At 64.5% G+C, this 56,470-nt stretch carries 53 protein-coding genes (2 of these 53 running past the window's edge); 32 read left to right on the forward strand and 21 right to left on the reverse strand.

The features are described from left to right. The 10 genes from malG to pyrE all read right to left on the reverse strand — a co-directional run. Nucleotides 1–631, reverse strand: partial view of a maltose ABC transporter permease MalG gene (gene malG / locus IE097_RS11930; protein WP_189461029.1) — the 5' portion only. 260 nt of this gene lie to the left of the window's left edge; only the first 631 of its 891 coding nucleotides appear in the window; the start codon lies at nt 629–631; the stop codon falls past the left edge of the window. Between the two features lie 10 nt (nt 632–641). Further along, complete coding sequence (gene malF / locus IE097_RS11935; RefSeq protein ID WP_189461031.1) at nt 642–2,162, reverse strand: maltose ABC transporter permease MalF; 1,521 nt, start codon at nt 2,160–2,162, stop codon at nt 642–644. Nucleotides 2,163–2,271: 109 nt separating this feature from the next. Further along, nucleotides 2,272–3,468: a maltose/maltodextrin ABC transporter substrate-binding protein MalE gene (gene malE, locus IE097_RS11940; RefSeq protein WP_189461032.1), complete on the reverse strand. Its 1,197-nt coding sequence runs from the start codon at nt 3,466–3,468 to the stop codon at nt 2,272–2,274. A gap of 63 nt (nt 3,469–3,531) precedes the next feature. Continuing rightward, nucleotides 3,532–4,632, reverse strand: coding sequence for an ABC transporter ATP-binding protein (locus tag IE097_RS11945; protein ID WP_189461034.1), 1,101 nt, complete (start codon nt 4,630–4,632; stop codon nt 3,532–3,534). 1 nt (nt 4,633) lies between these two features. Continuing rightward, complete coding sequence (locus IE097_RS11950; protein WP_189461036.1) at nt 4,634–6,253, reverse strand: alpha-glucosidase; 1,620 nt, start codon at nt 6,251–6,253, stop codon at nt 4,634–4,636. Nucleotides 6,254–6,429: 176 nt separating this feature from the next. Continuing rightward, nucleotides 6,430–7,749, reverse strand: coding sequence for a maltoporin (locus tag IE097_RS11955; RefSeq protein ID WP_229797562.1), 1,320 nt, complete (start codon nt 7,747–7,749; stop codon nt 6,430–6,432). A 355-nt stretch (nt 7,750–8,104) separates the two neighbouring features. Then, complete coding sequence (locus IE097_RS11960) at nt 8,105–9,112, reverse strand: substrate-binding domain-containing protein (protein WP_189461038.1); 1,008 nt, start codon at nt 9,110–9,112, stop codon at nt 8,105–8,107. 65 nt (nt 9,113–9,177) lie between these two features. After that, nucleotides 9,178–9,963: a polyphosphate--glucose phosphotransferase gene (gene ppgK / locus IE097_RS11965; protein WP_229797563.1), complete on the reverse strand. Its 786-nt coding sequence runs from the start codon at nt 9,961–9,963 to the stop codon at nt 9,178–9,180. A gap of 85 nt (nt 9,964–10,048) precedes the next feature. Continuing rightward, nucleotides 10,049–10,630 (reverse strand): DUF4124 domain-containing protein, encoded by a 582-nt coding sequence (locus IE097_RS11970; protein WP_189461040.1) that lies wholly within the window; start codon nt 10,628–10,630, stop codon nt 10,049–10,051. Nucleotides 10,631–10,685: 55 nt separating this feature from the next. Further along, nucleotides 10,686–11,327: an orotate phosphoribosyltransferase gene (gene pyrE / locus IE097_RS11975; protein WP_189461041.1), complete on the reverse strand. Its 642-nt coding sequence runs from the start codon at nt 11,325–11,327 to the stop codon at nt 10,686–10,688. 139 nt (nt 11,328–11,466) lie between these two features. Here pyrE and IE097_RS11980 point away from each other — a divergent pair, with 139 nt between their 5' ends. The 3 genes from IE097_RS11980 (at nt 11,467) to IE097_RS11990 (ending at nt 14,185) form a co-directional block, all read left to right on the forward strand. Next, nucleotides 11,467–12,243, forward strand: a complete 777-nt coding sequence (locus IE097_RS11980; protein WP_189461042.1) for an exodeoxyribonuclease III — start codon at nt 11,467–11,469, stop codon at nt 12,241–12,243. Between the two features lie 193 nt (nt 12,244–12,436). Then, nucleotides 12,437–13,675: an AmpG family muropeptide MFS transporter gene (locus IE097_RS11985; RefSeq protein WP_189461043.1), complete on the forward strand. Its 1,239-nt coding sequence runs from the start codon at nt 12,437–12,439 to the stop codon at nt 13,673–13,675. A gap of 15 nt (nt 13,676–13,690) precedes the next feature. Beyond that, entirely contained in the window at nt 13,691–14,185 is a 495-nt protein-coding gene (locus IE097_RS11990; protein ID WP_189461044.1) for a GNAT family N-acetyltransferase, read from the forward strand. A gap of 118 nt (nt 14,186–14,303) precedes the next feature. On the opposite strand, the gene IE097_RS11995 is transcribed toward IE097_RS11990, so the two are convergent. Beyond that, nucleotides 14,304–15,182, reverse strand: coding sequence for a DMT family transporter (locus tag IE097_RS11995; RefSeq protein ID WP_189461045.1), 879 nt, complete (start codon nt 15,180–15,182; stop codon nt 14,304–14,306). 237 nt (nt 15,183–15,419) lie between these two features. Between IE097_RS11995 and IE097_RS12000 the strand changes: the two genes are divergently transcribed. Beyond that, a complete protein-coding gene (locus IE097_RS12000; protein WP_189461047.1) occupies nt 15,420–16,682 on the forward strand; it encodes a DEAD/DEAH box helicase in 1,263 nt (420 codons plus the stop codon). A 6-nt stretch (nt 16,683–16,688) separates the two neighbouring features. On the opposite strand, the gene IE097_RS12005 is transcribed toward IE097_RS12000, so the two are convergent. Then, on the reverse strand, nt 16,689–17,312 hold the full coding sequence (locus IE097_RS12005; protein WP_189461049.1) for a hypothetical protein: 624 nt from the start codon (nt 17,310–17,312) through the stop codon (nt 16,689–16,691). Nucleotides 17,313–17,629: 317 nt separating this feature from the next. On the opposite strand from IE097_RS12005, the gene IE097_RS12010 reads away from it, so the two are divergent. From IE097_RS12010 to IE097_RS12045, 8 genes are all read left to right on the forward strand, one after another. Further along, nucleotides 17,630–17,974: a cupin domain-containing protein gene (locus IE097_RS12010; protein WP_189461051.1), complete on the forward strand. Its 345-nt coding sequence runs from the start codon at nt 17,630–17,632 to the stop codon at nt 17,972–17,974. Nucleotides 17,975–18,206: 232 nt separating this feature from the next. Continuing rightward, the gene (locus tag IE097_RS12015; RefSeq protein WP_189461052.1) at nt 18,207–20,120 is read left to right on the forward strand and encodes a YncE family protein; all 1,914 of its coding nucleotides are present in this window, start codon (nt 18,207–18,209) and stop codon (nt 20,118–20,120) included. Between the two features lie 262 nt (nt 20,121–20,382). After that, on the forward strand, nt 20,383–22,581 hold the full coding sequence (locus IE097_RS12020) for an OsmC domain/YcaO domain-containing protein (RefSeq protein ID WP_189461054.1): 2,199 nt from the start codon (nt 20,383–20,385) through the stop codon (nt 22,579–22,581). Nucleotides 22,582–22,703: 122 nt separating this feature from the next. Beyond that, on the forward strand, nt 22,704–23,180 hold the full coding sequence (locus IE097_RS12025) for an FKBP-type peptidyl-prolyl cis-trans isomerase (protein ID WP_189461056.1): 477 nt from the start codon (nt 22,704–22,706) through the stop codon (nt 23,178–23,180). Nucleotides 23,181–23,419: 239 nt separating this feature from the next. Next, the gene (locus IE097_RS12030) at nt 23,420–23,764 is read left to right on the forward strand and encodes an ArsR/SmtB family transcription factor (protein WP_189461058.1); all 345 of its coding nucleotides are present in this window, start codon (nt 23,420–23,422) and stop codon (nt 23,762–23,764) included. After that, the gene (locus IE097_RS12035; protein ID WP_189461060.1) at nt 23,754–24,254 is read left to right on the forward strand and encodes an SRPBCC family protein; all 501 of its coding nucleotides are present in this window, start codon (nt 23,754–23,756) and stop codon (nt 24,252–24,254) included. The genes IE097_RS12030 and IE097_RS12035 overlap by 11 nt, the downstream gene beginning before the upstream one ends. Before the next feature lie 19 nt (nt 24,255–24,273). After that, entirely contained in the window at nt 24,274–24,894 is a 621-nt protein-coding gene (locus tag IE097_RS12040; protein WP_189461062.1) for a YdeI/OmpD-associated family protein, read from the forward strand. Nucleotides 24,895–25,255: 361 nt separating this feature from the next. Beyond that, nucleotides 25,256–25,612: a SpoIIAA family protein gene (locus IE097_RS12045; protein ID WP_189461064.1), complete on the forward strand. Its 357-nt coding sequence runs from the start codon at nt 25,256–25,258 to the stop codon at nt 25,610–25,612. A 335-nt stretch (nt 25,613–25,947) separates the two neighbouring features. On the opposite strand, the gene gyrB is transcribed toward IE097_RS12045, so the two are convergent. The 3 genes from gyrB to dnaA all read right to left on the reverse strand — a co-directional run bounded on the left by gyrB (nt 25,948) and on the right by dnaA (nt 31,026). Continuing rightward, nucleotides 25,948–28,359 carry a DNA topoisomerase (ATP-hydrolyzing) subunit B gene (gene gyrB / locus IE097_RS12050; RefSeq protein ID WP_189461066.1) on the reverse strand — a complete coding sequence of 804 codons (2,412 nt, stop codon included), beginning with the start codon at nt 28,357–28,359 and terminating at the stop codon, nt 25,948–25,950. Nucleotides 28,360–28,425: 66 nt separating this feature from the next. Further along, a complete protein-coding gene (gene dnaN / locus IE097_RS12055; protein ID WP_189461068.1) occupies nt 28,426–29,532 on the reverse strand; it encodes a DNA polymerase III subunit beta in 1,107 nt (368 codons plus the stop codon). Nucleotides 29,533–29,625: 93 nt separating this feature from the next. Further along, entirely contained in the window at nt 29,626–31,026 is a 1,401-nt protein-coding gene (dnaA, locus tag IE097_RS12060) for a chromosomal replication initiator protein DnaA (protein WP_189461070.1), read from the reverse strand. 235 nt (nt 31,027–31,261) lie between these two features. Between dnaA and rpmH the strand changes: the two genes are divergently transcribed. From rpmH to yidC, 4 genes are read left to right on the forward strand one after another with little or no spacing between them, the layout of a single operon-like run. After that, on the forward strand, nt 31,262–31,396 hold the full coding sequence (gene rpmH / locus IE097_RS12065; RefSeq protein ID WP_189461072.1) for a 50S ribosomal protein L34: 135 nt from the start codon (nt 31,262–31,264) through the stop codon (nt 31,394–31,396). 19 nt (nt 31,397–31,415) lie between these two features. Further along, the gene (gene rnpA, locus IE097_RS12070; RefSeq protein WP_189461075.1) at nt 31,416–31,781 is read left to right on the forward strand and encodes a ribonuclease P protein component; all 366 of its coding nucleotides are present in this window, start codon (nt 31,416–31,418) and stop codon (nt 31,779–31,781) included. Next, nucleotides 31,778–32,002, forward strand: coding sequence for a membrane protein insertion efficiency factor YidD (yidD, locus tag IE097_RS12075; protein ID WP_189461077.1), 225 nt, complete (start codon nt 31,778–31,780; stop codon nt 32,000–32,002). Before rnpA ends, yidD begins: the two co-directional genes overlap by 4 nt. A 15-nt stretch (nt 32,003–32,017) precedes the next feature. Beyond that, nucleotides 32,018–33,664 carry a membrane protein insertase YidC gene (gene yidC / locus IE097_RS12080; protein ID WP_189461079.1) on the forward strand — a complete coding sequence of 549 codons (1,647 nt, stop codon included), beginning with the start codon at nt 32,018–32,020 and terminating at the stop codon, nt 33,662–33,664. Nucleotides 33,665–33,724: 60 nt separating this feature from the next. Here yidC and IE097_RS12085 read toward each other — a convergent pair whose 3' ends face one another. Beyond that, nucleotides 33,725–34,372: an HAD-IA family hydrolase gene (locus tag IE097_RS12085; RefSeq protein ID WP_189461081.1), complete on the reverse strand. Its 648-nt coding sequence runs from the start codon at nt 34,370–34,372 to the stop codon at nt 33,725–33,727. 123 nt (nt 34,373–34,495) lie between these two features. Between IE097_RS12085 and IE097_RS12090 the strand changes: the two genes are divergently transcribed. From IE097_RS12090 to IE097_RS12115, 6 genes are all read left to right on the forward strand, one after another. Beyond that, on the forward strand, nt 34,496–35,380 hold the full coding sequence (locus tag IE097_RS12090; RefSeq protein WP_189461083.1) for a helix-turn-helix domain-containing protein: 885 nt from the start codon (nt 34,496–34,498) through the stop codon (nt 35,378–35,380). A gap of 10 nt (nt 35,381–35,390) precedes the next feature. Next, nucleotides 35,391–36,716: a tRNA uridine-5-carboxymethylaminomethyl(34) synthesis GTPase MnmE gene (gene mnmE, locus IE097_RS12095; protein WP_189461085.1), complete on the forward strand. Its 1,326-nt coding sequence runs from the start codon at nt 35,391–35,393 to the stop codon at nt 36,714–36,716. A 246-nt stretch (nt 36,717–36,962) separates the two neighbouring features. Next, a complete protein-coding gene (gene parE / locus IE097_RS12100; RefSeq protein WP_189461087.1) occupies nt 36,963–38,936 on the forward strand; it encodes a DNA topoisomerase IV subunit B in 1,974 nt (657 codons plus the stop codon). 17 nt (nt 38,937–38,953) lie between these two features. Next, complete coding sequence (locus IE097_RS12105) at nt 38,954–39,577, forward strand: hypothetical protein (RefSeq protein WP_189461089.1); 624 nt, start codon at nt 38,954–38,956, stop codon at nt 39,575–39,577. A gap of 89 nt (nt 39,578–39,666) precedes the next feature. After that, nucleotides 39,667–40,566: a protein kinase family protein gene (locus tag IE097_RS12110; protein WP_189461091.1), complete on the forward strand. Its 900-nt coding sequence runs from the start codon at nt 39,667–39,669 to the stop codon at nt 40,564–40,566. After that, nucleotides 40,563–41,036 carry a GNAT family N-acetyltransferase gene (locus IE097_RS12115; RefSeq protein ID WP_189461093.1) on the forward strand — a complete coding sequence of 158 codons (474 nt, stop codon included), beginning with the start codon at nt 40,563–40,565 and terminating at the stop codon, nt 41,034–41,036. Before IE097_RS12110 ends, IE097_RS12115 begins: the two co-directional genes overlap by 4 nt. Nucleotides 41,037–41,051: 15 nt before the next feature. Here IE097_RS12115 and IE097_RS19630 read toward each other — a convergent pair whose 3' ends face one another. Next, nucleotides 41,052–41,963 carry a methyl-accepting chemotaxis protein gene (locus tag IE097_RS19630; protein ID WP_373295744.1) on the reverse strand — a complete coding sequence of 304 codons (912 nt, stop codon included), beginning with the start codon at nt 41,961–41,963 and terminating at the stop codon, nt 41,052–41,054. A gap of 291 nt (nt 41,964–42,254) precedes the next feature. On the opposite strand from IE097_RS19630, the gene IE097_RS12125 reads away from it, so the two are divergent. From IE097_RS12125 to IE097_RS12135, 3 genes are all read left to right on the forward strand, one after another. Continuing rightward, entirely contained in the window at nt 42,255–43,082 is an 828-nt protein-coding gene (locus IE097_RS12125) for a transporter substrate-binding domain-containing protein (protein WP_189461095.1), read from the forward strand. A 169-nt stretch (nt 43,083–43,251) separates the two neighbouring features. Further along, nucleotides 43,252–45,528 carry a DNA topoisomerase IV subunit A gene (gene parC / locus IE097_RS12130; protein WP_373295747.1) on the forward strand — a complete coding sequence of 759 codons (2,277 nt, stop codon included), beginning with the start codon at nt 43,252–43,254 and terminating at the stop codon, nt 45,526–45,528. Further along, the gene (locus IE097_RS12135) at nt 45,528–46,043 is read left to right on the forward strand and encodes a M15 family metallopeptidase (protein ID WP_189461099.1); all 516 of its coding nucleotides are present in this window, start codon (nt 45,528–45,530) and stop codon (nt 46,041–46,043) included. The genes parC and IE097_RS12135 overlap by 1 nt, the downstream gene beginning before the upstream one ends. A gap of 37 nt (nt 46,044–46,080) precedes the next feature. Here IE097_RS12135 and IE097_RS12140 read toward each other — a convergent pair whose 3' ends face one another. The 4 genes from IE097_RS12140 to thiD all read right to left on the reverse strand — a co-directional run bounded on the left by IE097_RS12140 (nt 46,081) and on the right by thiD (nt 49,112). Continuing rightward, nucleotides 46,081–46,584: a DUF1993 domain-containing protein gene (locus IE097_RS12140; RefSeq protein WP_189461101.1), complete on the reverse strand. Its 504-nt coding sequence runs from the start codon at nt 46,582–46,584 to the stop codon at nt 46,081–46,083. A gap of 76 nt (nt 46,585–46,660) precedes the next feature. After that, the gene (locus IE097_RS12145) at nt 46,661–47,233 is read right to left on the reverse strand and encodes a chloramphenicol phosphotransferase CPT family protein (RefSeq protein ID WP_229797564.1); all 573 of its coding nucleotides are present in this window, start codon (nt 47,231–47,233) and stop codon (nt 46,661–46,663) included. Next, complete coding sequence (locus IE097_RS12150) at nt 47,233–48,168, reverse strand: AraC family transcriptional regulator (RefSeq protein ID WP_189461103.1); 936 nt, start codon at nt 48,166–48,168, stop codon at nt 47,233–47,235. The genes IE097_RS12145 and IE097_RS12150 overlap by 1 nt, the downstream gene beginning before the upstream one ends. Before the next feature lie 113 nt (nt 48,169–48,281). Next, entirely contained in the window at nt 48,282–49,112 is an 831-nt protein-coding gene (thiD, locus tag IE097_RS12155; RefSeq protein WP_189461105.1) for a bifunctional hydroxymethylpyrimidine kinase/phosphomethylpyrimidine kinase, read from the reverse strand. 75 nt (nt 49,113–49,187) lie between these two features. Here thiD and IE097_RS12160 point away from each other — a divergent pair, with 75 nt between their 5' ends. The 7 genes from IE097_RS12160 to IE097_RS12190 all read left to right on the forward strand — a co-directional run. Next, nucleotides 49,188–49,340, forward strand: a complete 153-nt coding sequence (locus IE097_RS12160) for a rubredoxin (protein WP_373295745.1) — start codon at nt 49,188–49,190, stop codon at nt 49,338–49,340. Between the two features lie 38 nt (nt 49,341–49,378). Further along, nucleotides 49,379–50,212, forward strand: coding sequence for a M48 family metallopeptidase (locus tag IE097_RS12165; protein ID WP_189461109.1), 834 nt, complete (start codon nt 49,379–49,381; stop codon nt 50,210–50,212). After that, nucleotides 50,212–50,634: a CopD family protein gene (locus tag IE097_RS12170; protein WP_189461111.1), complete on the forward strand. Its 423-nt coding sequence runs from the start codon at nt 50,212–50,214 to the stop codon at nt 50,632–50,634. The genes IE097_RS12165 and IE097_RS12170 overlap by 1 nt, the downstream gene beginning before the upstream one ends. Nucleotides 50,635–50,642: 8 nt before the next feature. Next, nucleotides 50,643–51,104 (forward strand): CYTH domain-containing protein, encoded by a 462-nt coding sequence (locus IE097_RS12175; RefSeq protein WP_189461113.1) that lies wholly within the window; start codon nt 50,643–50,645, stop codon nt 51,102–51,104. Nucleotides 51,105–51,145: 41 nt separating this feature from the next. Then, nucleotides 51,146–52,420: a glutamate-1-semialdehyde 2,1-aminomutase gene (gene hemL / locus IE097_RS12180; protein ID WP_189461115.1), complete on the forward strand. Its 1,275-nt coding sequence runs from the start codon at nt 51,146–51,148 to the stop codon at nt 52,418–52,420. 442 nt (nt 52,421–52,862) lie between these two features. After that, on the forward strand, nt 52,863–55,985 hold the full coding sequence (locus IE097_RS12185) for a PilC/PilY family type IV pilus protein (protein WP_189461117.1): 3,123 nt from the start codon (nt 52,863–52,865) through the stop codon (nt 55,983–55,985). Beyond that, nucleotides 55,982–56,470: the 5' portion of a GspH/FimT family pseudopilin gene (locus IE097_RS12190; RefSeq protein ID WP_189461119.1), read on the forward strand. It continues 24 nt past the right edge of the window; only the first 489 of its 513 coding nucleotides appear in the window; the start codon lies at nt 55,982–55,984; its stop codon lies beyond the right edge, outside the window. The genes IE097_RS12185 and IE097_RS12190 overlap by 4 nt, the downstream gene beginning before the upstream one ends.

Genomic DNA, 56,470 nt, shown 5'->3' on the forward strand with positions numbered 1-56,470 from the left:
CCATCGGCAACAGCACGTAACGGAAGGCCTGGAAGTGCGTGGCACCGTCGACGCGCGCCGCCTCCTCGATTTCGACCGGGATCGTGTCGAAATAGCCCTTGATCGTCCAGATGTGCAACGCCAGCCCGCCGGCGTAGGCGAGGATCAGGCTGCCGTGGCTGTCGATGCCGAGCCACGGCACGTAGCTGCCGATTGCATCGAACACCGCGTAGATCGCGATCAGCGACAGCACCGCTGGGAACATCTGCATCAGGAACAGGATGTTGAGCCCGAGCCGGCGACCGGCGAAGCGCAGCCGTGCGAACGCGTACGCGCACGTCGTCGACAGCAGCAGGATCACCGCGGCGCTGATCGTCGCGATCTTGATCGAGTTCCACAGCCAGCGCAGCACCGGGAACGGCGGCGCGACCCACTGGCCGCTGGCGTCGGTGTAGCCGATGCCGAGCGCGAGCTTCCAGTGCTCGAAGCTGATCTGCTCCGGAATCAGGCTGCCGGCGGCGAAATTGCCCGGCCGCAGCGAGATCGACACGATCATCAGGAACGGAAACAGCGTCAGCGCCAGAAAAAAGATCAGCCCGGCGTGCGCGGCGATCACTTTGAAGCGGTGGGTTTTGTCGAGCACCATGGCCATGGTCTTCTCCTTAGCGGGCCGACGCGTTGACGCGGGTGAGTTTGAGATTGACGACCGACAGCACCGCGACGAGGGCGAAGATCACCGTCGAGATCGCCGCCGCCAGGCCGAAGTTCTGCCCCGAATCCTGGAAGGCGATCCGGTAGGTGTACGAGACGAGGATGTCGGTCGCCCCGGCCGGCACCATGCTGTCGGTGAAGTCGGGCAGGCCGCCGGTCAGCAGCGAGATCAGCACGAAATTGTTGAAGTTGAACGCGAACGACGCGATCAGCAGCGGCATCATCGGCTTCATGATCAGCGGCAGCGTGATCCTGGTCAGGTTGGTCCACATGCCGCCGCCGTTGATCGCCGACACCTCGTACAGGTCGGCCGGAATCGCCTTGATCATGCCCATGCACAGCAGCATCGTGTACGGGTAGCCGAGCCAGGTATTGACCAGCAGCAGCATGGTCTTGGCGAGCAGCGGGTCGGAGAACCAGCTCGGCTTGATGCCGAACAGGCCGTTCAGCACCAGATTGATCTCGCCGAAGTTCTCGTTGAACAGGCCGCGGAAAATCAGGATCGAGATGAAGCCCGGCACCGCGTACGGCAGGAACAGCAGGATGCGGTAGACACCGCGGAAACGCAGCCCTTCCCAGTTGAGCAGCGAGGCAAGCACGAAGCCGACGACGAAGGTGAACACCACGGTCAGGAAGGCGAAGAGCACGGTCCAGACGAAGATCTTGATCAGCGGGCCCTGGAACTCGTGGCTGGTGAACAGGCGCTCGAAATTGCCGAGGCCGATACCGACCTTGAAGCCCGGCGCGATCCGCTCGCCGCCGGCGCTGGTATAGAAACCGGTGTTGAAGTCGGGCTTGAGCACGCTGCCGTCCTGACGGTTGGTCAGCGAGCCGTCGGCGTTCCGTGCGAACAGCGGCGCCATCGCGGCGACCTTGCTCAGCCCCGACAGCCGGTATTCGTCCTTGCTGCCGGGCAGGATCAGCGCCAGCGTCTTCAGCGCGGCCTGATGCGCGATCACGTCCTTCATCGGCGCCTTGTCGCCGGCCGGCGGCCGTGCGGCCGGCTGCAGCGCGACGGTCCGGGCGCCGGCATCGTCCAGCGCCAGCGGCGCGGTCTGCCAGCCCTGACCGGCCTCGTTTTCGACATGCACGATGAAGCGCTTGTCGGCCGGATACAGCGACAGGTTCAGCGGCTCGCCGCTGCCGGCGTACTTCTGGTCGAGAAAGTAGGCGGTTGCGCGCTCGTAGCTCAGCAGATTGGTCGAGCTGTAATTGGTGAAGCCGATGCCGACCGTGTACAGCGCCGGAAACAGCACGAACACCAGCACCGCGGCAACGCCCGGATACAGGTAGCGCCACGCGTAGGCGCGCTCGGACGTGAACACCCAGGTGGTGACGCCCAGCACGCCCAGTGCCCCGAGCGCCAGCAGCGAGTGGCCGGCACGCTGGATCAGGAACACCAGGTACAGGCCGATGAGGAAGGCCAGAGCACCGAAGGCCAGCCAGCCCAGGCGCGAATTCGATCGTTGCATGTCTACGTCTTTTCCTTGCGAATGCACCCCGGTGCGTGTGCTCAGGACGCACCGGGGGATCCGCCTCTCGTGGAAGCCTGAACCCGGGCCGTGCCGGGTGTGGTGCGTCTTACTTCGCGGTGATCCGCGCCGCAGCCGCGTCGAGCCCGGCCTTGACGGTCTGGCGGCCCTGGGTGACGTTCTTCAGCGTGCTTTCCATCGTCGACCAGAACTTGCCCATTTCCGGGTTGTTCGGCATCGGCCCGCCGTTCTTGGCGCTGGCCATCGTCGCCTGGATGTTCGGATCGGCCTTCAGTTCGTTGTAGAACGCCTTGTTGGCCGGCACGCCCAGCGGCACGTCGGCGTTGACGGTCTTCAGCCCCTTGAGCGTCAGCATGTGGTTCTCGATGAACTCGACCGCCAGCTCCTTGTTCGGGCTCGCCTGGCTGATCATCGCGCCCATCACGCCGACGAAGGGCGCGCCGGGCTTGCCGTTCACCGCCGGAATCGGCGCAACGCCGAAGTTGATCTTGCTCTTCTTGAGGTTTTCCCACGCCCACGGGCCGGTGATCATCATCGCCACCTTGCCCTGGTTCACGCCGGCGTCCATGTCGGCGTACGACGCGCTCTTGGGCATCACGCCGCTGTTGATCAGCTTCATCAGCGTATCGACCCCGGCGACGGCGCCGGCGTTGTTGACGCCGGTATTGGCCGGGTCATACGTGCCGTCGGCGCGCTGCTTGAACGGGTAGGCTCCGCCGGCGCCGAGCAGCGGCCAGGTGAAGTAGGTGTTGGTGAAGTCCCAGAGGATGGCCTTCTTGCCCTGCGCCGACAGCTTCTTGTCGATGGCGATCACGTCGTCGAACGACTTCGGCGGCGTCGGCACGAGGTCCTTGTTGTAGATCAGCGCGACCGACTCGATCGAGATCGGGTAGCCCCAGGTCTTGCCGCCCGAAGTGAACGCCTTCCAGCCCAGCTCGTCGATCTCGCCGCGCACCTTCTTGCTCGGCGTCACCGGCGACAGCAGCCCGGCGGTCTTCCACTCGCCGAGACGGTCGTGCGCCCAGATCCAGATGTCCGGCCCCTTGCCGGCGGCCGCGGCCTGCTGGAACTTGTTGGCGGCGTCCTCGGGACGCTCGACCACGACCTGCACACCGGTGGCCTTGGTGAATTCCTCGCCGACCTTGGCGAGGCCCTTGTAGCCCTTGTCGCCGTTGATCCAGATCAGCAGCTTGCCCGGCTCGGCGGCGACGGCGGCCGGCGCACAGAGCGCCCCGGCGACCGCAACGGTGAGCGACGACAGCACGAATCGACCCAAAACGTTCATCTGCTAACTCCTCTTTACTCGACTATGTACGGCCTGTTGCAACAGGCGACGGATCCGGCCCGTTCAGGCCAGCGGGTTCAAACGGCGGAAGGCAGTGCCGTCCGCGCGGAACAGATAACCGTGCTCGGGCCGGAAACCGAGCCGGCACACTTCGCCCTCGGCGATGCGGGTCAGCGCCGGCAGCCGCGCCGACAGCGTCTCGCCGGTGCCCGGTGCCTGCAGGTAGAGCACCGACGCGTCACCGAGGTGTTCGAGCGCGATCGCCGCGGCGGCAATCGCGTTGCCACCGGCAACCAGCGACAGGTGTTCGGGACGCACGCCCAGCGTCACCTTGTCGCCAGGCTGCGCGCCGGCGGCGTCGACGGCAACGCGGACGCGCTGCGCATCGGGCAGCGCGACGTCGACACCGTGGGCGTCGATCGCGACGATGCTGCCGGTGACGAAATTCATCTGCGGCGAGCCGAGGAAGCCGGCGACGAACAGGTTCGCCGGCGCGTGGTACAGCTCGATCGGCGTGCCGACCTGCTCGATGCGGCCGGCGCGCAGCACGACGATGCGGTCGGCCAGCGTCATCGCCTCGACCTGGTCGTGGGTGACGTAGATCATCGTCGCTCGCAGTTCGCGGTGCAGCCGGGCGATCTCGATGCGCATTTGCACGCGCAGCGCGGCGTCAAGGTTGGACAGCGGTTCGTCGAACAGGAAGACCTTGGGCTTCTGGACGATGGCGCGGCCGATCGCGACCCGCTGGCGCTGGCCGCCCGACAGCGCGGCCGGCTTGCGCTCGAGCAGGTGCTCGATCTGCAGCACCCTGGCGGCGCGCGTCACCGGCGGCGTGTACTCGGTCTTGCTCATGCCGGCGAGTTTGAGGCCGAACGCCATGTTCTCGAATACGGACATGTGCGGATACAGCGCGTAGCTCTGGAACACCATGGCGATGCCGCGCTTCACCGGCGGCAGATCGTTGACGCGCACGCCGTCGATCGCCAGCTCGCCGGCGCTGATGTCCTCGAGCCCGGCAATCGTGCGCAGCAGGGTCGACTTGCCGCAGCCCGACGGACCGACGAAGACGATGAACTCGCCGTCGGCGATATCGAGATCGATGCCGTGCAGCGTCGTCACCTCGCCGAACTGTTTCCTGATCTGCTTGAGCGTCAGCGTGGCCATTTCAGCCCTCCTTCGCCACGACGCCGAACCAGCCGCCGAAACCGGCCAGCGTCAGCGTCCGGCCCGACAGGCTGGCACCGTCGAGACCATGGCCGGCGAGCGGCGTCGCGTCGAACGGCAGGGTGAAGGTCGCCGGCGCGTCGGCCAGGTTGAACACGCAGACGACGCTGCCGGCGGCATCGCTGCGGGTGAACGCCAGCACCGGCTCGGCCGCGTCGAGGAAGGCGATGTCGCCACCGACCAGCCCGGCGCAGTCGCGCCGCCACGGCATGAAGTTGCGGAAAAATGCCAGCGTCGAGGTCGCATCGCCGTCCTGGACGTCGACGGCGCGAACCGCGTGCGCGTCGGGTACCGGCAACCACGGTGCCTCGGTGGTGAAGCCGGCGTGCGGCGCGTCGTGCAGCCACGGCATCGGCGTGCGGCAACCGTCGCGCCCCTTGAATTCGGGCCACATCGCGATGCCGTACGGGTCCTGCAACTCGTCGAAGCTCAGCTCGGCCTCGGGCAGGCCGAGCTCCTCGCCCTGGTACAGGCAGGCGGCGCCGCGCAGGCTCAGGAGCATCGCCAGCATGGTCTTGGCGAAGCGCGGGTTGCCGGTGTTGCGGCCCCAGCGTGTCAGCACGCGGATCGAATCGTGGTTGCCGACGGTCCAGCAGCCCCAGCCGCCGCCGTCGACGATCGCGGCTTCGAGCTCTTCGACCTGGCGGCGGATGTAGCCGGCCGAGAACTCGGCGGTCAGCAGGTTGAAGCTGTACGCCATGTTCAGCTTGTCGTCGTCGGCGGTATATGCGGCCATCAGCTGCAGGCTGTGGTCGTCGCCGACTTCGCCGACGCTCATCGCGCCGTATTCGTCGAGCAGCGCACGCACCCGCCGCAGGAAGGCGAGGTTCTCGGGCTGCGACTTGTCGAAACGGTGCGACTGGTAGCCATAGGGGTTGTCGGCGCTGACGGTCTTGGTGTCGCGGTTCTGCGCCGGCGGATTGTTGCGCAGCTGGCGGTCGTGGAAATGGAAGTTGCACGCGTCGAAGCGGAAGCCGTCGACGCCGCGTTCGAGCCAGAAGCGGATGTCGGCCAGCACCGCGTCCTGCACCTCCGGGCAATGGAAGTTCAGGTCGGGCTGGCTGGCGAGGAAGTTGTGCAGGTAGTACTGGCAGCGGCGGGTATCCCACTGCCATGCCGGGCCGCCGAACACCGACAGCCAGTTGTTCGGCGCGGTGCCGTCCGGCTGCGGATCGGCCCAGACATACCAGTCGGCCCTGGCGCTGGCGCGGCTCTGGCGGCTTTCGGCAAACCACGCGTGTTCGTCCGAGGTGTGCGACAGCACCTGGTCGATGATGACCTTGAGGCCGAGCGCATGGGCACGGGCGACCAGCGCGTCGAAATCGGCCAGCGTTCCGAACAGCGGATCGACCTGGCGGAAATCGGCGACGTCGTAGCCGAAGTCCTTCATCGGCGATTTGAAGAACGGCGAGATCCAGATCGCGTCGACGCCGAGGCTGGCGACGTAGGGCAGCCGGGCGATGATGCCGGGCAGGTCGCCGACGCCGTCGCCGTTGCTGTCTGCAAAACTGCGCGGATAGATCTGGTAGATCACCCCGCCACGCCACCAAGCTTGTTTCATTGCGATACCTGTCTTTGAGTGTTGCGTACTACGGGCCAGCCACCGACCGGCCCGGTAGCCATTCAGGGTCAAAGCGGCGGCTGAAGCCCTGCTGGCAAGGCGTGCGAAGCGCAGACAGTACAAACGAGTACGGCAAGCGAGCGCAACGCAGTCAGCGGGGCTTCATCCGGCACGGCTTACCACCAGGCTTCGGCCTGGGCGCCAATGGTCAGACCGTTCAGGCGGTCGCCGAACGGGCCGTTGAACGACAGCGGGTTGTTGACGCTGTTGCCGGCGGCAGCCTGCGCGGCGTCGTTCCACTTGGCGTAGGTCGCGAACAGGCGCAGCTGCGGCCGGCTCCAGTAGCCCGGCTCCGGCTGGATCAGGAAGGCCGCGGTCGCCTTCGCGAGGTAGCGGGTATCGCCGTCCTCGGGTTTGACCTGGTCGTAGCCGACTTCGAGTGCGCCGGCCAGATGCTCGGTGAACGCGTACACCGGGCGGGCGCCGACCGACATCCAGGTCTGGCCCGCGCCTTCCTGCACCTTGTCCTTCTTCTCCCACAGCGCCACCAGCTGGCCCGACCAGTTGGAGTTCTTCGGCTGCCACACCATCTGCTCGACCAGACGATAGGTTTTGTCGTTCTTGTCGGCCGTGACGTTCGGATAACCGTAGGAGTCGGCGATGTCGCCCTTCTGGAACTGGAATGCCAGCTGGTTGAAGCCGCCGAACACGTCCGACTGGGTGTGCATGATGTTGTAGGCCTGACCGTCGGTCGCCTTGCCGTTGTCCTGGTCGGCCTTGTTGGCGAAGCGGAAGTCGACGCCCAGGGTCAGCTCGCCGCCCTCGTTGACCTTGAGGCCGGACAGGCGGAAATCGTGGCCCGACACGCCGATCTTGCGGTCGAGGTTCTGCACGCTGGTATCCGAGGTCTCGACGGTGTTCTGCCGCCAGGCGTAGGCCAGCTTGCCGATGCCGACGTCGATGTTCTCGATCCCGGCGCCGGGGCCCGAGTTGTCCCAGAAGTAGTAGTCGATCATGTGGACGTCGTGGCGGTCGTAATAGCGCTTGCCGGCCCAGACCTTGGTATCGCCGAGGCCGACGCCTTCGGCGGTCACGTACATCTGGCGGAACGCGAACTCGGCGTCGTCGTTGCCGTCGCTTTCCCAGTCCTGGAACTGCTTGGCCGACACGGCAAGCATCGATTCGACGCGGAACTTGGTGCCGGTTTCCTTCTTCTCGTACGCGGTGCCGCCAAACGCCAGTTCGGCATAGGTTTCGCATTCGTTGCCCAGCCGGTACTTCGAACCGGCGCCGGACAGCGCGAAACAGGTCATCGAACCGCCACCGTTGACGGCGCTGCCGATGCCGCTGCGGGCATAGCCGTGAAAATCGATCGGCAGGCCGTCGGCCTGCGCTGCAGCCGCGAAGCCTGCGGCGCTCGCCGCGATCAGGTACGAGAGAATCCGTCGCTGAACCATCATCCACTCCTGGGCCCGGTCACCGGGCCGCGCGTTCATGTTGTAGTCATTGGCGACGATGGTTCGTAGCTCACTACGAATTTCCGTGTATCGCCGCGTCGAACCGCAGCTCAAACCGGATTGGATTTTGAATCAAACCGGTTTGATTTGCTGGCGAGGCGATAATAATTTCGTAACGTGAACAATCACACTACATCGAAACCCCTATGTTGCATCGAAACCAAAGCGGTTTGGACACCGTTTGCAGGCGATGCAAAGCGACGGGAAACGCGGGGCCCCCCCCGTCCGGCAGCGGCCCGGCAGGCGGCGCGGCAATGCGTGGCACGCTGGCGTGCGGGACTGCGGGCGGAAAAACGGACCGGGAAGGGGGGCCGGGGCTGCCGACGAACGGCAATCAGCGCGGCAGCGGTGCGTCGGTGTCGCCGGCGACGAAGACCGGTTTCCACAACCGGGTCAGTTCGGCCGCGGGCCGGCCGTTCAGCCGCGCCAGCATCAGCTCGGCCAGCGTGCGGCCGGCCTTGCGCGGCTCGGGCTGCAATACCGCGCTGACGACATCCGGGTGATGCGCCGGCAGACCGCCGAAAACGATCACCGAAATATCGCGTCCCGGCACGAGACCGGCGTCGCGCAGCGCGTTCATGACACCGGGTGCCGAAACGTTGTTGTCGACAACGATGGCCGTCGGCGGTTCCGCCTGCGCCAGCAGGCCGCGGGTGGCGTCGGCCGCCGCAGACGGATCGAGACCGCCGCAGACGAGGTAGTCCGGCCGCACGTCGACACCGGCAGCATTGAGGCCGAGCAGGAAGCCGAGGCGGCGCTGCACGGCGAAGTTCATCTCCAGCGGTGCATGCAGCAGCGCGATGCGGCGATGGCCCTCGCCGGTGAGCCGGTCGACGGCCAGGCGCATGCCGGCCTCGTTGTCGTAGTCGAACCACGGATACGGTCCGGCCAGCGCGCTGCGGCCATGTGCGACGAAGGGGAACTGCTTTTCGGCCAGATACTGCAGCCGGGCATCGTCGACACGGGTGCGCGCAACGATCAGGCCGTCCACGCGGCCACCGGAGACGACACGGTGATAGGTTTCGAGTTCGTTCTCGACCGCGGCCGAGATGATCACCAGATCGAGCCCCGCCTCGCCCAGCCGCTCGGTCACGCCGGCGATGATGTCGAGGAAGACCGGATCGCCGAGGTCGGTCGGCTCGAACGGGTAGATGATGCCGATGCTGTCGGTCTTGCCGGTCGCCAGTCGCCGCGCCACGGTGTTCGGACGGTAGCCGAGCCGGGCCGCAGCCTCGACCACGCGCTCGCGCGTGTCCTGGTTGACCTCGGGAAAGCCGTTCAGTGCGCGGCTGACCGTGGTCGGCGACAGCTGGAGATGGGCGGCCAGTTGGCGCAGGTTCATGGCGGCGACAGGCAGAATGGAATGGCCGCCATCTTACCGCTTGCACTGCGCCGACAGGCAAGCGCTCAAGCGGCCGGCGCAGCCAGGGCAGCGCAGCGTGCCGCTTCGACCGCCGCACCGACAATGCCGGCATTGTTCTGCAGCGTGGCCGGCACCACTTCGTAGCGCAGGCCGGTCAGGTCGGGAATGAACTTGTCGGCCTTGCGGCTGATGCCGCCGCCGATGATCACCAGATCGGGCGACAGCAGCAGGTCGAGGTGGCGCAGGTAGTCGTTGAGCCGCGGCGTGTAGTCCTTCCACTTGAGGCCGAGATCCTCCTTGGCCTTCGCCGAGCAGTACTTCTCGGCGATCGTGTCCTTCGGGAAGATCAGGTGGCCGAACTCGGTATTGCGGATCAGCCGGCCGTCGACGATCAGCGCCGAACCGATGCCGGTCCCGAGGGTGATGACGACGACCTTGCCGCCGCGACCGTGCGCGGCGCCGAACTGCGCTTCGGCCAGACCCGCGGCATCGGCGTCGTTGACCAGCGTCAGCGGCAGGCCGGTCGCGTCGGCGAGGATGCGCTCGGCCGGGGCATTGAGCCAGGTCCGGTCGACGTTGGCTGCCGACAGCGTCACGCCGTTGTGGACGATGGCCGGAAAGGTACAGCCGATCGGCCCGGTCCAGCCGAAATGTCCGACCAGCTCGCGGACCACCCGGCCGACAGCCTCGGGCGTCGACGGTTGCGGCGTATCGATCTTGTGGCGCTCGGCCAGCAACTCGCCAGTGAGCACGTTGACCGGTGCGCCCTTGATGCCGGTGCCGCCGATGTCGATGCCCAATACCGTCACCGCTGCTGCTGTGCGCGCCATGCCTTCGTCCTCGTCTGTCGATCGCGCGAAGATCGCTGCCACGGGCGCCAATGTCAAGCCGGGAATGCCGCCACCCTGCCCGGGATCAATTCGGCCCGCGCAGTTCGGCCAGCCGCTTCTTGTCGGCGTCGGCGCGGCGCTTCACCGCGTCGATGTCGGCCAGCTTGTTCTTCGAGTCGGCGTCGAGGTCGGCCAGCTCCTTCTGGCTGACCGCGATTTCGGCATCGAGGTCGGCCGGGACGGCTTTCTTGGCCTTGAGCAGCCGCTGCTGCTGCTGCTGCTGGCGCGCCAGCCGCTGCTCGATGCTCTGGCGGCGCAGCTGGTTGGTCTGCAACCCGCCCTGCAGCGCCTCGACCTGCCGGTCGCGCAACAGGTCGATCTCCTCGGGCTTGGAAAACGACTGCAGCAGCGCCTTGTCGCGCCGCTGCGCGTCCTTGCGTTGCTGCGCTTCCGTCTGCTGGCGCGCACGCTCTTCGTCGGACAGCTGCTTTTCCGGCCCGCGCTTGACCATACCGCGCTTGTCGAGCTCGGACACGCCGCTCTTGGGCGCATTGGCTGGCGGTTTGTCGCTGAACTGCACGTTGCCGCTCTCGTCGACCCAGCGGTACATCGGTGCCGCCTGCGCCGACAGCGCTACCAGCATCAAACCCAGAACCACCCCACGCATCACATCATCCTCTTGTCGTTATGCGCGCCCCGGCCGCCGGCCCCCTTGCAGGCCCTTATGCGATGCCGTACTGGGCGCGGTATTCGCGAACCCTGGCCAGTTTGTCGGCCATGCCCTCACCGTGTTCCAGATACCCCACCAGATCGTTCAGCGTCGCGATCGGGATCACCGGAATGCCGAACTGCTGTTCCACTTCCTGCACCGCCGACAGTGCGCCGGTGCCGCGCTCCATCCGGTCCAGCGCGATCAGCACACCGGCCGGCTCCGCACCATTGGCACGGATCAGGTTCACCGATTCGCGCACGCTGGTCCCGGCCGAGATCACGTCATCGATGATCAGTACCTTGCCTTTCAGCGGCGCGCCGACCAGCACGCCACCTTCGCCGTGGTCCTTGGCTTCCTTGCGGTTGAACGCAAACGGCACGTTGTGGCCGGCTTCGGCCAGCTTCACCGCCGTCGCCGCCGCCAGCACGATGCCCTTGTAGGCCGGCCCGAACAGCACGTCGAATTCGACCTTCGACGCCAGCGCGGCCTGCGCGTAGCAGCGCGCCAGTTCACCGACCGACGCACCGTCGCTGAACAGCCCCGCATTGAAGAAGTACGGCGAGGTGCGCCCGGCTTTGGTGATAAACTCGCCAAACAAAAGCACGTTCTGTGCCACGGCGAATTCGATGAATTCCCGGCGGAAATCGGACATGGCTTCACTCCTGATCAATGGTAATACGACCGTCAAATGTTCAGCCACTTGTAAGTAAAAAGCTGACCATTTTCGGTACCGTGTGACGAAAAACAGCATATCACGCGGGTCAAGCCGGCCCGCCGTCCAAGGAGCAGCAATGCGTATCGTCAGCGCCAACCTCAACGGCATCCGTTCGGCCACCACCAAGGGCTTCCTCGACTGGCTGAGCCGCGAATCGGACGCCGACGTCGTCGCCCTGCAGGAGCTCAAGGCCCAGGCACCCGACCTGTCCGACGCGATGCGCACGCCCGATGGCTATACCGGCTACTTCCACTACGCCGAGAAGAAAGGCTACAGCGGCGTCGGCCTGTACTGCCGCCGCCCGCCGGACGAGCTGATCGAAGGCCTCGGCATCGCCGAGTTCGACGCCGAGGGCCGTTACCTTGAAGCGCGCTGGGGCAATCTGTCGGTGATCTCGCTCTACCTGCCGTCCGGCTCCAGCTCGGAAGAACGCCAGCAGGTGAAGTTCGATTTCATGGCCAAGTTCTGGCCGCATCTGGCGCAGCTGGCCGCCTCCGGCCGCGACGTCGTCGTGCTCGGCGACTGGAACATCGCCCACAACGAGATCGACCTGAAGAACTGGAAGGGCAACCTGAAGAACTCGGGTTTCCTGCCCGAGGAGCGCAAGTGGATCGGCGAGGTCTTCAGCGAACTGAAGCTCGTCGACGTCTGGCGCACGCTCTACCCCGATGTCGCCGGCTACACCTGGTGGAGTAACCGCGGCCAGGCCTACGCCAAGGACGTCGGCTGGCGCATCGACTACCACGTCGCCACGCCGGCACTGGCGGCGACCGCGAAATCGGGCTTCGTCTATAAGGACGTCAAGTTCTCCGACCATGCGCCACTGGTCATCGACTACAACTACCCGTTCTGATCCTGCCTGATTCGGTGGCTGCGCCGGTGCAGCTCGCCGCCGTCCGGTGCACGAAATCCTCATGGGCTTGCACGTCCATGCCGGTTTCCGCGCTTCGGACGAAAACGATCCGCTTCGGCACGCTCGCCGACCGAGGCGGGCGACGCCATCAATCAGGCGTACGATAACCGCACTCGATCTGCCCCGGTTCCCCATGGCCTTCCGCGACTACTTTGCCGTCTTCACCAACCGCCGCATCGCCGCGGCGATGTTCATCGGTTTCGCGTCGGGGCTGCCGCTGGCGCTGACCGGCTCGACGCTGCAGGCGGTACTCTCGGACGCCGGACTCGACGTCAAGACCATCGGCTGGTTCACCCTCGTCGGCCAGCCGTACACGTGGAAATTCCTCTGGTCGCCGCTGCTCGACCGCTTCCCGATTCCGCCGGGACGGCGTCGCGGCTGGATGATGGTCATGCAACTGCTGCTCGCCGCGGTGATCGCGACGATGGGCGGGCTGAATCCGGCCGAGCATCTCGCCACCTACGCGGTGCTGGCGCTGCTGGTCGCGTTCTTCTCGGCGACGCAGGACATCGCGATCGACGCCTATCGCACCGAACTGGTCCATCACGAGGAGCGCGGGGCAGCAGCAGCGGTCGGCGTGTTCGGCTACCGGATGGCGATGCTGACCAGCGGCGCCGGCGCACTGATCCTCGCCGACACCGTGTTCAACTGGCAGCAGACCTACTGGCTGATGGCGGCGATTGTCGCGCTGCTGGCGGTGTTCACCTTCTTTTCGCCCGAGCCGCAGACCGACGCGCGCCCGCCGAAGTCGCTGCAGGAAGCCGTGGTCGAGCCGTGGAAGGAGTTCTTTTCGCGCCGTGGTGCCTGGCTGCTGCTGGCGCTGGTGATCGCCTACAAACTGTCTGACGCGTTCGCCGGCTCGCTGTCGACCAAATTCCTGCTCGACATGGGTTACAGCAAGGCGATCATCGGCGAGGCCAACAAGGTGTTCGGGCTGATCGCGACCATCGTCGGCGGTTTTCTCGGTGCCGCGTGGATGGTCAGGCTCGGCCTGTACCGCTCGCTGCTGGTCTTCGGCGTGCTGCAGGCGCTGACGAACGCCGGCCACTGGTTCATCGCCCAGGCCGGCGCCCCCGACCACACGCTGCTGTTCGCCGCGATCGCTTTCGAGAACCTCGCCGGCGGCATGGGCACGACGGCGGCGGTCGCGCTGCTGATGAGCCTGTGCAATCCGCGCTTCACCGCGACCCAGTACGCACTGCTGTCGGCGCTGGCGGCATTCGGTCGCGTCTACGTTGGCCCGGCGGCCGGCTATCTGGTCGCGCAGCTGGGCTGGGCCGATTTCTTTGTGTTCTCGGTCGCCGCCGGCGTACCCGGCGTGCTGCTGGTGTGGGCGATGCGCGCACGCATCCGCGAACTCGACGTCAACTGATCCACGGCCGCACCCATGACTTACCAGCACCGCCTTGCCACCCGCGCCGACCTAGAGCAGATCGTCGCCATCTACAACAGCACCGTACCGTCGCGCATCGTCACTGCCGATACCGAGCCGGTCAGCGTCGCCAGCCGCGAGGCATGGTTCGCCGAACACACGGCGGATTTCCGGCCGCTGTGGGTTGTCGAGATCGACGGCCGCATCGCCGGCTGGCTCAGCTACTCGTCGTTCTATGGCCGCCCGGCATACAACCGCACCTGCGAGCTGAGCATCTATATCGCTGATGCGTATCGCGGCCGTGGCCTCGGCACCTATCTGCTCGAAGCGGCGATTGCGCACGCACCGGCGATCGGCGTCGACACGCTGCTCGGCTTCATCTTCGGTCACAACGCGCCCAGCCTCGCATTGTTCGAGCGCTTCGGCTTTTCCACCTGGGGCCACCTGCCCGGCGTGGCAGTGCTCGACGGCATCGAGCGCGATCTGATCATCGTCGGCCGTCGCCTCTAGGAGGCAGCCAACAAAACGCTGCTCGCGGCGTTGTGCTCGCTTGTCGTACCTGCTTGTACTGTCTGCGCTTCGCACGCCTTGCCAGCACCACTACGCTGAGTTTTGCTGGCTGCTCCAATCAGCCGCGAGGCGCCCAACTGCGCTTCAACCGTGCCGGCACGAAGCCGGTGACCAGCGCGGTGCCGGCCAGCACCAACAATGCGCCGCCGAACGCGCCCGGCCCCAGCCGCTCGCCGAGGAACAGTGCGCCCCACAGCACGCCGAAGACCGGAATCAAAAAGGTCACCGTCAGCGCCTGCGCAGCGCCAATCGTCGCGATCAGCCGGAAATACATCAGGTAGGCAGCGCCGGTGCAAAGCACGCCCAGCGCCAGCACCGCCAACCACACCGACGGCAACGGGGTGGCCGGCACCGGTACCGCCAGCAGCGGCAGCGCCATCCACAACACCGCGCCCCACATGCTGCCGTGCGCGGCTTCGAACGCGGTCAGGCCCTGCGCATAACGTTTGCTGTAGTGGCTGGCGATCGCGTAACCGAGCGTCGCCATCAGGCAGGCGGCCACCGCCGGCAACGCCGCGACATCGAAACGTCCGCCGCCGACCAGTACGGCCACGCCGACGATCCCGAGCATCAGCCCGGCAACGACGCTGGCACCGGGACGCTGGCCCAGCCAGAGCCAGCCGATCAGCACGCCCCAGATCGGCGCCGTCGCGTTCAGGATCGCCATCATCGACGCCGGCAGGCTCAGCGCGGCAAAGCCGTAGCACAGGAAGGGCAGCCCGGTGTTGAACAGCCCGAGCACCAGATAGTGCCGTGCGTTCGGTCGCTGCAAGGCCCGCCGCGTACCGGCCGCCACCGCCAGCAGGAACAGCGACGCCACCAGCACGCGCAGCCCGATCAGCCACACCGGGCCGAGCACCGGCGCCGCCACGCGCATGAACAGGAAGGACGCGCCCCACAGCGCGGCCAGCAGCAACATCAGCAGGACAGGGGGCATGGATGCTCCGGAAGTCGACGGCCACCGCAACAGGCGCGTGGCTGCCGACAGCATCCACCATCGCCCGTCGCCCTGCCATCCGTTTCTTGCGGCCGGCAACGATCGCGACCACGCTGCAGGCAACGGCCTGCGACTTTTCACGCCACCGTTGCGCCGGAAAACGCCACGGCGAGGCGTACGGTGCAGGCCACAACGCGCTAGACTCCGGCCTCGCGCCGCACCCACCGGAAATCCGCCATGCCCTTTGCCCGCCTCGGCCTCTCGCCCGCCCTCGTCCACGCCGTCCGCGAGCACGGCTTCACCGCGCCGACGCCGGTCCAGGCCGCCGCGATTCCGCCGATCCTGCAGGGGCGCGACGTACGGGCGCAGGCGCAGACCGGTTCGGGCAAGACCGCCGCCTTCGTGCTGCCGCTGCTGCAACGGGTGCTGCAGGCGATGCGGCCGGGCGAGAAGCCGCGCCGGCTGCGCGCGCTGATGCTGGTGCCGACGCGCGAACTGGCGGCGCAGGTCGGCGACGTGCTGCGCGATGTCTGCGAACACGTCGCCGAACCGCCCAAGGTCGTCGTCGCGGTCGGTGGCGTGTCGATCAACCCGCAGATGCTGCGGCTGCGCGGCGGTGCCGACATCGTCGTCGCCACGCCGGGCCGGCTGCTCGATCTGGTCGACCACAATGCGCTGAAGCTCAACGACGTCGCCACGCTGGTACTCGACGAGGCCGACCGGCTGCTCGACCTCGGCTTTGCCGACGAGCTGGACCGCATCCTCGCGCTGCTGCCGCCGCAGCGGCAGAACCTGTGCTTTTCGGCGACCTTCCCGCCGGCGGTGCAAAAACTGACCGACGCACTGCTGCGCGATCCGGCGCGAATCGAAATCGAAGCGGAAGCCACCCGCGCCGCGCAGATCCACCAGCGCGCGATCGAGGTCGACGCCACCCGGCGCACGGCGCTGCTCAAGGCGCTGATTGCCGAGCACCGGTGGTCGCAGGTACTCGTGTTCGTCGCCAGCAAGAACGCAGCCGACAATCTGGCCGACAAGCTCTACCGCGCCGGCATCGACGCCGCACCGTTCCACGGCGAACTCGGCCAGGGCCGGCGCGAACAGGTGCTCGCCGACTTCAAGGCCGCGCGCTGGCAGGTGGTCGTCGCCACCGACGTCGCAGCGCGCGGCATCGACATCGACCGGCTGCCGGCCGTGGTGAACTACGACCTGCCGCGCTCGCCGACCGACTACGTGCACCGGATCGGCCGCACCGGCCGCGCCGGCGAATCCGGCGTTGCGATCAGCTTCGTCAGCGCCGCGACCGAAGCGCACTTCCGGCTGATCGAAAACCGCCAGCAGCAGCGCGTGCCGCGCGAACGGATTGCCGGCTTCGAGCCGGCCGAAACCGCACCGGCGGCCGGCGTGACCGACCCGCAGGGGACCGGCGGCATCAAGGGCAAACGCAAAAGCAAGAAGGACAAGCTCCGCGAAGCTGCCGGCAGGGGCCCGCAGGACAGCTAGCCCGGCTCAGTCCGGTTCGTTCGGACACAGGCCGAACGGTACCCGTAACTGGGTGCCTTCCTTCTCGGTATATGTCGAGTAACCGCAGGTGCCGACCTGCCGGGTCGCGACCATCGGCGTCCACTTGGTCGCGTAGTGCTGCACCGTGGTACTCGCGTGGCCGAGCGAATCCTTGGAGCCGTTCCACCAGCTCTTGTCGGTAAAACCGTAGGCTTCGGTCTGGAACCAGGTGCCGCCGTTGCGGGTACCGAACAACAGGTTGCCCCAGCGGTTCGGGAACAGGATTTCGAACTGCTCGTCATCACTCTGGTGTGACGAGGCGCCCTGGCGCGAACCGCCCTTGACGTCGCCGTTCAGCACCAGTGCCCGCCAGAAGGTGTAGAACATCTTCCGGTCGGCGACTTCGACGTGACCGCCCTTGAACACCAGCGAGCCGCCCTGCGTCTCGTTCAGCGTGGCCAGTGCGCCAATCCGGTACAGCTTGCGGATGTCGTTGATGATGCAGCAGTACTTGCCGGTGAAGTGGTTCTGGTCCGTCAGCAGCAGCTGGTAGATCGTCCCTGCCGTGTGGGCGTTGATCCAGACACTGCCGCCTTTTGCTTCTTCGGAATCCGCCGGTGCCAATGGCATTGCCTGCCTCGCAAGTCAGTTTGCATACAATGTAATTCAATTTCCCGAACGGACCGATGCCGGACCGGGGCACTGCGGCATTCTGCCCACAAAGACGCGGTTACTCGTCCGCCCCGTCAGCAGCATCGCGTGCGTCGCCCGATTCCGCCTGAACGCCAGCCGCCGTTCGGCAGCCGATAGCGGCCAGGCCTGATGGCATGCTTGCCCGCACTCCGACAGCAACTAACGTTGAAGCAGGGGCATGTGCGCCGGACCGCCCCGCGAACGCGACCATGCGTGCGAAACACGATGCCCCGGCACAACGCGAGGAGCGAGCGATGAATGACGAACCGGGTTGTCCCGAAACGAAGGGCGTGTCGGTGCAGTTGCTGGCCACGGTCGACCTGGGGCCGGAAATCGACGGCATGACCGGGCGTCAGCTGCGGATGCGCCTCGTCACCATCGATCCCGGCGGTGTCTTTGGCCCGGTACACAGCCACGTCGACCGGCCCGGCACCGTCTACATCCTGCAGGGCACGATCACCGACCACCGCAACGGCGTCGCCACCGACTACGGGCCCGGCGCGGGCTGGCCCGAGGACAGGCACACCACGCACTGGCTGGAAAACCGCGGCACGATTCCGGCCGTGGAGATCTCGGTCGACATCGTCAGGCAGCAATGATCGCCGGCGTTTCGGAACACAACCTCGGACGCCAACGTGGACAGAGACATTTGTCCTTCACACTCAAGATTCGGTGTCATCCCGACAACGGAGCAGCACCGACCCGGCACAGTATCTTTCAACGTTTGAAAAATTATGTTGCCATCACACATCCGGTGCCAGCTGCAGGTTCTTCAGTTTTTTCCTTTTGAATTAGAATACAAAACACAAAAAACACAGATCGGAGATGAGGGTGAAATCGCGCAAACTGGTAAGTTTAAAAATCACCACCTCATTGACCCTTGCATTTTCTTTCACACAGGCTCACGCGACGGACTGGAACGCGATCACGAAAAGCCTCCAGCAACTTCAACCATTGGCGCAGAAAATCGACAGCGACAATGCGCAGCGCCGTGAGCAAGAGGCGAACGAGAGCGCTCAACGCGATGCGGCGGAAGCGCGAAAGAAACAGCAGGAAGCCGTTAAAAGGCAGCAGGCTGCAGCAACGCAAAAACAGGCACAAGACGACGAAATCCGGTTGCTGACGCCGCCAAAGGAAATGGCAAACCGACTCGTTTTCAACCGCCGCCAACTGGAGCGTACGACGACCTCGCAAGGGGGCGAAGCATTTAGCATTTCTGGCAAAAGCTTCGTCACGGTCTCCAATGATGGGCGCCAGCTGGCTTACATCAATTCATCCAGACAGCTGGTGCTGCGGCCAGCGGCCGGCGGCGCCGAGCGCGTCGTGCGCGACGGACTGTCGACCGACGGCAGTTGGTTCATACAGTTCGCCGGTCCCGACACATTGATCCTGACTGATTCGGGCCCCCAAAAACTGACCGAGCTGATCGATGTTCAGGGAACACGGCTGGCCTCGTGGAACGGTGCTGAATACCAAGTCTATGCATATGAAGGCAAAGTCCGTGCAAGCCACGCGTCCTACTACCCGGTTAAATACTGCAAAGGCATCACGATTTACGACCAGCGGGGCACGCTACTTCAACAGCTGGATTTATCCGGAGAGCGTTTCGAGCGTTGCGAATCCAGACTGAATGCCAATGGCAAACTCGAAGTGCAGGCTAGCCATGGGTCGTCGGTCAGCTATTACGTGGACGGGCAGCGTGTTTCGCAATTTGTCGGTGACACCAGACGCCCCAAAGAAGAGTGGGGGGCGGTTTTCTATACATGGCTCGGCCAGCTTCCCTATGTCATTTCATGGGTCAGCGACAACGACAGCGCGCCATATCGCGTCTGGGATCTGCAGCAGGGCAGGATGCTCTGCGAATTGCCACGTGCCGGGATGTATAGCTGGATGCTGGCGGACGCGCAAAACCATGTGTTCATCACCACACCGCCGACGCGCGTCACACTGCCGGACTGCCAGCAGAGCATTCTGGCCAGCAGCGGGAACCTTCGAAGTGATGGCGACATCGCATGGATTTTCCAGCCGGGTAATGGCGAACTGGCGGTCCTGGATGCGGCCACGCTTCAGGTGCGTAAACGCATTAGCACCAAGCTGCGCGGCGACGCAGTACAAATTCAGCGCCTCCGCACCAACCCCAGATTCATTTCAGTCGGTCCTTCCGGCTGGAGCGCCAAAGAAGGGGACGTGACGCAAATCTATGATCTGGAATCCGGCAATCTGGCGCAGGAGCTGCCCGGCGGCTTCGGCTTTGATGACGCCTTTACGATCATGACTTCGTCCGAGAGCCGCGACGGCCAGTCGGTCTGGATCTCCAAAGGCTGGCGTGTGGCGCTTGGCGGAGCACCCGGCAACCAGCAGCAGTTCATGCAGGCGCTCAAGAAGGACAAGTACGAATCGACTTCGGAGTACAAGGCGCGCGTCGCCAAGCTTTCCCAGCCCTTCGAGATGGAGATCAGCGTCGTCGATTATGACGCTGACAACAGCTATTTTTCGGGCACGTGGCAGGGTGTACCCATCGGCGTGCCGATGCCGGCAACACAGGCACGCAAGCTCGATGGCATGAGCACGCTGTTGCTGAAAGGCCAGCTCGGCGTGATCGACGACAATTTTGTCGAACTGCGCAATGCATCGGTCATGCTGCCTGACGGCACCAGTCTGGCCGTTCCGCAGACGAAGGCGCAGCAAGCCGGCACCCCGGTTTCCCCCCCGAAGGTGTCCAGCACCAAACCCGCAAAGAGCTAGTCGCACCACGATGCGGCGAGGCCGTTGAACCGCTGACGTCCTCGCTGCGCCGTTCCGGTCGTACATGCACCGGGCGCTGGCCGGTGCTCCCGGCGCCCGAATCTGCACACCGTCGAGTGCCCGGCGAGCACGGAACAAACTGCGATTTGCCAGCGAAGTGGCGTGGTGCCGGCCAGCTGCCATCGCAGCGAAACACCGGATACCGGCTGGGAAAACCCGGATAATGGCGACCAAATCGAGTGCGCCATTCTGGGGTTTTTGCATGGAAATCAAGGTCAACTTTCTCGACAAGCTTCGTCTTGAAGCCAAGTTCGACGACTTCACGGTAATCGCCGATCAGCCGATCCGTTACAAGGGCGACGGCTCGGCGCCGGGGCCGTTCGACTACTTCCTGGCGTCGTCGGCCTTGTGCGCGGCCTACTTCGTCAAGCTGTACTGCAATACCCGCGGCATTCCGACCGAGAACATCCGGCTGTCGCAGAACAACATCGTCGACCCGGAAAACCGATACCAGCAGATCTTCAAGATCCAGGTCGAGCTGCCGGAGGACATTTCCGCCAAGGACCGTCAGGGCATCCTGCGCTCGATCGAGCGCTGCACGGTGAAAAAGGTCGTGCAGGCCGGCCCCGAGTTCGTGATCGAGGAAGTCGCCAATCTGGACGCCGACGCCCAGGCCTTGCTGACGCTGAATCCGGACACCGAAGCGAGCACCTACATCACCGGCAAGGATCTGCCGCTCGAGCAGACCATCGCCAACATGTCGGGCGTGCTGGCCAATCTCGGCATCAAGATCGAGATCGCCTCGTGGCGCAATATCGTCCCCAATGTCTGGTCGCTGCACATCCGTGACGCGCACTCGCCGATGTGCTTTACCAACGGCAAGGGATCGACCAAGGAAAGCGCGCTGGCGTCGGCGCTGGGCGAGTACATCGAGCGAATCAGCAACAACCATTTCTACGCCGGCAGCTACTGGGGCGAGGACATCGCCAATGCGGCGTTCGTACATTACCCGGACGAGCGCTGGTTCCAGCCCGGCCCGGATGACGCACTGCCGGTGGAAATCCTCGACGACTACTGTCGCGACATCTACGACCCCGATGGCGAACTGAAGGGCTCGCACCTGTACGACACCAACTCGGGCAACACCGCGCGCGGCATCTGTTCGCTGCCCTACGTGCGCCAGTCCGACGGCGAAACGGTGTATTTCCCGTCCAATCTGGTCGAGAACCTGTTCGTCAGCAACGGCATGAGCGCCGGCAACACGCTGGCCGAGGCGCAGGTGCAATGCCTGTCGGAAATCTTCGAGCGCGCGGTCAAGCGCGAGATTCTGGAGGGCGAAATCACCCTGCCCGACGTGCCGGCCGACGTGCTCGCCAAGTACCCCGGCATCGTCGCCGGGATTCAGGGGCTGGAAGAACAAGGCTTTCCGGTACTGGTGAAGGACGCATCGCTCGGTGGCGTCTACCCGGTGATGTGCGTGACCCTGATGAACCCGCGCACCGGCGGCGTGTTTGCCTCGTTCGGCGCGCACCCGAGCCTTGAAGTCGCGCTCGAGCGCAGCCTGACCGAGCTGCTGCAGGGCCGCAGTTTCGAAGGCCTGAACGATCTGCCGCGACCGACGTTCGAAAGCCACGCGGTGACCGAGCCGAACAACTTCGTCGAACACTTCATCGACTCCAGCGGCATCGTCTCGTGGCGTTTTTTCAGTTCCAGATCGCAGTACGATTTCGTCGAATGGGACTTCTCCGGCCACGGCGAGGACTCCAACACCGACGAGGCCGCGACGCTATTCAGCATTCTCGAAGACCTCGGCAAGGAAGCCTATGTGGCGGTGTACGACCAGCTGGGCGCCACCGCCTGCCGGATACTGGTGCCGGGTTACTCGGAAATCTATCCGGTCGACGATCTGGTCTGGGACAACACCAACAAGGCACTGCCGCTGCGCGCCGACATCCTGAACCTGCACAGCCTTGACGATGAAGCGCTGACCGCATTGCTGAAGCGTCTGGAAGACTGCGACACCGACGAATACACCGATATCGGCACCGTGATCGGCATCGAGTTTGACGAGAACACCGTCTGGGGCCAGCTGACGATTCTGGAACTGAAGCTGCTGATCTATCTCGCGCGGCAACGATTTGTAGCGGCGCACGATCTGGTCGGCGCCTTCCTGCAGTACAACGACAACACGCTCGAACGCGGGCTGTTCTATCAGGCGCTGAACGTGGTGCTCGAAGTGCTGCTCGACGACGAACTGGAACTGGTCGATTACGAAGCCAACTTCCGCCGGATGTTCGGCAACGAGCGCATGGACGCGGTGCTCGGGTCGGTCGACGGCAGCGTGCGCTTCTACGGCCTGACGCCGACCAGCATGAAACTGGAAGGGCTGGACCGGCACCAGCGGCTGATCGACAGCTACCGCAAACTGCACGCGGCGCGCGCCAGGGCGGCAGCCCGCTAGTGCAGCGCAGTTCATTGCGGGTCACAAGCCCGCAATGACCGCCAGCGCGGCCCGTCGCCGCGGGTTGACACTCCAGGACAGAAGCGCGACCCTTTCGGCCTTCCATTCAGCCCGTACGCATCATGAAGATCACCAAGAACACCGCCGTCACCCTGAGCCTGAAAGTCACCGGCGCCGACGGCATCGTCTACGACGACGGCAAGCAAGCGATGGCCTACCTGCACGGCGGCTACGACAACCTGTTCGCCAAACTGGAAGCCGCGCTGGAAGGCCAGGAAGCCGGTTTCCAGACCACGGTGGCGCTGGCTACTGAGGACGCGTTCGGCGAGCGCGACGAAGCGCTGGTCACCAGCATGCCCAAGGCCGACTTCCCGCCCGGCATCAAGGTCGGCGGCCAGATCCAGCGCCCCGGCCCGGACGGCGAGCCGCGCTACTACTTTGTCACCAAGATCAAGGGCCCGGTCGTGCTGCTCGACGGCAACCACCCGCTGTGCGGCAAGGCCATGCGTTTCGGCATCAAGGTGTTGAGCGTGCGCGAAGCCAGCGCCGAGGAAATCGCCCACCAGCATGTGCATGGCGAACACGGGCATCACCACTGAGCCCGTTTGCTGCGCCACAGGCCTCAGAAAAAGCCCTCCGCAATCGGAGGGCTTTTTACTTGCAGCGGGCTGCAAGTCAAGCCGAACCACCACTTCCAGAACGGCCTGGATGTCTCCCCGAAGTGCCGGCCAGCGAGCAAACATCCGCCACATGCCGCGATGGTCATTGCCCGCGATTCCGGGCCCGGATTCGTCAAATAGTTTTCCAGAAAGAAAACCATGCTGGTATAGTTTGCTACATGGAAAACTATTCGACATCGCTCAACGGCGTGTTCCACGCGCTGGCCGACCCCACCAGGCGCTCGGTGATTGCAAGGCTGGGTAGAGGCCCCGCATCGATCAAGGAACTTGCAGAACCGTTCGGGTTGGGACTGCCGTCGTTCTTGAAGCACATCAAGGTGCTCGAAAGCAGTGGTTTGATTGCATCCGAAAAGGTAGGGCGGGTGCGGACCTGCAAACTCAAACGCGGGAACTTGACCGCTGCCGAAAAGTGGTTTGACGAGCAGCGTGCAGCCTGGGAAAGCCGATACGAAAATCTGGATCAGTTGTTAACCGACCTGCAAGGAGAAACAGATGAAAGCTGAGCTTCAATTTGACTTCCTCGTTAACAAAGAGAAAAACACCATCACGATCAAACGGGAGTTTGCTGCCAAACGCCAACTGGTGTGGGACTGCTACACCAAGAGCGAACTGCTTGATCGGTGGTTTGCCCCCAAACCGTTAACCACGAAAACCAGTTTTATGGATTTTCGCGAAGGTGGGCATTGGCACTACGCGATGGTGGAACCCGATGGCCAGGAATACTGGGGGCGCACGGACTATCAAACGATTCGCCCCATCGACAATTACACCGCACTGGACGGCTTTTGCGACGCCACCGGCGCACTCAATCCCGATTTGCCCAGATCCGGATGGGATGTCACTTTCTCGGACGCGGCGACGCATACACTGGTCGAGACGGTCGTTTCCTACGCTTCGGCCGAAGCACTCCAGCAAGTCATCCAGATGGGACTGAAGGAGGGTCTGGCCTCGACGCTGGAGCGTCTGGACGAACTCCTTTTGACCCTCAACTGAGCAGTGAAGGAGCGATCCGATGCCCACGCCAAAACACAATCCCAAGGTGGATGCCTACGCCGGACAGGCCGAAGATTTTGCGAAACCCATCTTCACCCACCTGCGAAACCTGATCCACGCAGCGTGCCCGGAGGTCGTCGAGGAGGTCAAATGGGGGAGACCGCATTTCGACTACAAGGACGACATGATGTGCATTTTCGCGGCTTACAAGAAGCACTGCTCCTTCACTTTCTACAAGGACGCGTTGATGAGCGACGCGCGTCTCAAGGCCAATGATAGTCTCCCGGCCGCCAGGCGTTTTATGGGCAAGCTGACGACGGTTGCAGATCTGCCGCCAGACCAGAAACTGACCGCCTGGATCAAGGAAGCAATGGCGTTCAATGAACAAGGTCTGAAACTGCCGGCACGCGAACCCAAAACGCCCAAAGAAGTCGGAATACCTGCGGCATTCGCCGAAAAGCTCCAGGCCAACCCGGAGATCATCAAGATTTTCGAGAGCAAATCGCCATCATTCCAAAAGGAATACAACGTCTGGATTGGCGAAGCAAAGACCGAGGCAACGCGCGAGAAGCGCATCGAAGAAGCGCTTGCCTGGATCGCGGAGGGGAAAGGACGTTTCTGGAAGTACGCCAAGTCGTGATGATCCGTTTCCAGCGTTAGCGGTACCCGGATCGTGGTTTCCATTTCGGGGAGGCCACCATTCGCGACCGACGGAAACGGAGCCGAAGCAGACGTTGGTGCCCCGACAGTCAAGTCTGCATCGGCCGATGACCAGCCGGCGTTTCCTCATGGCTGGCGGCAAGTCGGCCGGAGCAGACGTTATGCGCCCGACCGTTCGGTCCGCGCCATGCCGGGAAACAGCCGGCCATTTGCAATGAAAACCGGAGCAAACCAATTTAATCCGACGGAGGTTGCGCTTCGCTCTCGAGGGGAACGATGAGACCGACTGCGGGTCCATCCGTATAGAGCGTGCAACGTCTCCCTAGCAGAAGGATCCTGCCATGATCCTGTATCACACTGACCCCGTTTCCCCGGTCATCGAGATTTCCGTCGAAGGCAAAATCACCGACCGCGATCTGCGCGAAGCCATCGAGCGCATGCGTGGCGATCTCGAACTGAACGGCAAGACCCGCGTGCTCGAGCGTATCGAGCATTTCACCGGCATCGAGCCAAGGGCGCTATGGACCGACATGACACTCGGCCTCTCTCTGGCCCGTAGGATCACGCGCGCTGCCGTGGTGGCCGACGCAGGCTGGATCCATGCCTCGATGCATCTGGCGCGGTTTTTTACGAAGGCCGACGTCAAAGCCTTCCACGTCAACGAGCTGGAACAGGCGCGCACGTGGATCAACGCCTGAGTTCCGCGCGGCTAGCCGCATAACAGGCCCAAGCTCGCAACGTTGCGTGAAATGCCGTGGTACCCCCCTGCTTGCTACATACCTGCGATGACAGCTATCCGATACGACAGTGGCCATACGTCATTGAAGGAGCCAGTGGCCGCTCCGGCCGCATCACAGACCGAACGGGTATCAGGAAGATTCGAGTAACAGCCGTACACGACCGGCCGTGTACGCTCCCATTCCTGATGGGAGCACCAAAAAACGAAAAGCCCCCTGCAACAGGGGGCTTTTGACGAAATCCCAAAAATCCAGAGATTTGGGAAATATCCAGATTTAGACAGGATCCTACAACGTCAGATATCGATGTTCCGCGCCACCAGCGCGTTCTGTTCGATGAAGTGCCGGCGCGGCTCGACCTGGTCACCCATCAGCGTGGTGAAGATTTCGTCGGCGGTGATGGCGTCGTCGACGCTGACCTTGAGCAGGCGGCGGACGTTGACGTCCATGGTGGTTTCCCACAGCTGCTCGGGGTTCATTTCACCGAGGCCCTTGTAGCGCTGGATCGAGACGTTGCGGCGTACTTCGCCGATCAGCCAGTCGAGCGCGTCCTTGAAGGTCGGCGCCTTCTGGCGGTTGTCGCCGCGGCGTACCTGCGCGTCCGGGCCGAGCAGGCCGGCGAGGGCGAGCGCGGTCTTTTTCAGCTGGGCGTAGTCGCCGCTCTGGATGAAGTCGTCGTCGATGTACTGCATGGTGATCACGCCGTGCAGCTTGCGTTCGATCTTCAGTTGCCAGCCTTCCTCGAGTGCGGCGGCTTCGATCGTGAACGCCGGATGGTTGACCGCGGCGGTCAGGCGGGCCGCGCCGTCCCGCGCTTCGGCTTCGGAGCCCAGCGAGATCGGTTCGATCATCAGCAGCGCCTGCAGGATGCTCGGGTCGAGGAAGCGGCTTTCGCGCTCGATCACCGCTTCGGTGACGAAATACTGCTTCGCCAGCGTTTCCAGCGCGTCACCGCCGATACCCGGACGGCCTTCGCCCGGCAGCAGTTCGGCATCCTTGAGTGCGGCGCGCAGCAGGTGCTGCTTCAGCTCGGCCTCGTCCTTCAGGTAGGTCTCGCTCTTGCCGTGCTTGAGCTTGAACAGCGGTGGCTGGGCGATGTAGATGTAGCCGCGCTCGACCAGCTCGGGCAGCTGGCGGTAGAAGAAGGTCAGCAGCAGGGTGCGGATGTGCGAGCCGTCGACGTCCGCGTCGGTCATGATGATGATGCGGTGGTAGCGCAGCTTGTCGATGTTGAACTCGTCCTTGCCGATGCCGCAGCCCAGTGCGGTGATCAGCGTGCCGACTTCCTGGCTCGACAGCATCTTGTCGAAGCGGGCGCGCTCGACGTTGAGGATCTTGCCCTTCAGCGGCAGGATGGCCTGGAACTTGCGGTCGCGGCCCTGCTTGGCGGAGCCGCCTGCGGAGTCGCCCTCGACCAGATACAGTTCGGACAGCGCCGGATCGCGCTCCTGGCAGTCGGCCAGCTTGCCCGGCAGGCCGATGCCGTCGAGGATGCCCTTGCGGCGGGTCAGTTCGCGCGCCTTGCGCGCGGCGTCGCGCGCACGTGCGGCTTCGACGATCTTGCCGCAGATGATCTTAGCGTCGTTCGGATTCTCGAGCATGAAGTCGGCCAGTGCCTGGCTGATGACTTCGGACACGACCGGGCCGATCTCGCTCGACACCAGCTTGTCCTTGGTCTGGCTGGAGAACTTCGGGTCGGGCATCTTCACCGACAGCACGCAGGTCAGGCCTTCGCGCATGTCGTCGCCGCTGGTCTCGACCTTGGCCTTCTTGGCGAATTCGCCCTGCTCGATGTACTGGTTCAGCGTGCGTGTCATCACCTGACGCAGCGCGGTCAGGTGGCTGCCGCCGTCACGCTGCGGAATGTTGTTGGTGAAGCACTGCACCGATTCCTGATAGGTGTCGTTCCACTGCATCGCCACTTCGACGGTCATGCCGTCCTTCTCGCCGATGGCATGGAAGATGTGCGGGTGCAGCACCGACTTGTTGCGGTTCATGTACTCGACGAAGCCGCTGACACCGCCGGTGTAGTTGAAGTTCTCTTCCTTGCCCTGACGACGGTCGATCAGCGTGATGTTGACGCCGTTGTTGAGGAAGGAGAGTTCGCGGATGCGCTTGGCGAGGATTTCGAAGTGGAACTCGACCACGCCGAAGGTTTCTTCCGACGCGAGGAAGTGCACCTCGGTACCGCGCTTGTCGGTGGTGCCGATGATCTTGAGCGGATCGACACGCTCGCCACGGCGGAACTCCATGCTGTGGGCGTGGCCGTCGCGGCGGATGGTCACGCGCAGCCAGTCGCTCAAGGCATTGACGACGGAGACGCCGACGCCGTGCAGGCCGCCGGAGACCTTGTAGCTGTTCTGGTCGAACTTGCCGCCGGCGTGCAGTTCGGTCATGACGATTTCGGCGGCCGAGCGCTTGAACTCGTCGTCTTCCTTGATCGCGGTCGGAATGCCGCGGCCGTTGTCCTCGACCGAGATCGAGTTGTCGGCGTGGATCACGACCCGGATCGTGTCGCAGTGGCCGGCCAGCGCCTCGTCGATCGCGTTGTCGAGCACTTCGAACACCATGTGGTGCAGACCGGTGCCGTCCTGGGTGTCGCCGATGTACATGCCCGGGCGCTTGCGGACCGCCTCCAGCCCCTTGAGGATGCGGATGCTGTCCGCGCCGTAGTCCTGGCCGTTCTGCTCGTTCGGAAGATCGCTCATATCGTCGTCGTGTCTCTGAAAATGCAAAAAGGCCAGGTTCGCCCTGGCCCGGCGTCATGCGGGGATCTAGATCCGCATCGGCATGACGATGTACTTGAAGTGCTCGTTGTCCGGAATCGTCACCAGCACCGACGAATTCACGTCACCGAAGCTGAAGTGCAGCGTTTCGGCACTCAGGTTGGTCAGCACGTCGAGCAGGTACTGGATGTTGAAGCCGATATCCAGCGGCGCGCCCTGATAGGCGACTTCGACTTCTTCCTGCGCCTCTTCCTGCTCGTTGTTGTTGCAGAGGATCTTCAGCAGGCCTTCGGTCAGCACCAGCCGGACGCCGCGGAATTTCTCGTTCGAGAGGATGGCGGCACGCTGCAGCGACGACAGCAGGGTGGTGCGGTCGATGGTCAGCAGCTTGTCGTTGTTCTGCGGAATCACCCGGTTGTAGTCGGGGAACTTGCCGTCGACGACCTTGGAATGGATGACGATGGTGCCGAAGCTGAACTTGACCTGGTTGCCGGCGATGTCGATCGCCACTTCGTCGTCGACGTCGCCGAGCAGCTTGTACAGCTCGAGGATGGTCTTGCGCGGCAGGATCACTTCGTTCTTGTCGAAGCTTGCCGACAGCTCGGTCGAGGCGAAGCCGAGACGGTGGCCGTCGGTGGCGACCAGCTTGAGGTGGCTGCCTTCGGTGACGACGAACAGGCCGTTCAGGTAGTAGCGGATGTCCTGGTGCGCCATCGCGTACTGGACACGGCCGAGCAGCGCCTTGAGCTGGCCCTGCGGCATGCGCAGCGTCGCCTTCAGGTTGGTGTCGACCGCCAGCGTCGGGAAGTCGCCCGCCGGCAGCGTCTGCAGCTGGAAGCGGCTCTTGCCGGCCTTCAGCGTCAGCCGGCCATCGGCCTCTTCGAGGCTGACGACGGTCTTGTCCGGAATCGCGCGCAGGATGTCGGAAAACTTCTTCGCCGACACGGTGATCGCGAAATCGTCGCCCGAAAAGCCTTCGCTCTGACGGCTCTCGATCTGGATTTCCAGATCGGTACCGGTAAACGACAGCGCATCACCGGCCTTGCGGATCAGCACATTCGACAGAATCGGCAGCGTATGACGGCGCTCGACGATCCCGGTGACCGTAGCGAGCGGTTTGAGCAGCGCATCGCGTTCAGCTTGCAACAGTTGCATGACATCCCATCCGCGAAAAATTTGTTAGAGGCGTAACCGCCGAATTTTACCTTAAATCAGCGCCGGCCGATGCCCGGCGGCACCGGCCCGGCTTCAGCTGCGCAGCATCTGCAGCAGCACCCCGTACTGGTGACCGAGCTCCTGGTCCTTCTGCCGCAGGTCGTCGATGGTGCGGCAGGCATGCAGCACCGTCGTGTGGTCGCGGCCGCCGAACGCGTCGCCGATCGCCGGCAGGCTCATCTGCGTCAGTTCCTTGGTCAAGGTCATCGCGACCTGGCGCGGCCGGGCAATATCGCGGGTGCGCTTCTTGCTGTGCATGTCGGCGACCTTGATCTTGTAGAAGTCGGCGACGGTCTTCTGGATGTTCTCGACCGAAATCAGCCGGTTGCCGGCGGCGAGAATGTCCTTCAGCGCTTCCTTGGCGGCTTCCAGCGTCAGCGGCTGGTTGGTGAAGCGCGAGTACGCGAGCACGCGCTTCAGCGCGCCTTCCAGCTCGCGCACGTTCGAACGGATGTGTTTGGCCACGAAGAAGGCGACGGTCGAATCGAGCTTGAAGTTCTCGCGCTCGGCCTTCTTCATCAGGATCGCCACGCGCATTTCCAGCTCGGGCGGCTCGATCGCGACGGTCAGCCCCCAGGAGAACCGCGACGTCAGCCGCTCCTGCAAGCCCTCGATCTCGCGCGGGATCCGGTCCGACGTCAGGATGATCTGCTTGTGGCCTTCGACCAGCGCGTTGAACAGGTAGAAGAATTCTTCCTGGGTCTTGTCCTTGCCGACGAAGAACTGGATGTCGTCGATCAGCAGCAGGTCGAGCGAATGGTAGTAGCGCTTGAACTCGTCGAAGGCCTTGTGCTGGTAGGCCTTGACCACGTCGGTCACGTACTTTTCGGCGTGGATGTAGCGGATCTTCGCCGCCGGATTGCGCTGGTGCACGAGGTTGCCGATCGACTGGATCAGGTGCGTCTTGCCGAGGCCGACGCCGCCGTAGACGAACAGCGGGTTGTAGCTCTCGCCCGGATGCTCGGCCACCTGCTGCGCGGCGGCGCGCGCCAGCTGGTTGGCCTTGCCGGTGACCAGCGTTTCGAAGGTGAAGTTCGGGTTGAGCCGCGTCGTTTCATGATTGGCCGCAGCGGCGGCAATCACCGGTTTGGGCGCCGGTTCCGGGCTGGCCGGGTTGCTGCTCGGCCGGCGCGGCGCGGCCGGAATGGCGTTTGCAGTCGCCGGGCTTGGTGCCGCCTTGCGTGCGGCACTGCCGACCTTGAGCGAAATTGCCGGTGCTTCGCCACCGCAGAAGCCGGCAGCGGCTTCCTCGATCAGACCGAGAAAGCGGTCACGGATGAACTGCAGGAAAATCTGGTTCGGAACGATCAGGTTGAGCGCGTCGTCCTGGGGCTCGGCCACCAGCGGGCGGATCCAGATGCGGAACTGGTCGGCGCCAAGGCGGCCTTCGAGTTCGGTCAGGCAATGGGCCCAGCAATTTTCGAGCGCGGACATAGAGGGGGGCCAGCCTCGCGACGATAGCAGGCCGCGCCGGAACGGTAATTCAGGCGGGCGAACCGGTGCGAAGCCGATGGCGGAGTGGTGATGGATCAGCCGGATTCTACCCCGAGACGGCGAAGTTATCCACAGGCATCCCGGCCGCACAGCCGACGAAAGGGTTGACAAGGCCTTGGCTTTATTGTGGAATCAATGGTTTACTGTCGATTTTGTCCGCTCAGGAATTCTAGTCATGAAACGTACTTTCCAGCCGTCCGTTATCCGTCGCAAGCGCACCCACGGCTTCCGCGCCCGCATGAAGACCAACGGTGGTCGCAATGTGATCGCTGCGCGCCGCGCCAAGGGCCGCGCTGTCCTGTCGGCTTAAGCCTGACGGTTGCGCCGGCATGGCGCCCGCTCTTCGCTACGGCTTCCCGCGGGTACTGCGCCTGCTGAAAACGGATGATTATTCATCCGTTTTTAGTTTGCGCTCGTCGTCGAGCAACGACTACTTCCAGGTGCTGGCCAGGCCGAACGGCCTGCCGCATGCACGGCTGGGCATGGTCGTCGGCCGCAAGACCGACAAGCGCGCCGTGGTGCGCAACTACATCCGCCGCAGCGCGCGCGAGGTATTCCGGCTGCACGCGGCCGAGCTGGCCGGCCTCGATCTGGTCGTCCGTTCACGCCGGGCCTTCGGCCGCGGCGAGGGCGCGGCGGCCCGGCAGGCACTGCTGACGCTGTTCCGCAAGCAGCGCGCCAGGCATGCGCCATGATCGGCCGGCTGTTCGGCGCACTGGCAATCGGCATCATCCGGTTCTACCAATGGTGCATCAGCCCGCTGATCGGCCCGCGCTGCCGCTTTACGCCGTCGTGTTCGCAATACGCCATAGAGGCAATTGTTAAACATGGCGCCGGGCGCGGCGGGTGGCTTACAATTCGCCGGCTTTGCCGCTGCCATCCCTGGGGCGGCTGTGGTCACGACCCCGTCCCCTGACTTTCCGAGTACACGATGGACACCAAAAGACTGATTCTCTTCATCGCGGTCTCGTTCGGCATCCTCTTCTTCTGGCAGAAGTGGATGGAGAAACGATACCCGCAGCTGAGCACGCCGCCTGCGGCGACCGCGTCGGCCACCGCCGCGGCCCCGGCCGCTGCCCAGCCCGAAACCGGTAAGCTTGCCAACGGCACGCGGATCACGGTGAAGACCGACCTGCTGACCGCCGAGATCGACACCAACGGTGCCGACCTGCGCAAGGTCGTGCTGAACAAGTACGGCGCGGTCAACGACCCGGCCAAGCCCTTCGTGCTGCTCGAGGACGACGGCGTGCACACCTATGTGGCGCAGACCGGCCTGATCGGTGACGGCCTGCCGACGCACAAGAGCGTGTTCACCGCGGCACAGACGAGCTACGCGCTCGCCGACGGCCAGGACAAGGTCGACGTACGCCTCGAAGCCGCCGGCCCGGACGGCGTCAAGGTCGCCAAGATCTATACCTTCAAGCGCGACTCCTACCTCGTCGGCGTCACCTACGAACTCGTCAACGGCGGCAGCAAGCCCTTGTCGGCACAGGCCTACTACCGCCTGCTGCGCGACGGCAAGGCACCGGAAGGCACCAGCACCGGCATGTTCGGCACGCACACCTTCACCGGGCCGGCCGTCTACACCGACGCGGGCAAGTTCCAGAAGGTCGATTTCGCCAAGCTCGACAAGGGAGAAGCGGACTACCAGAAGTCGGCCAAGGACGGCTGGGTCGCAATGGTGCAGCACTACTTCACCAGCGCCTGGATCACCTCGCCGAAGGACCAGCCGTCGATCTGTGCCGCCGATACCGGTTGCAGCTACGAGCTGAAGGCCGTGCCGGGCGGACTGTATTCGGCCGGCGTCGTCACCGCGCTGCCGCAGGTCGCACCGGGCGCCAAGCTCGACAAGACTGTCGAACTGTTCGTCGGCCCGCAGGAAACCCGCGTGCTCGACCGCGTCGCGCCGGGCTTCGACCTCGTCAAGGACTATGGCATCTTCACGATCTTCGCCAAGCCGCTGTTCTGGGTGCTCGACCAGATCCACAAGGTCGTCGGCAACTGGGGCTGGGCCATCATCCTGCTGACCATCCTGATCAAGGCGCTGTTCTATCCGCTCGCGGCGACCAGCTACCGGTCGATGGCGAAGATGCGCAAGCTCGCGCCGCGCCTGGAGCAGCTGAAGGAACGTCACGGCGACGACAAGATGAAGTTCCAGCAGGCCGTGATGGAGATGTACAAGACCGAGAAGGTCAATCCGCTCGGCGGCTGCCTGCCGATGCTGGTACAGATCCCGGTCTTCATCGCGCTGTACTGGGCGCTGATCGCCGCGGTCGAACTGCGCCAGGCGCCGTGGGCGCTGTGGATCCACGACCTGTCGGCCAAGGACCCGTACTTCGTGCTGCCGATCCTGATGGCGGTGACGATGTTCATCCAGCAGCAGCTGAGCCCGCCGCCGCCGGATCCGATGCAGGCGAAGATGATGAAGATCATGCCGCTGGTGTTCAGCGTGTTCTTCCTGTTCTTCCCGGCCGGTCTGGTGCTGTACTACGTGGTCAACAACGTGCTGTCGATCGCCCAGCAGTGGTACATCACCCGCAAGGTCGAAAACGAAGAGAAGGTCGCGCGCAATTCGTGACGCTTTTCGTGAAACGAAAAAAGCCGCCCAAGGGCGGCTTTTTTCATGGCAGCCGGCAGGTCAGACCGGCAGGGTCAGCCGCAGCAGTCCGTCGTCCAGCACCTGCAGCGACACACCGGCGAAATCGGCAACCCGGCCGATCACGCCCGGCTGTAGCGGCACATGGTCGCCGACGATGACGACGCGACAGCCGGCGGCCAGCGCCGACGCCACGCCGGCGGCGGCATCCTCGAACACGACACATTCGGCCGGATCGACCCCCAGCGCGACCGCGGCACGCAGGTAGGGCTCCGGAGACGGCTTGCCCTGGCTGACGTCCTCGGCCACCACCGCGACCGCCGGCCACGGCAGCGCACCGAGCCGGAACCGCGTCAGCGCGACTTCACGACCGGCCGAAGTCACCAGCGCCCATTGTGCCGGCGGCAGCGCGGCCAGCAGGTCGGCCGCCCCCGGGCGCACGGTCGCCTCGGCAGCGTATTCGATCTCCAGTGCGTCGAGCACCGCATTCTCGGTAGCGACGTCGAGGTGCGGCGCAACCCGGGCGAGCACGTATTCCGAGGTGCAGCCGTGGCAGATGTCGAGCACCGTCCGCGGTGCGATGCCGTGGTCGATGCACCAGCGGGTCCAGCCTTTTTCGACCGCCGGGGTCGAATCGACCAGCGTGCCGTCCATGTCCAGCAGCAGCGCCCTGGTGGTCAACGTCGTCATGTAGTGCTCCTTGTCCGTGCGGCGTAACGATGCCGCCAGCGTAGCGCACCGCCGGACGGCAAATCTCGTCGCACGGCGCAACTCTCTCTACAATCGGCTCATCGCAAGGGCAAATTTCTCACCGTGCTGATCAGGGAACACCTCGACTACCACGACCGGCTGCACTGGCGACTCGAATACCTCGACGTCGCACAGGTGCCGTTCCAGTGGCATTACCACCCCGAGTTCGAGCTGACGCTGACGCGGCATGCCCGCGGCGTGCGCTACATCGGCAGCGATGTCGAACGTTTCGACGAACTCGACCTGGCACTGGTCGCACCGAACCAGCCGCACACCTGGCACGCCGACGCACGCGCGGACGGCCGTCACCACGAAGTCGAAGTCATCCAGTTCACCGCCGAGTGGTTCGACAGCCTCGCCACCTTGCTGCCCGAACTCGATGCGATCGCGCGCTGGCTGGGCAGCATCCGCGCCGGTCTGGTCTTCGGCCATTCCAGCACCAGGGCCGCCGACCCGCTGTTCACCGCGGTACGCCAAGCCCGCGGTCCGGCGCGACTGCGGGCATTGCTGGCGCTGCTCGAGCAGCTCAGTACGGCCGCCGACGTCCGGCAGATCGGCGCCGTGATCGCCCCGCCGCCGGACGAGCCTCGGCTGGCTGCGGCGCTGGCCCACCTGTACCGGCACTACCGCGAACCGGTACGGCTCGACGAACTGGCGCGCATCGCCAACACCAGCGTCGCCACGCTGAAACGGCTGTTCGCCCTGCAGCCGCTCGGCAGTGTCAGTGCCTATCTGGCCGAACTGCGCATCGGTCACGCCTGCGATCTGCTGATCAACACCCGCCTCGCGGTCGAGATCGTCGCGCAGCAGAGCGGCTTTCCCAGCCCGGCACAGTTCTACCGCAGCTTTGCCCGCCACAAGGCCATGACGCCGGCCGCGTTCCGCCGCCGCTACCACTTGCGCGACGGCAGCAGGGCCAGCCCGTATCATCACGCCCATGAACACTGAAGCACACACCATGACGACCTCCGAACTGATCGCCGCCGTCGCCACGGCCCCCGGACGCGGTGGCGTCGGCGTCATCCGCCTGTCCGGGCCTAAGCTGCCGGCGCTGACGCAGGCGCTGATCGGCCGGACACTGACCCCGCGCCACGCCCACTTCGCCCGCTTCCGCGCCGCCGACGGCACGGTACTCGACGAAGGCATCGCGCTGTGGTTTCCGGGGCCGAACTCGTTCACCGGCGAAGACGTGCTCGAACTGCAGGGCCACGGCAGCCCGGTGGTGCTGGCGATGCTGCTCAAGCGCTGCATCGAGCTCGGCGCCCGTCACGCCGAAGCCGGCGAATTCAGCAAGCGGGCGTTCCTGAACGGCAAGCTCGACCTTGCCCAGGCCGAAGCCGTCGCCGACCTGATCGACGCGCAGTCGGAAGCCGCGGCGCGTTCGGCGCTGAAATCGCTCGACGGCGCGTTCTCGCGCGAAGTCCATCAGCTCGTCGACCAGCTGATCACGCTGCGCATGCTGGTCGAAGCGACGCTCGATTTCCCCGAGGAAGACATCGACTTCCTTGAAGCCGCCGATGCGCGCGGCAAGCTCGCCGGCATCGCCGCGCAGCTGCAGGCGGTACTGGCGACCGCAACGCAGGGACGGCTGCTGCGCGAAGGGGCGCACATCGTGCTGATCGGCCAGCCCAATGTCGGCAAATCCAGCCTGATGAACGCACTGGCCGGCGAGGACGTCGCCATCGTCACCGACATCGCCGGCACCACCCGCGACACGGTGCGCGAGCTGATCCAGCTCGACGGCGTGCCGGTGCACGTCATCGACACCGCCGGGCTGCGCGAGACCGACGACGTAGTCGAGAAGATCGGCATCGAACGCACCTGGGCCGCAATCGAACGCGCCGATCTCGCGCTGCTGCTGCTCGACAGTCGCGAAGGCGTCACCGCGCACGATCGGGCCATCCTCGACCGCCTGCCGGCAACGCTGCCGGTGCTGCGCGTCTTCAACAAGATCGACCTGACCGGTGAAGCGGGCGGTGAAGCCGGCGACCTGCGCGTCTCGGCCAAGGCCGGACTGGGTCTGGCTGCCCTGCGGCAGGCGCTGCTGGCCCGCGTCGGCTGGCAGGGCGAGAGCGACGCGGTGTTCATCGCCCGCGAGCGCCACCTTGACGCGATCCGCCGCGCCCAGGGCCACCTCGACAGCGCCGGAGCCGCCTATTTGCAGATCGAGCTGTTTGCCGAGGAATTACGGCTGGCGCAAAACGCCTTGAGCGAAATTACCGGTGCGTTCACGTCGGACGACCTTTTGGGTGTCATTTTCAGCCGGTTCTGCATCGGAAAGTAACGCCTACTTGGCGACAAATGACGAACTTTGATCGCCATTTCAATGCACATAACCGCATGATGATCTATTTTTTCGAAACCTGTTTTTCGGCGACGTTAAGCGAAGATCGCTCAAAATCGTCAGACGGTTTTTCCAGCCCGCTTCGCAGGCATCGATGGAAATTTGCAACCACGCGCTGAATAATCCGCCTTCTTCAATCCGGAACGGCTTGCTAGACTCGCCGCATCCAATGTTTCACGTGAAACCATGAGCACGCCACGCTACGACGAATCCGCGGTCAAGGTCCTCAAGGGGCTCGATCCGGTCCGGCACCGGCCGGGGATGTACACCCGCACCGACAACCCGCTGCACATCTGCCAGGAAGTGATCGACAACGCCGCCGACGAAGCGCTCGGCGGCTATGCGAAAACGATCCGGGTGACACTGTGGCGCGACCAGAGCCTGCGCGTGTCGGACGACGGCCGCGGCATTCCGGTCGGCATCCATCCGGAGGAGGGGGTCCCGGCGGTCCAGCTGGTGTTCACGCAGCTGCATGCCGGCGGCAAGTTCGACAAGAAGGACGGTGGCGCCTATGCATTCTCCGGCGGCCTGCACGGCGTCGGCGTGTCGGTGACCAACGCACTGTCGACCCGGCTCGAAGTCGAAGTAAAGCGCGACGGCGCGCAGCACCGCATCGTGTTCGCCGGCGGCGACGTCGTCGAGCCGCTGGCCGTCACGGGCAGTGCGGCGAAGAAGGACACCGGCACCACGGTCACGGTCCGGCCCGACCCGCAATATTTCGACTCGGCGGCCATTCCGCAGGCCGAACTCGAACACCTGCTCAAGTCCAAGGCCGTACTGCTGCCCGGTCTCGTCGTCAGTCTCGATCTCGAACAGGCCGGCGGCGAATTCGTGCGCCGCGAGTGGACCTATCCCGATGGCCTGACCGGCTACCTGACCGAACAGCTCGCCGGCTACGAGACGCTGACGCCGATCCTGCGCGGCGAAAAGTATGCCGACGGTGACGACGACACCTTCGCCCCCGGCGAAGGCTGCGCGTGGGCGTTCACCTGGAATCCGGAAGGCCCCGTCAATCGCGAATCCTACGTCAACCTGATCCCGACCCCGGCCGGCGGTACGCACGAGTCCGGTCTGCGCGACGGCGTGTTCCAGGCAGTGAAAACCTTCATCGAATTCCACAGCCTGCTGCCCAAGGGCGTGAAGCTGCTGCCCGAAGACCTGTTCGGCCGCTGCTCCTTCGTGCTGTCGGCCAAGGTGCTCGACCCGCAGTTCCAGGGCCAGACCAAGGACAAGCTGACCAGCCGTGACGGCCTGAAGCTCGTCTCGACCATGGTCAAATCGCCGTTCGAGCTGTGGCTGAACGAACACGTCGAACTGGGGCGCAAGCTGGCCGAGCTGGCGATCCGTGCCGCGCAAAGCCGGCAGAAGAGTGCACAGAAGGTCGAGAAGAAGAAGTCGTCCGGCGTCGCCGTACTGCCGGGCAAGCTGACCGATTGCGCCTCGGACGAAGGCGAGCGCTGCGAGCTGTTCCTCGTCGAAGGCGATTCGGCCGGCGGCTCCGCCAAGCTGGGTCGCGACAAGGACTTCCAGGCGATCCTGCCGCTGCGCGGCAAGGTGCTCAATACCTGGGAAGTCGACAAGGACCAGATCTTCGCCAACAACGAAGTCCACGACATCGCGGTGGCGATCGGCGTCGACGCGCACGGCCCTGGCGACACGCCGGACCTGTCCGGACTGCGTTACGGCAAGATCATCATCATGTCCGACGCCGACGTCGACGGCTCGCACATCCAGGTACTGCTGCTCACCCTGTTCTACCGCCATTTCCCCAAGCTGATCGATGCCGGCCATGTCTACGTCGCCCAGCCGCCGCTGTTCCGCGTCGACGTTGCCGGCAGCGGCAAGCAGAAGCCGCCGCGCAAGTTCTACGCGCTCGACGACGGCGAACTCGGCGCGATTCTCGACAAGCTGCGCGCCGAGAAGGTACGTGAAGGCGCGTGGAGCATTTCGCGCTTCAAGGGCCTCGGGGAAATGAACGCCGAGCAGCTGTTCGAGACGACGATGAATCCGGATACCCGCCGGGTGCTGCGCGTCGGCATCGCCGACGACGTGTCGCAGAACACGCGCGAACTGATGAACATGCTGATGGGCAAGGGCGAAGCCAGCAGCCGCCGTGCCTGGCTCGAAGCGCGCGGCAACGAGGTCGAAGCCGACCTGTAACCGTCAACAAGAACACGATGAAACACCTGTCGCTTTTACTCGCATCACTCGTGCTCTCGGGCTGTGCCTCGCAACAACCGGTCATGCTGGCCAACACGTCGCCGGCAGCAACGCGCTTCACGCTCGAAGACCGCCGGCTCGACGTTGAAAAGACCAACGAGATGCTGTCGTACCTGATCACCAGCTGCGACTACGGCATCACCCGGATCGGCGACAGCCGGACCGATCCCGACAAGGTCGCGGTGCTGAAAAGCGATCTGCAGGCGCTCGCCGGCGACCGGCTCGAAGGCCGGCATCTGAAACTGCAAAGCTATACGGTTCATCTCAACAACGCGGTGATGTTGAAACAACAAGTCGGCAGTTTCAGCGGCGCCTATGCGGGGCTGCTTGGTAGTGGCCTGTTTATGGCGATGACCGAGATTGGTTGCAGCAAGGATCAGGTCTCGGGCGGGTGGTACACCGCCGACGAAGTGAGCAACGCGTGGCCGCCGGTGATCGCCGAGGCGACGCTGAGCGTCGACGGCGCGTCGTACCGGAGCCGCGTCGTCGCGACCGCGGCAAACAACACCGAAACCTTCGCCGAACTGTATCGCCGCGTGTTCCGGCAAATCGCCGAGCGCTTCGCCGAACAGCTGGAGTAGTTTGCCGGCGTTGTCGGCGTATGCCGTTGAAGTACAAGCGGACGGACCGACGCGCTATCGTGCGAGCACCTCATCGCCAAGGATTCGTCATGCTTGAACCGGCCATCACCGATTGGTTCGAAACGCGCGCGCTCGACTGGTTCGGCGAAGTTCCCGGAGTCGACACGGTCATCGACGGGTTCTACGGTCAGGTCTGCATCGTCCGGCTCGCCAGTGGCGAGCGCCGCGTGGTCAAGCGTTTCCGCATTGCCGGCTTCGCGCCGCACGAGGCGCGCGCAATGCAGGCACTGCGTGCCGCCACACCGGCGGCGATTGCCGTGCCGCAACTGCTGCATTTCGAGACCGCCGCCGAACACGGCTGGGACGCCTTCGTGATGGACCATGTCGCCGGGGTCAACGCCACCGAAACCCCGGCCGAGTCCGCCGATGCACTCGCCGCCGACATCGTCGCGCTGCAGCGGCACTGGCACGCGCAGACCGCCACGGCGTTCGAAGGCCTCGACGGCTGCCGCTTTCCGAGCTTTGCGGCGAGTTACCATGCCTATCTGGCCGCCCGGCGCCGTTTTCTGGAAAAGGCCGACGGCTTCGACACCGCGCTCAAGGCGCGGCTGCTGGCCACGCTGGCCCACGTCGACACGCTGCTGGCGCCGATCGCCGACGATCCGCCGGCCTTCATCCACGACGACGGCCATGCCGGCAACTATCTGGTCGATCCGCACACGTGGCGTCTCGTCGCAGTGATCGATCCGGCCGGCGCGCGATTTGCCCACCGCGAACTCGACCTGTTCCACCTGCCCGATGCGCGATCCGATTTCCGGCTGCTCGAACGCTATCTGGAAACGGAGCCACCGGCGCCGCTCTGGCCGGCACGACGCTGGCTGTTCAGCCTGTGGGATGACATCAAGCACGCCGAATTCACCGGCTGGCGCGACGATGCGTGGTTCGAACGCAAACTCGCCGCCTTCCACGACGAGCTGGAGCAGCCATGATCGAACTTCGCCCGGCGGGAACCGCCGACGCAGCCGAACTGGCGACGCTGCTGCACGAATCGGTGCGCCGTGCCGGTCGCGCGGCCTACAGCGAGGCCGAATGTGCCGCCTGGTCGCCCTCCGTACCCGATCCGGCAGGCTTTGCCGCGGCCATCGCCGATCCCGGCGGCGTGGTGCTGGTCGCCGTCGACGCGGGTGTGATCGTCGGCTTCGGCAGCCTCGGTCCGACGCCGGATCATCTCGACATGCTTTACGTCCGTCATGACCGGGTCGATCAGGGCATCGGTACGCAGCTGGTCACCACACTTGAAGCCGCCGCGCGCGCTCGGGGTGCAGGCGCGCTGCATACCGAGGCCAGTCGCCTGCTCAGGCCGAAACTGGCCTGGCTCGGCTATGCGCTGGTCGACACCGAATGGGTCATGCGGCACGGCGTGCCGATCGAACGCTTCCGGATGTCGAAGCGCCTGTAGCGCAAGAGGGGAGGGTCAGCCCGGCAAGGCGACCGCGTTGTGGTCGCCGCCACGCCAACGGCGGACAATCTCGCCGTCGCGCCCGGCCGGCTCTCCTGCCGTCGGATCGATCAGTGCGCGGAACAGCTGCTGCCGCTCCGCCAGCGTGCCGAACTGCCGGCCGATCGCCTCGGCCTGCTGCATGGCCTGCTGGCTCGCCAGTGACACCCGCGCGGCATCGTCGCGCAGGACGCCCAGGTCGCTGCTGGCTTCGCCGACCTGAACCAGGCTGGCGTCGACCTCGGCCACCAGCGTGCTGATGCCGTCGCGTGCATCGCCGGTCCGCTGCCGGATCGCACCGACAAGGCCGGTGATTTCGGCGGTCGCGGCGCCGGTCCGTTCGGCAAGCTTGCGGACTTCGTCGGCCACGACGGCAAAGCCGCGACCGGCCTCGCCGGCACGTGCGGCCTCGATCGCGGCATTCAGCGCCAGCAGGTTGGTCTGGTCGGCGATTTCCTTGATCATCTGCACGAAACGGGTGATGTCGGACGATTGCGCGTCGAGCGCGTCGATGTCGTCACGGCAGCGCGTCGTCGTCGTGCCGAGCCCGGCCAGCCGCTCGCGCGCCGTCGCGACCGCGGTCGCGCCATGCGCGGTCCGTGCACTCAGGCCGTCGGCCTGCTCGCGCAGCGCCGACGCCTCGCCGGCGACACCGTCGAGCATCCCGGCCACGGTATTCATCGCTTGATCGTGCTGCGCCAGTGCCGGCGACAGCTTTGCCAGCGGCGGCTCCGGCCGGACCGGGGTGATCTGGCTCAGGAAGGTCGTGTCGCGTTCGTGCTTGTCGACCAGCGCCCTGAGCCGCGCATTGTCGGCGCGCAGCGCCCGCACTTCGTCCTGCAATTGCGCCTGTGCGGCCTTGTTGCCGAACCATTCGCCAAACACCATGTTTTCCCCGTTTCCTTACCGCACGCATCCGCGTGCGTTTGCATCATGACCGGCATCCAGTATGCCGCGACCCCATGTCGGGACGCATCAGGATCGACTGATATGTTGCCCAATCGACCACAGAGCCCCCAGCCCGGCCGATCGGACAAGCTGGGGATTTCGCCAAGTCTGCCCCGGGGTCCATTTCCATAAAATGACAAGCAAATTAACCCCACCTTTCTTGATCCGGATTGCGGCTGGCCCGCACCGGCGTGCCGGCCACTTCGCCCGGCCAGACCCGGAACCCCCTTCATGAGCAAACTCGTCGCCACCGGCGTCGTCCTCGCCGCGATTGCGGCTGCCGGCACGTGGTATTACACGCGTCCTGTCCCGGTACCGGTCACACCGGAAGCCGCCGTACCGCAGCGTACGCTGCGCATCGCCCTCGAAGGCAAGTACCCGCCGTTCGAATACGTCGATGCCGACAAGCAGCTGGTCGGTTTCAACATCGACATTGCCAACGCCCTGTGCGCCGAAATGCAGGCCCGCTGCGAGTTCAAGCGCTACGACTGGGAACAGCTGATTCCGGCACTGACGCGCGGCGATGCGGACGCGATCGTCTCGTCGATGTCGGTCACGCCCGAGCGCGAAAAACAGGTGCTGTTCACCGACGTCTATTCGCGCGTTCCCGGTGCCTACATCGCCCGCAAGGACAGTCGCATCATCTGGCCGGTACTCACGGCCGAACGGCTGCGCGACCAGCGCGTCGGTGTCGCCGCCGACACCACGTTCGCCGACTATCTGAAGCACGAGATCGAACCGGGCCACGTCAAGGTGGAACGCTTCCCGTCGGCCGAAGACACGTTTGCCGCACTCGATGCCGGCAGGATCGACGTGCTGTTCGGCGACAGCGCGGTGCTGACCGACTTCCTGCGCAAGCCGGCCAACGCCGAGCGCTACGAACTCGTCGGCGGCAAGGTCCAGGCCAGCCGCTGGCTGGGGCAGGGCGAAGCGATAGCGCTGCCGCCGGGCAAGACCGCACTGCGCGACGAATTCAACAAGGCGCTGCGCAAGCTGATCGCCGATGGCACGCACCAGCAGCTGCAAAACCAGTACTTCGTGTTCCGGGTGCTCGAGTAGCCGGTGTTTCACGTGGAACGGTCGTGAAACCTCGGCAAGGCTCGGGCTACAATGCGCTCTGCCTGATTCACATTCCTTGCCTTCCATGTCCGACTTCGACGAACTGACCGTCCCAGAAACCGCACCGGCCGCCGACGACGGCGGCAATCGCCGCTACGTCAGCGCCGCCGTGTCGACCCAAGCGCCCGACGACGGCGAATCGGTCCAGCTCGGCCTGTACGCCGAGCGCAGCTACCTCGAATACGCGATGAGCGTGGTCAAGAGCCGCGCGCTGCCGCAGGCCGAAGACGGCCAGAAACCGGTACAGCGCCGGCTGCTGTACGCGATGCACGAGATGGGCCTGACCGCGACGTCCAAGCCGGTGAAATCGGCGCGCATCATCGGCGACGTGCTGGGCAAGTTCCACCCGCACGGAGACCAGTCGGCGTACGACGCACTGGTACGGATCGCACAGGACTTCTCGCTGCGCTATCCGCTGGTCGACGGCCACGGCAACTTCGGTTCGCGCGACGGCGACGGCGCCGCCGCCTATCGCTACACCGAAGCGCGGCTGAGCCCGATCGCCGAGCTGCTGCTGTCCGAACTCGACGCCGGCACCACCGACTTCATTCCGAACTACGACGGCGCCTTCGACGAGCCGGTACTGCTGCCGGCACGGCTGCCGATGCTGCTGCTCAACGGCGCATCGGGCATTGCCGTCGGCATGGCGACCGAAATTCCGCCGCACAACCTCGGTGAAGTCGCCGATGCGGCGATCGCACTGATCCGCCAGCCGGGGCTCGATACCGCCGCACTGCTCGAATACATCCAGGGGCCGGACCTGCCCGGTGGCGGCCAGATCATCTCGTCCAAGAAGGACATCGTCGCCGCATACGAGAACGGACGCGGCAGCCTGAAGACCCGCGCACGCTGGGAGAAGGAAGAACTCGCGCGCGGCCAGTGGCAGATCGTCGTCACCGAACTGCCGCACGGCACGTCGAGCCAGAAGGTCCTCGAGGAAATCGAGGAGCTGACGAACCCGAAGATCAAGAAGGGCAAGAAGACGCTGACGCAGGAGCAGGACCAGACCAAGAAACTGCTGCTGTCGTCGCTCGACCGCGTCCGCGACGAATCGGGCAAGGACCAGCCGGTACGGCTGGTGTTCGAGCCGAAGTCGTCGCGCCAGAATGCCGACGAGCTGATGACGCTGCTGCTCGCGCACACCTCGCTGGAAACCAATCTGTCGATCAACATCGTCGCGATCGGCCGCGACGGCCGGCCGGGGCAGAAGAGCCTGCGCGACCTGATCGCCGAGTGGATCTCATTCCGCTTCGACACGGTACGCCGCCGCACCGAACACCGGCTCGGCAAGGTCGACGACCGCATCCACATCCTCGAAGGCCGGATGGTCGTCTTCCTGAACATCGACGAGGTGATCCGCATCATCCGCGAATCGGATGACCCCAAGGCGGCGCTGATCGCGCGTTTCAACCTGTCCGATCGCCAGGCCGAAGACATTCTCGAAATCCGCCTGCGCCAGCTGGCGCGGCTCGAAGGCATCCGGATCGAGCAGGAGCTCGCCGACCTGCGCAAGGAAAAGGACGAACTCGAACACCTGCTCGGCAATGCCGGTGCAATGCAGAAACTGGTCATCAAGGAAATCGAAGCCGATCGCAAGAAGTACGCCGATCCGCGCCGGACCCTGATCGAACAGGCTGAAAAGGCCGTGATCGAAGTCTCGGTCGTCGACGAACCGACGACGCTGATCCTGTCCGAAAAGGGCTGGATCCGCTCGCGCCAGGGCCACGGCATCGATCTGGCCAGCCAGAGTTTCAAGGACGGCGACCAGCTGCTCGCGGCGATCGAATGCCGCACCGTCGACAACGTCGCGCTGATCGGCTCAGACGGCCGGGTCTACACGATCCAGGCGGCCGTGGTGCCGGGCGGCCGCGGTGACGGCGTACCGGTGACGACGCTGGTCGATCTGGCGGCCAAGAGCCGCATCGTCCAGCTCTTCACCGCCGGCAACGACGAATGGCTGGTGATCGCCAACTCGGCCGGTTACGGCTTCGCCTGCCAGTTCGACAACCTGCTGAGCCGGCAGAAGGCCGGCAAGAGCTTCATCAGCGTCGACGAGGGCGAAACCATCCTCAGGCTGGCGACGTTTGTTCCACGTGAAACGTCGCTGGTCGCCTGCCTGTCGAAAGCCGGCAAGCTGCACCTGTTCCCGTACGGCGAATTCAAGCAGCTCGCCGGCGGTGGTCGTGGCGTGATCACGATGGCACTCGACGACAAGGACGAACTCGCCGGCATCACCGTCTGCGACGGCGAGACGCTCAGACTCACCGGTGCAGGCCGTGGCGGCAAGGTGACCGAGCTGATCCTCGACGCCAACGGCATGGCTCCCTATGTCGGCAAGCGTGCGCGCAAGGGCAAACCGATCGCGCTGAAGCTGCCGGGCTTCTGATGAACCCGACGCTCGCCGCCACCTGGCAATCGCTCGGCATCGCCGAGTCGGTTCTCGCCGAAAAACGGCTGACGCTGTACGACGATGCCGACGAACTGGTGATCGCCGAAATCGCCGACGATGGCCGCGAGTGGCGGCTGACGCCGGCCGCCTGCAATGCCTGGCGGACGATGCAGACGGCAGCGGCGACCGACGGGGTGACGCTGCGCATCGCGTCGGCATGGCGCGGCATTGCCCGACAGGTCGAACTGATCCGGACCAAACTCGACCGGGGCGAGAGCATTGCGGCCATCCTCGAACGGCTGGCTCCCCCCGGCTGCAGCGAACACCACACCGGTCGCGCCGTCGACATCTACGAACCGGGCGGCCCGGTGCTCGAGGAAGCATTCGAAACGACAGCCGCGTATGCGTGGCTCGACCGGAATGCCGCCCGCTTCGGTTTCACGCTGTCGTTTCCACGCGGCAATCCGAATGGCTACGTCTACGAGCCCTGGCACTGGTGCTACCGGGCATGACGACACAAAGCCGGCATTCGCCGGCTTTGTTTTGCGCTCAGATTTCGCCGATGAAATCGGCCTTGCCGAGCGGCACGCCGTTGTGGCGCAGGATGTTGTAGGCAGTGCTGATGTGGAAGTACACGTTCGGCAAGGCAAAGTTCAGCAGGTAGAACTCGCCCTGCATCGGGCGATCGGGCATCCACGGCATCGTGACCGTCTTGCCTGCCGTTCCGTCGAGCGCATCGGCCGGCACCGTTTCGAGATAGCTCAGCACTGCGCTGATGCGCTCGCGCAGTTCGGCAATGCTGGTCTCGGTATCGTCGAACTTCGGCGGCGTGATCCCGCTCAGGCGGCCGATGCTGCCCTTGGCCTGATCGGTCGCAATCTGCACCTGCTTGAGCAACGGATACATGTTCGGAAACAGCCGGCTCTGCAGCAGCACCTTTTCGTCGATCTGCTGCTCGCTGCAGTAGCCCGCCGCCAGATCGAGCAGACGGGACAGGTTGCCGAGCATGCGTACGTAAACCGGGACGGACAGCTGGAAGTAACTCAGGGACATGACGACTCCTCGAACGGGACCCATGCCGGCCCGTCGGACCGGCAAAGCTTCATGTTAGCCCGGAAGGGGAGGTGCTTCAGCCCAGATTGAGCCGCTCGAGGCTGTCGGCCGCGGCGCGCCAGTAGCGCGCTTCGACCAGTCTGGCCGCAAGCGCGTCGGCGCAGTCGGCAATGCTGTCGGTACCGGTATCGACGTCGAGATCGTAATCCCAGTCGGCATGCACCCGCGGTGCTTCCCACGCCGCCAGCCCGCTGGCGCGATCTCCGCGCGCCGCTTCCCGCACCGCCGCAATTGCCGGATCACAGCGCACCGCAACCAGCACCGCCGCGTAGCCGGCCAGTTCGGTCAGCAGTTCGCGCTTCTCGTCGCGCTCGCACCAGCCGTTGTCGATGATCAGCCGGTTGCCGGCCTGCAGCAGTCCGGGCAGGCAGTAGTGGTAACCGCGGACCAGCGTTGCCCAGTCGTATCCGCTACGCGTGATCGGTTCGCCACGGCACATGCGCAGCCAGTCCGATTGCGGCAGGCTGGAGAGCACGTGGTCGATGCCGAAATACAGGTACTGCTCGGGCAGGCGCTCCTGCAGCGCCCGCGCCAGCGACGATTTGCCCGCCGAGCTGCAGCCGTTGAGGACGATCACCTGCGGCAGCATCAGAGCACCGGCAGACAGAGGTCGATCTGGCCGTCACCGAAATGGGCACGGTAGCGCTCGATCCGTGGCCGTGCCGGATCCGGCGTCAGACCGGCACGCGGAAACCATACGTGCATCAGGTCGCGCCAGCGCGGGCCGATGTCGTCGGTCGGCCCGGTGAAGCTGAATACCGCCCAGCGGCCGCCCTGCAGCCGGCATTCGCCGAAGCCGCGCGGAATGCGGGTGCCGGGATCGATCCGCACCGCGGTGTCGTAGCGACGCCGGCCGGCCGGCGTCGTGCCCGGATCGTTCCAGATCAGTCCGTACCAGAAGTCCTTGTCGAGCTGGTTGCGCTGGCAGAAGTTGCCGAACTGGATCCACATATCGTTCAGGTGACAACCGTAGTCGCCGACCTCGCGCTGATAGAGGCAGCGCATCGTCGGCCACTCCTCGACGGTGATCTTGGCGGCCACTTCGTCGAACGACCAGACGTAATCGGCGTCGGTACCGGCAATCCGGCTGCCCGGCTGGTAGCTCTTGGGGCCAAGCGTTTCGCGCAGCCAGTCGCGCGTTTCCGGTTCACCCTTGCGCCAGGCACTCGGTGTGAAGCCGAACTCGCGATGGAACGCGCGGCTGAATGTCGCCGCCGACGAAAAGCCGACCTGACGCGCGACTTCGCCGATCGGCAGGTGCGGTGCCCAGTGCAGCAGCGACGCAGCGGTTTCGAGCCGGGTTTTCCACAGGAACGCCTGCGGCGTGGTGTTGTAACGGTTCTGGAAGCGGCGAACCAGATACCACGGCGAGTAATGCGCGGCATCGGCCAGGTCGGCCAGCGTCAGCGGTGACGACATGTCGCGCATCATCCGGTCGACCGCGCGTTCCAGTCGCGGGCACGGAATCAGCCGGTGCGGCTGACGGGACACGACGGGAATGTAATTCGGTACGGGGGCATTCATCGCGGTCATCCTTGCCGACCAGGGCATAAGGTGAAGACCTTAGCATGCCGCAAGCGCTGGCGGACGGCCAGCCCCTGTCGACAGGCCGGCGGTCGATGTTTCACGTGGAACGATCAGGCACCAGCTTCGTCGTCGGTACTGCGCGCCCAGAACATCCGGTCCGGTAGCATCTGGCCCATGCCGGGCCGGAAAGCGTGCTTCAGCGCCTGCCAGGTGTATTCCTGCGCGTCGCGCACGCCCTGACCAAGCTCGACACCGTTGGCGAGCGCGCCGGCAATCGCGGCCGCCAGCGTTGCGCCGGCACCATGAAAACGCCCTGGCAGGCGGTCCCAGCTGTCGGTGCGCATCCGGCCGTTCTGGCTGAACAGCGCGTTGTTCACTTTCGGCGTTGCCGCCTGCGCACCGGTGATCAGCACGTACTCGCAGCCCAGCTGGATGATGCGGTTGGCCGCGGCATCGAGCGGCAGGTCTTCCTGCTCGTCGGCATCGTCGCTCGCCAGCAGGCGTGCCTCGTGCTGGTTCGGCGTGACGATGAGCGAATGCGGCACCAGCAGTTCGCGCAGTGCGGCGACATATTCGTCGGCAGCCATCTCGTCGTCGCCGTGCGCGCGCGCCATCACCGGATCGAGGATCAGCGGGATGTCCGGGTAGTCGGCGGCGATTTCGGCCAGTACGGTCAGATTCTCGATGCTGCCCACCATGCCGACCTTGATCGCGTCGACTTCGGCGTCCTCGAGCACGTAGCGCGCCTGGTCGTGCAGCCATTCCGGATCGACCGGCTGAAACTCCTGCAGCCCGGCGCTGTCCTGAACGGTGAGCGCGGTGATCACCGGCAAGGCATGGCAACCGAGCGCGGCCAGCGTCAGGATGTCGGCCGACACGCCCTCGCCACCGGACGGATCATTGGCGGCAAAGGTCAGCACGAGCGGAGGGGCGGCTTTCATGGCGGGCAGCTGAAACGATTGGGGTAGAATTCCGATTCTAAACGACACGAAGGGCCCGACCTGATGAAAAAGTATATGTGTTTGATTTGCGGCTTCATTTATGACGAAGCCGAAGGCCGCCCCGAAGACGGTATTGCCGCCGGCACACCGTGGGACGACGTGCCGCCGAACTGGACCTGCCCGGACTGCGGTGCGCGCAAGGACGACTTTGAAATGATCGAGATCTGAGTTCCGGCCTCCGGCGCCCACGGAAAGAGACCATTGCGATGAAACGTTCGCTTACTGCCCTTGCCATCGCAGCCGCGATCGCACTCGGCGGCTGTCAGCAGGTCAGCACCACCGGTACCGGTGCGACCAACATCACCCGCAAGCAGAGCATGAGCATGCTGGTGTCCGAAAAGGACGTCGAGCAGATGTCGGCGCAGGCGTACAACGAGACGCTGGGCAAGGCCAAAGGCAGCGGCAAGCTCAACACCGATGCAGCGATGACCCGGCGCGTGCGCAGCATTGCCGACCGGCTGATCCCGCAGACCGCCGTGTTCCGGCCCGATGCGCTGAACTGGAAATGGGAAGTCAACGTCGAGCAGAGCAAGGAGCTGAACGCCTACTGCATGGCCGGCGGCAAGATCATGTTCTACTCGGGCATCATCACCGAGCTCAAGCTCAGCGACGACGAGATCGCCCAGATCATGGGCCACGAAATCGCCCATGCGTTGCGCGAACACGCACGCGAACGGATGAGCAGCGAGGCCAACAAGCAGATTGCCATTCAGGGGATTTCCATCCTCACCGGCGGCAAGTACGACGCGCTGCTCGGCATGGGCGACCAGCTGATCGCGGTCGGTTACACACTGCCGAACAGTCGCGAGCACGAATCCGAAGCCGACGTGATGGGGCTGGAGCTCGCTGCAAGGGCCGGCTACAACCCGCAGGCGGCGGTGACGCTGTGGCAGAAGATGGCCGCCGCATCGCAGGGCGGCTCGCCGGAATTCCTGTCGACCCACCCGTCGTCGAGCACGCGGATCCGCGATCTGCAGGCGCAGATTCCCAAGGTCGAGCCGCTGTACGAAGCGGCAGTCAAGCAGTACGGCAAACGCTGATGCTCTGGTTCAAGGCACTGCACATCATCTTCGTCACCAGCTGGTTTGCCGGGCTGTTCTATTTGCCACGGCTGTTCGTCAACCACGCCATGGCGACCGAACCGGCCGAGATCGCCCGGCTGGCGCTGATGGAAAAGAAACTGTTGCGCTTCATGACGCCGCTGGCGCTGCTGGCACTCGGCTTCGGGCTGGCGACGTGGGCGAGCTACGATTTCTATGCCGGTCCCGGCTGGCGCTGGATGCATGCCAAGCTGGCCCTGGTGGCGCTGCTGGTCGGCTATCACGGCTGGTGCTTCAGGCTGGTGCGCGACTTCGCCGCCGGCCGCAACACCCGCAGCCACCGCTGGTACCGGGTCTTCAACGAGCTGCCGGTGCTGGCGCTGTTCGCCATCGTCGTCCTCGTCGTCGTCAAACCGTTCTAGGAGCCGTCATGGCGATCGAAATCGAACGCAAGTTCCTGTTGGCATCGGATGCTTGGCGCGATGCCGTGCACCGGTCGACGCGCATTGCCCAGGGCTATCTGTGCACCGATCCCGAACGCACGGTGCGCGTGCGCCTGAAGGGTGAAACCGGTTTCCTGACCGTCAAGGGCAGGAACCGGGGCATCGCCCGGGCCGAGTTCGAATACCCGGTGCCGGCCGACGACGCCGCAGCCATGCTGGCGCTCTGTCCGAACGTGCTCGACAAGACCCGGCATCTGGTGGACCTCGGCGGGCTGACTTGGGAAATCGACGAATTCCATGGCGACAACGCCGGGCTGATCGTCGCCGAGATCGAGCTGCCGTCGGTCGATGCCGCTTTCGTCCGCCCCGACTGGCTCGGGGCCGAAGTCTCCGCCGACCCGCGCTATTACAACAGTGCATTGTCCGAACGGCCGTACAGCCGCTGGTAAGCGTCGGTCGCGGCGCCGGTGCACTCGCTAGGAAAACTGATATGACTGCAAACGAACAACTTTTCGACGCCGCGCAAAAGCACATTCCCGGCGGCGTCAATTCGCCGGTGCGCGCCTTCGGCTCGGTCGGCGGCACGCCACGCTTCTTCAAGAAGGGCGAAGGCGCCTACGTCTGGGATGCCGACGGCCAGCGCTACATCGACTATGTCGGCTCGTGGGGACCGCTGATCCTCGGCCACGCGCATCCGCAAGTGCTCGACGCCGTGATCGCCGCCGCCCGCGACGGCCTCAGCTTCGGCGCACCGACGCAGCGCGAAATCGAACTCGCCGACCTGCTGTGCGAGATGCTGCCGTCGCTCGAACAGGTGCGGCTGGTGTCCAGCGGCACCGAGGCGACGATGAGTGCGATCCGCCTCGCGCGCGGCTTCACCGGCCGCGACAAGCTGGTCAAGTTCGAAGGCTGCTACCACGGCCACGCCGACAGCCTGCTGGTCAAGGCCGGCTCGGGCCTGCTGACCTTCGCCAATCCGTCGAGCGCCGGCGTGCCGGCCGCGGTCGCCGCCGATACCATCGTACTGCCGTACAACGACGTTGCTGCACTGGAAGCACTGTTCGCCACCGAAGGCGACAAGATCGCCGCCATCATCGTCGAACCGGTCGCCGGCAACATGAATCTGGTCCGGCCTTCACCGGCCTTCGTTACCGCCATGCGCGCGCTGACCGAACGCCACGGCGCGGTGCTGATCTACGACGAAGTGATGACCGGTTTCCGCGTCGGCCTGCAATGTGCACAGGGCCTGCACGGCATCACGCCGGACCTGACCTGCCTCGGCAAGGTCGTCGGTGGCGGCATGCCGCTGGCCGCGTTCGGTGGCCGTGCCGACATCATGGGCAAACTGGCACCGCTCGGCCCGGTCTACCAGGCCGGCACGCTGTCGGGCAATCCGGTCGCCGTTGCCGCCGGTCTGGCCACGCTGCAGGCAATCCGCCAGCCGGGATTCTTCGATACGCTGGGTGCGAAGACCGCAGCGCTGGCCGAAGGCCTTTCCACCGCCGCGCGCAATGCCGGCGTCGCGTTCTCGGCGCAAAGCGTCGGCGGCATGTTCGGCGTCTATTTCAGCGCGACACCGCCGCAATCGTTCGCCGACGTGATGGCCTCGGACCGGGCACGCTTCAACGCCTTCTTCCATGCCATGCTGGCCGAAGGGGTTTATCTGGCACCGTCGGCGTTCGAAGCCGGTTTCGTCTCCAGCGCCCACAGTGACGCCGACATCGCAGCCACCGTGGCCGCCGCCGCACGCGTTTTTGCGGCCTGATCCCCCGGAACGGGTCGCCGTGCAATGCGGCGGCCCGTCACCGCCCGTCGGCTGGTCAACGGCCAGCGGGCACTGCCGTTTCCGTTTCCGGCGCCGGAACCATTCAGCTTCATGCTGACGCATCGGGTCAGTACCTGATGGGACATCACCGGATTCCGCTCCGCCCTGCCTGCAGGCTATAAACCGTACAGCAATGGCTGAATCTGCGTGTCAGCAATGACCGGCAGACGCCGATTCCGCACCGGCCATCCGGGCCTGCGCATGCCCCGAAACCCGTGTTGTAGCTTGGAAACACGCGTTCATATGATGAAACGCTAATGTTTTGCGGCCCGGTAACATCAGTACATCTAAAAATACTGATTTACTTGATGCCGGGATAGCGCAGCCACGTTCGATCGATGGCAAGCAGCAGGTAGAACAGCGCTTCGGGAGCAGGATCAACATGCACGCACGTTTTCGACTGAACACATTGCGCTACGGACTAGCGCTGGCGTTCCCGGCGCTGGCCCACACCGCTTTTGCAGACGAACCCTACCCGGCACTGCCGCCGACACTGAGCTCGTCGGTCAAACCGAACGTGCTGCTGCACATCGACAACTCCGGCAGTATGGATGACCCGCCAAGCACGGGTGGCAGCAAGAAAAAGATGGACATCGCCAAAGAGGTCGCCAAGGACCTGATCGCGAAAAATCCCGATCTGCGCTGGGGTCTCTTTTCCTTCGATACCGGCAAGAACCAGATCGACAATGGCGGCATTCTCCAAGCGCCGGTCGGTTCGAGTACCTCGGTCTTGAACGCCGCCATCGACGCGCTGGATGCCGCAACCTGGACACCGCTCGGTGAAACCATGGTCGAAATCACCCGTTACTTCGGCGGGCAATCAAGCTATTACGGCAAAACCAAGAACACCTCCAGCGGCACCTACACCAGCCCGATCCAGTACCGGTGCCAGAAGAACTTCGCCATCGTCATCACCGATGGCGATTCGACCAAGGATGACTCATTGCCCGGTGTCGGCAAGTCGGTCATCAAATACACCAGCTATGACACTGCCAACACGGCAATCTCCAAAACATTCCAGATCTGCCAGAACAGCAGTACCCAATCATCGGTGACCTGCCCGGTCGTCCTGGAAGGGTCGAGCAACAGCAGTGACCCGTTCATGGACAAGAGCCAGACGACCTATCTCCGCTCGATCCGCGATGCCGCGATGTATGCCTACGATGCGGATTTTCGCGTTGGCGGTACCGATCTGGACGGCAAGAGTTTCGACGATCTGAAGTTCATCAAACAGAACCTGACCACCTATACCGTCGGCTTCAACGTCAACAATGCGGTGCTGAAGGCCACCGCCGCGGTCGGCCATGGCAAGTACTATACCGCCGACGACCAGACCCAGCTGACCACGGCCCTGACCAATGCCGTATCCGACATCGTTGCGTCGGTCTCGAATGCCGGCGGTGTTGCAACACAAAGCGAAACCCTCCGTGACGGCAACAAGGTCTTCCAGCCGGTCTTCAATCCCAAGGGCTGGTACGGCGAACTGCGCTGTTACAACCTCGATGGCTCCGGCAACTTCAACCCGAACACGTCACAATGCACGCCGAACGGCAAGGCGGTGATTCCGGCGGTCACCAGCCGCAAGCTGTATTCAGCATCGATCAGCAACGGTGCGACGACCTCGTTCGATTTCGGCGTCTCGCCGGCTACCGTCGTCGCCAACATGACCACCGCACAGCAGAACGCCCTGGGCGCCAATGCCACCGACCGGCAGAACGTCGTCCGTTTCCTGCGCGGCGAAACGGTCACCAACTACCGGACACGCAGCAACGGCCTACTTGGCGACATTGTCGACAGCCAGCCGGTGGTGATCAGCCGGCCGAGCGGCCAGACACCGGACACCGATTACGCCGCGTTCAAGACCGTCAATGCCGATCGCAACATGGTGTTCATCGGCGCCAACGACGGGATGCTGCACGGCTTCGGCATCGCCAACATGACCGAAATCATGGGTTTCATCCCGTCGGCGGTGTATCCGCACCTGCAGGCGCTGAGCAAGGCCGATTACGGCGAGCCGGGCGGCACGGCACACACCTATCACGTCAACGGCAGCATGCGCTGGGCCGACGTCAAACTGGGCGGCACCTGGAAAACGCTGCTGGTCGGCGGACTGGGCCAGGGTGGCCAGGGTTACTTCGCGATCGATGCCACCAGCAGCAGCAATTTCAGCAGCGCGGCCAATACGGTCAAGTGGGAATGGACCGACCAGAACAAGGCCGGCATGGGTTACAGCTTCGGTACGCCGCTGATCTACAACGTACGCACCTCGGCCACCACCGTGGTGCCGGCGGTGATCCTGAGCAACGGCTACGAAAGTGACTACGACGACGGCACCAAGGCCAGCAAGTCCTCGTCGCTGTACATCATCAACGCCAACACCGGGGCTTTGCTCAAGGAGATCGTCGTCACCGGCGGCGCGGGCCTGTCGTCGCCGGCGGGTGTCGATTTCGGTCAGGACGGCGTGCTCGACTACGTGTATGCCGGCGATGCCAACGGCAAACTGTGGCGCTTTGACCTGACCGCTGATACACCCGCCAATTTCAGCGTGACCACCAACCCGATCTTCGATGCCGGTCCGACCCATCCGATCGTGATGCGCCCTGCGGTCATGGCCATCAATCGTGCCGACAACACCTCGCTGGGCAACCTGATCCTGTTTGGCACCGGCCGGCTGCTGACCGAAGCCGACCGTACCGATACGACCACGCAGAGCCTGTATGGCGTTGTCGACTACATGGATGCAGCACCACGGACGATTCCACGCAACGAACTGCAGCAGCAAACCATCGAAGCCACCGCAACGGTCAGTGACAGCAGCAAGCGCGTCGGCAGTTACCGCAAGATGTCGACCAACCTGCTTGACCTGCAGTCCAGTACCAGCGGCGGTACTTTGCCCAAAGGCTGGTACATCGATCTTACGAATACCGAACGGCTGGTCACCTCGCCCATGCTCTACGACGACAAGGTCCTGTTCGGTACCGGCATCACCCAGTCGAGCGAAGCCTGCCTGCCCGGCGGCAAGGGCTGGATCATGGGCCTGAACCCGCTGACCGGGTCGGTCACCACCAAGAACAACGACAAGAATTTCGCACGAGCCTACAGCTTTGTCGACATCGTACCGGACCTGCGCTCGACCGTTGACGACAAGGTCACCTTCAGTACAGGCAGTGCCTACGCCAGCGGCTACGACAAAAGCGGGATTCCGACCGAACTGACCTATGTAGGCAGCGATGCCAAGCTGGTCACGCCGCCGGCGCAGCCCGGTGCATCCGATGTGCCGCTGGGACAGGTGATTGCCCAGCGCGAGGCCAATTCGATGGCGGTCTACATCGGTAACGCAAGGCCCGGTGTGTCGACCTTTGCGCCGATGACGCGTCCCGCTTCAACAGGCAAGGGTACGACGTACACCGGCACGATCGGCGACGACAAAGTCGACAAGGACACCCTGCTTGGCCCGGCCAGCGGTGCCAAGGTTGAAACGATGATCTGGCGGGAGATCAAATGATGCACAAGCATATCCACCCCAAACGCCAGACGGGCTCGTCGCTGCTCGAAGTGATGGTCAGCATCTCGATCCTCGGCATTCTGGCTGCGGTTGCCGTTCCCAGCATGGTCGACTGGGTCAAGGATGTCCGGCTGGCTTCGCAAAGCGACATGCTGGTCAGCGCACTCAACACCGCCAGACTGGAGGCAATCAAGCGGCGCAGCAACATGACGGTCTGTCCGAAGCCGACCGGGACGAGTGCCACCAGTTGCTCGACCTCGGTCACGGACTGGTCGTCCGGCTGGCTGGTCAACGACACCAGCAGCAAGGTCCTGGAATTTCTCGTTCAGCGCGGCATTACCGTCAGTACCGGCGGATCCGCCACCTCGGTGGTGTTCAACCCGACCTTGGGCAGTGCCCAGTCGGCGGCCACCTTTACGCTCTGCATCAGCGGCCACAAGCAGCACCAGGTTGCGGTTGCGTTGTCCGGCCGGGTGAGCAAAACC

Origin of the sequence: Jeongeupia chitinilytica (assembly GCF_014652315.1) — a bacterium.
In the GTDB taxonomy this organism is placed as follows: Bacteria; Pseudomonadota; Gammaproteobacteria; order Burkholderiales; family Chitinibacteraceae; genus Jeongeupia; species Jeongeupia chitinilytica.

Coding starts and splice junctions, on each gene's coding strand:
- malF (WP_189461031.1), bottom strand. CDS start 2,162: ATGCAACGATCGAATTCGCGCCTGGGCTGGCTGGCCTTCGGTGCTCTG.
- malE (WP_189461032.1), bottom strand. CDS start 3,468: ATGAACGTTTTGGGTCGATTCGTGCTGTCGTCGCTCACCGTTGCGGTC.
- IE097_RS11945 (WP_189461034.1), bottom strand. CDS start 4,632: ATGGCCACGCTGACGCTCAAGCAGATCAGGAAACAGTTCGGCGAGGTG.
- IE097_RS11950 (WP_189461036.1), bottom strand. CDS start 6,253: ATGAAACAAGCTTGGTGGCGTGGCGGGGTGATCTACCAGATCTATCCG.
- IE097_RS11955 (WP_229797562.1), bottom strand. CDS start 7,749: ATGAACGCGCGGCCCGGTGACCGGGCCCAGGAGTGGATGATGGTTCAG.
- IE097_RS11960 (WP_189461038.1), bottom strand. CDS start 9,112: ATGAACCTGCGCCAACTGGCCGCCCATCTCCAGCTGTCGCCGACCACG.
- ppgK (WP_229797563.1), bottom strand. CDS start 9,963: ATGGCGCGCACAGCAGCAGCGGTGACGGTATTGGGCATCGACATCGGC.
- IE097_RS11970 (WP_189461040.1), bottom strand. CDS start 10,630: ATGCGTGGGGTGGTTCTGGGTTTGATGCTGGTAGCGCTGTCGGCGCAG.
- pyrE (WP_189461041.1), bottom strand. CDS start 11,327: ATGTCCGATTTCCGCCGGGAATTCATCGAATTCGCCGTGGCACAGAAC.
- IE097_RS11980 (WP_189461042.1), top strand. CDS start 11,467: ATGCGTATCGTCAGCGCCAACCTCAACGGCATCCGTTCGGCCACCACC.
- IE097_RS11985 (WP_189461043.1), top strand. CDS start 12,437: ATGGCCTTCCGCGACTACTTTGCCGTCTTCACCAACCGCCGCATCGCC.
- IE097_RS11990 (WP_189461044.1), top strand. CDS start 13,691: ATGACTTACCAGCACCGCCTTGCCACCCGCGCCGACCTAGAGCAGATC.
- IE097_RS11995 (WP_189461045.1), bottom strand. CDS start 15,182: ATGCCCCCTGTCCTGCTGATGTTGCTGCTGGCCGCGCTGTGGGGCGCG.
- IE097_RS12000 (WP_189461047.1), top strand. CDS start 15,420: ATGCCCTTTGCCCGCCTCGGCCTCTCGCCCGCCCTCGTCCACGCCGTC.
- IE097_RS12005 (WP_189461049.1), bottom strand. CDS start 17,312: ATGCCATTGGCACCGGCGGATTCCGAAGAAGCAAAAGGCGGCAGTGTC.
- IE097_RS12010 (WP_189461051.1), top strand. CDS start 17,630: ATGAATGACGAACCGGGTTGTCCCGAAACGAAGGGCGTGTCGGTGCAG.
- IE097_RS12020 (WP_189461054.1), top strand. CDS start 20,383: ATGGAAATCAAGGTCAACTTTCTCGACAAGCTTCGTCTTGAAGCCAAG.
- IE097_RS12025 (WP_189461056.1), top strand. CDS start 22,704: ATGAAGATCACCAAGAACACCGCCGTCACCCTGAGCCTGAAAGTCACC.
- IE097_RS12030 (WP_189461058.1), top strand. CDS start 23,420: ATGGAAAACTATTCGACATCGCTCAACGGCGTGTTCCACGCGCTGGCC.
- IE097_RS12035 (WP_189461060.1), top strand. CDS start 23,754: ATGAAAGCTGAGCTTCAATTTGACTTCCTCGTTAACAAAGAGAAAAAC.
- IE097_RS12040 (WP_189461062.1), top strand. CDS start 24,274: ATGCCCACGCCAAAACACAATCCCAAGGTGGATGCCTACGCCGGACAG.
- IE097_RS12045 (WP_189461064.1), top strand. CDS start 25,256: ATGATCCTGTATCACACTGACCCCGTTTCCCCGGTCATCGAGATTTCC.
- gyrB (WP_189461066.1), bottom strand. CDS start 28,359: ATGAGCGATCTTCCGAACGAGCAGAACGGCCAGGACTACGGCGCGGAC.
- dnaN (WP_189461068.1), bottom strand. CDS start 29,532: ATGCAACTGTTGCAAGCTGAACGCGATGCGCTGCTCAAACCGCTCGCT.
- dnaA (WP_189461070.1), bottom strand. CDS start 31,026: ATGTCCGCGCTCGAAAATTGCTGGGCCCATTGCCTGACCGAACTCGAA.
- rpmH (WP_189461072.1), top strand. CDS start 31,262: ATGAAACGTACTTTCCAGCCGTCCGTTATCCGTCGCAAGCGCACCCAC.
- rnpA (WP_189461075.1), top strand. CDS start 31,416: ATGGCGCCCGCTCTTCGCTACGGCTTCCCGCGGGTACTGCGCCTGCTG.
- yidD (WP_189461077.1), top strand. CDS start 31,778: ATGATCGGCCGGCTGTTCGGCGCACTGGCAATCGGCATCATCCGGTTC.
- yidC (WP_189461079.1), top strand. CDS start 32,018: ATGGACACCAAAAGACTGATTCTCTTCATCGCGGTCTCGTTCGGCATC.
- IE097_RS12085 (WP_189461081.1), bottom strand. CDS start 34,372: ATGACGACGTTGACCACCAGGGCGCTGCTGCTGGACATGGACGGCACG.
- mnmE (WP_189461085.1), top strand. CDS start 35,391: ATGACGACCTCCGAACTGATCGCCGCCGTCGCCACGGCCCCCGGACGC.
- parE (WP_189461087.1), top strand. CDS start 36,963: ATGAGCACGCCACGCTACGACGAATCCGCGGTCAAGGTCCTCAAGGGG.
- IE097_RS12105 (WP_189461089.1), top strand. CDS start 38,954: ATGAAACACCTGTCGCTTTTACTCGCATCACTCGTGCTCTCGGGCTGT.
- IE097_RS12110 (WP_189461091.1), top strand. CDS start 39,667: ATGCTTGAACCGGCCATCACCGATTGGTTCGAAACGCGCGCGCTCGAC.
- IE097_RS12115 (WP_189461093.1), top strand. CDS start 40,563: ATGATCGAACTTCGCCCGGCGGGAACCGCCGACGCAGCCGAACTGGCG.
- IE097_RS19630 (WP_373295744.1), bottom strand. CDS start 41,963: ATGGTGTTTGGCGAATGGTTCGGCAACAAGGCCGCACAGGCGCAATTG.
- IE097_RS12125 (WP_189461095.1), top strand. CDS start 42,255: ATGAGCAAACTCGTCGCCACCGGCGTCGTCCTCGCCGCGATTGCGGCT.
- IE097_RS12135 (WP_189461099.1), top strand. CDS start 45,528: ATGAACCCGACGCTCGCCGCCACCTGGCAATCGCTCGGCATCGCCGAG.
- IE097_RS12140 (WP_189461101.1), bottom strand. CDS start 46,584: ATGTCCCTGAGTTACTTCCAGCTGTCCGTCCCGGTTTACGTACGCATG.
- IE097_RS12145 (WP_229797564.1), bottom strand. CDS start 47,233: ATGCTGCCGCAGGTGATCGTCCTCAACGGCTGCAGCTCGGCGGGCAAA.
- IE097_RS12150 (WP_189461103.1), bottom strand. CDS start 48,168: ATGAATGCCCCCGTACCGAATTACATTCCCGTCGTGTCCCGTCAGCCG.
- thiD (WP_189461105.1), bottom strand. CDS start 49,112: ATGAAAGCCGCCCCTCCGCTCGTGCTGACCTTTGCCGCCAATGATCCG.
- IE097_RS12160 (WP_373295745.1), top strand. CDS start 49,188: ATGTGTTTGATTTGCGGCTTCATTTATGACGAAGCCGAAGGCCGCCCC.
- IE097_RS12165 (WP_189461109.1), top strand. CDS start 49,379: ATGAAACGTTCGCTTACTGCCCTTGCCATCGCAGCCGCGATCGCACTC.
- IE097_RS12170 (WP_189461111.1), top strand. CDS start 50,212: ATGCTCTGGTTCAAGGCACTGCACATCATCTTCGTCACCAGCTGGTTT.
- IE097_RS12175 (WP_189461113.1), top strand. CDS start 50,643: ATGGCGATCGAAATCGAACGCAAGTTCCTGTTGGCATCGGATGCTTGG.
- hemL (WP_189461115.1), top strand. CDS start 51,146: ATGACTGCAAACGAACAACTTTTCGACGCCGCGCAAAAGCACATTCCC.
- IE097_RS12185 (WP_189461117.1), top strand. CDS start 52,863: ATGCACGCACGTTTTCGACTGAACACATTGCGCTACGGACTAGCGCTG.